The organism is Rhodococcus sp. 15-725-2-2b (assembly GCF_002259075.1).
Taxonomy (GTDB): domain Bacteria; phylum Actinomycetota; class Actinomycetes; order Mycobacteriales; family Mycobacteriaceae; genus Rhodococcoides.
The window spans coordinates 686041-741557 of sequence record NZ_NPFL01000006.1; the positions used below are offsets into that span (position 1 = coordinate 686041).

Here is a 55517-nt window from a genome sequence, read left to right on the forward strand (position 1 = left end):
TTGTGCACGTCGAGGTGCGCCGCAACGTCCTGCACACCGGATTCGCCGTGGTCGGCAAGGTATTCGAGCACCTCGATCGCGCGATCGACGGACTGAACAGGGGACTCGGACACCAACCCAGTGTTGCAGACTCAGGCGACGCCGACCCATCGAAGCCCCGCAGTGGTGGCGGCTGCGGCGAGGACGATGACCACGAACGGCGCTCGTCGCCAGGCGAGTACGGCAGCGACAGCTACTCCTGCGGGTAACGCGAATCCGGCGAAGTCCTTGCCTACGAGGAGCGTCGAGGTGGCGACCAGTGCCACGAAGATCACGGCGACTGCGGTGGTCATCACCTTGTCCATGCGAGGGGAGATGGTGACTCGGGTTCGGAGTGCCGGGCCGGCGATGCGGAGGGCGTAGGTGCCGATGATCAACGCGAGCAGGGGAATCGTGAGGTTCATGCGGATTCCTTCTGTGCGGCAGGGGTATTGGAGAACATGGCCGGTACGACGGCGATCAGTGCCAGGAGAACGGGTAGTCCGCTGGGCAGGAACATCGACGCGACGAGCGCAATGCACGCTCCGGCGAGGGCTGCGTTGCGGGTTGCCCGGTCTCGGAGCGCAGGCATGATCAGTCCCAGCAGAATCGCCGGGAATGCGGCATCGAGACCGAGTGCGGCGGTATCGCTGATCGCTCCACCGCCAAGGGTGCCGATCGCCACGCCGATGTTCCAGGTGACGAACAGTCCGATCCCGCACACCCAGAACGCTGTTCGACGGCTGCCCTCGTCGTGTTCGGCCACGCTGAAGGCCACTGCCTCGTCGGTGATGAGGTGAGTGCCGAGTAGCCGCTTCAGTGGTGCGACGTTCCGAAACACCTCGCCGATGGAGAAGCCGAGCGGAACCAGTCGGATGTTGGCGAGCAACGCGCTGGCCACAGCGGCAACAGGATTTCCCCCGGCCGCCAGAATTCCGACGAAGATGAACTGGGACGAGCCCGCGAAGACCACCAGTGACATCACGACCGGAAGCCACAGTGGCAGGCCCGCGGCTACGGAGATGGCACCGAACGATGCCCCGACCAAGGCGTCGGCCAAGCAGACCAACGCAATGTCGCGGATGTTGACCCCCTGCAGGGTTCGCCATGTCGAACGCATGGTCGTTATAGTGGACCCTGTTAGTCTGTTCGTCAAATCAAACGGACGTACCGATGGAGTGAACGAATGGCGGATACCGGTCCACCGATTGCGGCCATCGCTGCCGCTCTCCGGCAGGAGCGACGACGCGTCGGCCTGTCTCTCGCAGAAGTCGCCCGCCGTGCCGGCATCGCCAAATCGACTTTGTCGCAACTGGAATCGGGTACCGGAAATCCGAGCCTGGAGACTCTGTGGGCACTCAGCGTCACGCTGGACGTGCCGTTCTCCAGGCTGGTCGAGCCCGCGAAGCAGTCGGTCCGCCTGATCCGTGCGGGGGAGGGGCCGAGATTCGCGTCGGACAGAGCGGACTACACGGCGACCCTGCTGGCGTCGTCTCCGCCGAACGCCCGCCGAGACATCTACTTGATCAGCGCGGACGTCGGCGAACCTAGGCGTTCGGATCCGCATTCGCCGGGTGTCGTCGAGCACGTGGTGCTCAGCGCGGGACGAGCCATGGTCGGGCCGCTCGGCGAGGCCGTCGAGCTGGCTCCGGGCGATTACGTGGCCTACCCCGGCGATGTGCCGCATATCTTCGAAGCGTTGGAGCCGAACACCATGGCAGTGATGATCACCGAACACAGCTGACGGGTGGGGAATAGTCGGCGGGGGTGTCTCGTTGGAACCCCTGACGGCGTCCGCTTGGCAAGCCCCGGGCCTCACCCCATTTGTCGCTTCGAGCGACCACTCGCCGAGAGGCGTTTGCAGCGGGCGTCGTCCCTACTTCTGTCCGTGTAGCGAAGGGACGAGATTCATGGCAGCGAAGACATGGTTCATCACCGGCACCTCCAAGGGCTTCGGTCGTGAGTGGGCTATCGCAGCTCTCGAGCGCGGAGACCGAGTGGCGGCAACCGCCCGCAACACCGACACATTGAAGGACCTGGTCGAGCAGTACGGCGACGCCATCCTGCCGATCGAACTGGACGTGAACGATCGCGCGGCCGACTTCGCGGCTGTGCAGCGGGCCCACGACAAGTTCGGCTCGCTCGACATCGTCGTCAACAACGCCGGCTACGGCCAGTTCGGCATGATCGAGGAACTCTCCGAGGAAGATGCCCGCGCGCAGATCGAGACCAACGTCTTCGGCGCGCTGTGGGTGACGCAGGCGGCCCTGCCGTTCATGCGTGAGCAGGGGAGTGGCCACATCTTGCAGGTGTCGTCCATCGGTGGAATCTCCGCATTCCCGAATGTCGGTGCGTACCACGCGTCCAAGTGGGCCCTCGAAGGGTTCAGTCAGGCGTTGGCCCAGGAGGTCGAGGACTTCGGCATCCATGTGACGCTGATCGAGCCGGGTGGGTTCTCCACCGACTGGTCCGGCCCGTCTGCCAAGAAGTCCACCGACATCGCCGCGTACGACTCGATTCGAGACAAGGCTGCGAAGCTGCGCAGTGCCCGGCAGGCGACTCCCGGTGATCCGAGTGCAACACGGTCGGCACTGCTCAAGGTCGTCGACGCCGAAAAGCCGCCACTGCGAGTCTTTTTCGGCGACGCACCACTGCAGATCGCGACGAAGGACTACGAGTCGAGGCTCGCGAGCTGGCGCGAATGGCAGCCCGTGGCCGTCGAGGCGCACGGAGGCTGATTCTTCCCAGGGACCAGCAGAAGTCGACTCGAGCTGCAGCGACTTCGGCTTCGGACCGTAGCAGGTTGGCGTCGACGCCTCTTCGAGGTAGGGGTTGCGAAGCACGACCGTCTTGCGGGTAGCTGCCTGCAAACGCATCGCCTGCCAGAAGTGCTTGCGCGCGGATTCACGCCCCTCGTGGGGATTCACACCGCCTGTAGCGGGCGTGAATGACGATGAAGGGCGTGGATTGGGTAGTGGACTTATCGTGGCGTGATGAAAATCCGATTCGACGTGGGTTCGTATGCGGTCCGGGAGGTCGAGGGCAGCGATGGTCCTGAGGACCTCCTGGCGGTGTTCAACAGCAATCCCGAGTTCCTCGACGCGAGTACGTTGCACACCGGTGTCACCGCATTCACCACGGAGGATGTCGAGAAGTTCCTGTGGCACAACACGGTTATGGAGAACTCCCAGTGCCTGGTGATTCGTGTAGCAGAACGAATCGTGGGAGTGGTGACGTTGCTTGTTCCGCATCCGCGCGAGGGACAGCCATGGGTGGGGAGTCTGATCGTCGACGCGGACGAGGGCCACGATCGTGTGGCGAATCCGGTGCTGGCGGAGCTCGAGCGCAGGCTTGCGGCGCAGGGGTGGACCCATGTGTTCGTGGGTCCGATGGTCAGCATGGTCGAGAGCATCGGATGGTGGCGTTCACACGGCTATCTGCCGGTCGAACGGCGACTGGACAACGACAAACGCGAGGTCGAAGTCCATCGAAAAGTGTTGCGCTGCTAGCTTCCCGGAGCGAGTGCGGTGATGTTCGCAGACGTCTGGGTATCGGTAGCCTCGGTCTCGTCGAAGTAGCGCCGAAAGAGCATCCGCATCGATTCGATGACCTCGATGTGCTGCTGAAGAATCACGTCGAGAGACCGATCGGTGCCGGTGGCGAGACGACCGAACCGGGCTTGCAGAGCTTGCGCGGACGGTAAGTCGCCCCAACTCTTGGCTTCTGCCAACGCGAGCGCGTCGATCTGCATTTTCTCGAGGTGCGCGAGGTAAATGACACAGGCCGCGTCGCACTTGGCAGCGACTTCAGCGGGAATGGCCAAGGTGCCCTCGTCGGCTTGCGTATTCAGGTCCTTCCAGTACGTGAGCGGATCCGATTGGGGATTGGCCACTAGTTCGATCCCTTTCGTATGGGCGTGGTCTAGGTGGGAAGTTCAGAATCGAGAGCGGCGACGACCTTGTTCAACTCGGTGCACGGGTCGTACGGCGGGTCTCCGACCCCTGCGCCCGTGATGATTGTTGCCCTGATCAATTCGTTACCTGAGACGAAGGCGACACCGCAGTTCAGACCAGCATCGGCCGTAAGTTGCTGATATTGCGTGGCGTCGCGCGTACCCACCCGAACAGGTTCGAGTCGGTTGAAGTAGCTAGGATCGTTGACAAAGTCCATGGTCTCGAAACCGACGAAAATTCGCACGTAGTACTTGCTGCTCGGCGGCCGACTCTCCCACCCACAGATCTTGAATCCATTCTGATCCCGCCCGAACACCCCGGACTCCTTGGTGTCCACGTTCAATCCCGCTCGTTCGATGGCCTCGTTGGGGATGGTGCAGGGGTCCCAGGGCGTCGGCGCGGGGTTGGTCGTACTGGCCGCCCCACTTGATGTGGCGTCGGCGACGGCGTCATCATCGGTGGTGTTCGAGCAGCCCGCAGCGATGAGCAGCACCGTCAACGCCGGTATCAATTGTCGTGCCCTGCGCATTGCCTCACCCATTTCTCGCGGACGTCTACGTCCTTGGACGCAGCCCGGCTCTTGTCGGTTCCAGTACCTTCGCTGCGAACCTCGGCGTTCGGAATCGCAGTCGATCGGCGGGTAGTCGCGCGCGGTGGACGCTGGTGAACCAGCAGATTCGGCCGCAGATCTCCGACCTCATGGGCGAAGTCGAGTCTCTTCTTCCGTGACGGTCCTGCGGGCAACGCGCTGACAGATCTGCGTCCCTTTGGCATGGTGGAGGGATGCAGCGGCGCGTGGGCGAGAGTTGGTCCGCGGGACCGGTCTCAGGGGTAACCCCTGGGTACATCACGAGAATCGAGCACTGCGTCCGAAGCTGGTCTGCACGCTCCGCGTGCTTGGCAGCTCCGAGGACGAAAGATTTCGGTCGCCCCGCGCCGTTGCATGTCACGGCGTTGAATTCCACGGCACTGCATCCGATTGACGACCGCCTGTGACCGAACGCGAATTGACCCCACAGGCGGCCGCGACGCTGGCGCGCCTGGCTGCGGACGCCGAGTGGACGCGATCAGGACTCGCGGAGGCGTTCGAGCCACTCGTCCCGGCCAAAGCGACGTGGTTGGCGGATCGGGTCATCAATCTGTATCCGAGTCCGCCGTTCGACGAGGCATCGATCTTCGTTCTGCTGCGCGACCTTCCGTTCATACCGGAGCCGTCGGTGTCGTCACAGAGACCGACGCGCAACAGTGACAAGCCCTGGCGATTCGAGGTACCGCGGTACGAGACCACCGGTCAGCTCGCGCGGTCGCTGGACCTGACGATCTCCGAAATCGAATGGTTCGCCGATCTGCAGGGGAGGCTTCGCACTGCGCCGTTCCCGTTGCAGCACTATCGATCTGCACGGCTCGACAAGCGTCAAGGCATCCGACTGCTCGAGGTGCCGAAGCCACGTCTACGGGAAATTCAACGAAAAATACTGCGCCGCATCCTCGATCGGATCCCGGCTCATCCGGCGGCGCACGGCTTCGCGAAGGCGCGCAGTCCGCGTACATTCGCGATGCCGCATTCCGAACGCGACGTGGTGATCTCGGTGGATCTTCGGCGCTTCTTTCCGTCCATCGGATTCGATCGAGTGGTCGCGATCTTCGAGGCCGTGGGATATCCGCGGACAGTCGCGGCGAATCTCGCCGCGCTCTGTACCACGGTGACCCCGGCACGTGAGTTGGTCGGCGTGGACCGTCCCACGGCGGCGCGGCTTCGCGCCACCCACCTGCCGCAGGGGGCGCCTACGTCACCTGCGTTGGCGAATCTGGCTGCGCGACAACTCGATATCCGGGCCACCGGGCTTGCCCGGTCCGTCGGTGCCCGCTACAGCCGATACGCCGACGATCTGGCGTTCTCCGGTGGGCCAGACCTCGACGTGGACAGACTGCTGTGGTTGGTTTCTCAGATCGCCCACGACGAAGGCTTCACGATTCATCCGGACAAGACCAGGGTCAGGCGCGCTCATCAGCGACAACAGCTCACCGGACTCGTCGTCAACTCGTGGCCGGCGGTGCCCCGAGAGGAGTACGACACTCTCCGGGCACTGCTGCACAACTGCATCGCCAGCGGCCCAGCCGAGCAGAATCGGCATCGCCACAACGACTTCCGAGCTCACGTCTACGGACGCATCGCCCGAATCGGCGAAACGAACGAAATGCGTCGAGCAAAGCTACTGAGCATGGCATCCCGGGTGAATTGGGACTGAAGCGGCGAATCGGCTCCTGGGATTCGGATTCCATCCTCTGATCGCAGTCGGAAATCCAGAACTGAGGAGCCGATTCACAGTTCAGACGGCTTGCACCCTGAGCAATACCCCCGTCTGCGGGAACAGCACCGGTAGTGCCACACCTGCCCGAGCCAGCATCGAACCCGACAGCTCGACCACTCCGCCGTCGGCGATCCACGGCGGCAATGTGATTCCGTTGCCCAGATCGCTCAGAGCATGAACGAATTCGACGCGATACCTGACGGCCGGATCGAGGCCGGGAAGCCGAACACGATCGGTGCGGTCCTCGGGGGAGGTGTCCATTCGCACCACTGCGTACGTGGCCTCCGAGCAGTCCGCAGCCACGACGCCGTGCACCCAGACACTCGGGTCGGGATGGTCGGCGCGTACTACGTTGCCGGTGTGAAGCAGTCCGCGCAATTCCTTGTACAGCGCAGTCCACGACCGCAGGTACTCGTGATCTTCCGACGACAGCTCGGTGACGTCCATCTCCAATCCGGCGTGACCGAACAGTGATGTCAAGCAACGGAACTGAAGAGTCGACCATCGACCGGACGTGTGCGCGATCTGCGGACCGACATGCGAGCCGATCAGCTCCGGAGGCAGCAACTGCGTCGTCCACCGCTGCAACCTTTGACGTTCGAGTGGATCGTTGGTGTCCGACGCCCATACCCGGTCGGTGTGTTCGAGGACCTCGAGGTCGATGCGGGCACCGCCGGATGCACAGGACTCGAATTCGACGTGGGGATGCCGCGAACGCAACGCGTCCAACAGCCGATAGAACGCCGAGGTCTGGGCATGCACCGCAGCGCGTCCGTCGGAATCGACCGCCAGAATCAGGTCCCGGTTGTGGTCCCACTTCACATAGTCGGGCCGCTCGTTCGTCAGCACGGTATCGATGGCAGTGAGGAGATACTCGAACACCTCCGGGCGGGTCAGATCGAGCACGTGCTGGTGACGCCATTCGAGGGGTAGTCGCCCGGGTGCCGCGAGCAGCCAATCCGGATGCGCCCGAGCGATGTCGGAATCCAGGTTGACCATCTCGGGCTCGAACCACAGTCCTGGACTCATACCGAGTTCACGAACGTGATCGAACAGCGGTGCCAGTCCGTCGGGCCAGACGCCCTCGTCCACCTGCCAGTCGCCGAGGCCGGCTCGATCGTCGCGGCGGTGTCGGAACCATCCGTCGTCGAGCACAAATCGTTCGACGCCTACGTGCGCGGCGACGTCGGCGATCCCGCGGAGTCGGGTGAGATCGTGATCGAAGTAGACCCCTTCCCACACGTTCAACACCACCGGTCGCGGCGAGGTGGGATGTGCGGGTCGGGATCGCATCCATCGGTGCAGCGACTGCGCCGAACCATCCAGCCCTGCATCGGAATACACGAAGTGCACCCACGGTGTCGTGTAGGTGTCGCCGTCCTGGAGTATCACCTCGCCGGGTGCCAGCAGCTCTCCGCCACCCAACACTCCTGAGGCCTGGCCGGCCCGCTCGGGTAGACGCTCGGCCAGATGCAGGTGATCGCCGCTCCAGGCGACATGTGCACCCCATACCTCGCCAGTGCGAAAGCCGAAGCCTTCACTACCGGCGGTGAGAACCAGGGTGGCGTCGTGCCCGGTTCTACCGCGTCGTGAGGCGCGCACGGTAGAGCCGTGATCGAACCGTCGCCGCTGGGGGGTACGTTCGCGGCAGTGCCGTCCCGTCAGGTCGAGTAGTTCGGTTGCACTGTCCGGCAACGGCATCAGCGTCACCACGCCGTCGACGGTCAAGGGTCCACCGGAAACGTTGCGAACACTCTGCTGCACTCGCAGTGAGCCACCGATCTCCAACGACAACTCGATCGACCACGCGATTCCCAACTCGGAGTCGGACGCCTCGACCTCACAACGGAAGTCGTCGGCGCGAACAGCGACGTCGCCCCACCGTGGGTACTGCACCGACCCATTGCGGTGCAATCCCAGAGCCGGTGTGCCCTGCCAGGCGTCGTCGCTGCCGGGTGCGAGGGTGAGCCACCGGGGCACATCCACGCTCGAATGCGGGACAGCGGGGATCGCGGCCCTGCGCAGCTCGGTCAGGTCGTTCTCGGACAGCTCGCCCAGATCGGTACCCCAATGCAGCACGGCCGGAACGGCGGTGGACGACGGGCCGAGAATCACCATGACACCGTCACGGCGAAGGACGGAAAAACTCACTTGTTGGCACCCATCGTCAGACCGGATACGAAATGGCGTTGCAGCGCAACGAATACGAGCACTGTCGGTAGAGCCACCAGCACCGAGCCCGCGGCGAGCAGATTGGTGTCGGTGAAGAAGCTACCCTGCAGATTCTGCAGCGCCGTCGTCACCGGGAGCTTGTCGCCACTGACCATCAGGGCCAGAGCCCAGAAGAAGTCGTTGTAGATCCATGTCACCATCAGTGTCGCGAGTGCAGCCAGCGCGGGACGGCACAGCGGCATGACCACCTGCCAGTACTGGCGGAACAGACTCGCTCCGTCGACGGTGGCGGCCTCGAGCAGCTCGTGCGGAACTGTTTTCATGTAATTGCTCAGCACGAACACGCAGAATCCGGTCTGGAACGCGACGTGCACGATGATCAGACCCCAGTAGCTGTCGTACAGCGAACCCGACGAACTCATCCAGTACGGAACGGGAATTGCGTTGTACAGACGGAACAGTGGCGTGAGCAATGTCTGCTGGGGCAGCAGGTTGCCTGCGATGAACACCGCGAGCATGAAGATGTTGAACTTCCAGCTGAAGCGGGCCAGGATGAATGCCGCCATCGAGCCGAAGAACAGGATGAGCAGTACCGACGGCACGGTGATGATCAGCGAGTTGAAGAAGTAGTGCGGGATTCCGCCGATCTGCCACGAGTCGATGTAGTTGCTGAACGTATAACCGCCGACGGACAGGTATCCGTTGAGCAACACGTAGTCGTAGTCGCGGAACGAGTTGTACACCGCCCACACGAGCGGGAACATCCAGACGAGCGCCATGACGGTCAACAGCACGTAGATGGCGATCTGGGCGGTGCCGGCGCGCCGACGGTTGGCGACGGCGGCGCGGTTGCGGGTCAACGGATCGCGCTCGGGCGGTGCTGTGCGGGTGAGTGAAGTGGTCATCAGTCTTTGCTCCGAAGAACGATGGCGAGGTACAGGGCGATGAAGACGAGAGAGATGAGAAGCATGACGGTCGCCAGGGCCGAGCCGAAGCCGATGCGGCCTGCTTCACCGACGACGTTGGCGGTGACCAACGCCGATATCAGTTCCAAACCGTTTCTGCCCCTGTTGATCACCCAGACCAGGTCGAAGGCGCGCAGTGCCTCGATGACGGTGATGACGACGATGAGCAGATTGGTGTTCTTCATCAGCGGGAAGATGACGCTGAAGAACGTGCGGATCGGCCCGGCACCGTCCATCACCGCGGCTTCGCGGACGGATGGATCGATGGCCTTGAGGCCGGCCAAGTACAAGAGCATGATGTAGCCGGTGTGACGCCACCCGGCGGCGACCATCACGGCCCAGATGTTGATGTCCGGGTCGCCGAGCCAGTCGACGTCGGTGCCCAGCAGGCTGTTGAGGACGCCGCCCTCGGTGGAGTAGATGAGCTGCCAGATGAAGCCGATGAGAGCCATCGACAGCACCACGGGAATGTAGAAGATGCTCTGGTAGAGCCGAGACCCTTTGAGGTTCTTGTCCAGAAGGATCGCCAGCAGGATGCCGATGACGGTGGGGACGAGGAACAGGAACACCAGCCAGAGCACGTTGTTGTGCAGGGCCTGTTGGAACGGTGGGTAGGCCTCGACGGCATCGACGTAGTTCCGAGTGCCGATCCATTCGATGCTCGATGTGCCGCCGATGCCGTCCCAGCGGGCGAAGGACAGGATCACCGTGAAGATCGTCGGAATCCAGACGAGACCGATGACGATCAGCGCGGGGACTCCGAGCATGAGCGCGATGGTCCACTTCTCGCGAACACTGCGCCGAATCTTCGGCGACTTGACCCGTTCGGGTGCGGTCATGGCATTACCTGATCTCGATGTCGAGTGGATGATGGGGGTCGAATCACACTGCGCACGATCATGTTCCGAACACCGCCGACTTCTGGCGTTCGATACTGCGTACCAGGCCGTCGACATCGTTGGGGTTGCCGATGAACTGTTGTAGGGCCGGGATCATGACGATCGAGGCGAAATCGGGTCGGGTATCGCGGTCGAAGAACTGGGTGATCTCCTCGGCGTTCTGCACCAGATCAGCCGATTTGCGCACCAGCGCAGGGAAACTCGACAGGTCGGCGTCACGGTGAGCGGGAATGGCCTGCGGATCCTGTTTCGCGTATGCGACGGCAGGGTCGGGTCCGGTCATGTAGGTGAGGAAGTCCTCGGCTCCGGGCCGGTTGCGCGGGTCGGTGCGCATCATGAACCCGTCCATCGGTGCCTCGACCGTGGATGTTCCGACGGCTGAATCGAGTTCGGGGAAGGTGAAGAAGTCCAGATCGTCGCGCTCGGCACCGGCAGGGAAGCTCTGCGCGACGAACATGCCGGCGACGAGCGACCCGACGCTCTTGTTCAGCAGCGCCATCTGCGCATCGGCGATCTTGCGGCCCAGCGGCTGCGGCTGGTGGAAGGGCAGCAGTTCACGCCAGGTGTCGAACACGGAACGCACGCGATTGTCGGTCCAGCTCACGTCTCCGGCGAGCAGGGTTCGGTGGAACTCGACGCCGTTGAGCCGCAGATTCAGATAGTCGAACGTTCCGAACGGTGGCCACCCGTCGCGGGCCCCGAAGCCGATCGGGGTGAGGCCGTCGGCCTGCATCTGCTTGCTCAGCGCTACCCACTGGTCGTAGGTCGCCGGGGGCTCGTACCCGCGCTCGGCCCACAGGCTCGGCCGGTAGAACACCGCCCACGGGTAGTAGAAGAACGGGATCAGGTACTGCTTGCCGTCCATACCGGTCGAGTTCTCGCGGAAGCTGTCGTTGAAGCCACCGCCGTGGTTCGCCCAGATCGGCGACAGATCCTCCACCAACCCCTTCTCGGCGAAGTACTTCACCCGATACCCGCCCATCCAGGTGACGACGTCGTCGGGCGTGCCCTGGAGGTAGTTGTTGACGTTCTCCTGGAACGACGTCGAGTCGACGGTGTTGACGGCGAGCTGCCGCCCGGTCTGCTGTCGATACATCGCGACGAAGTCCTCGACACCCAGCTTGGAGTTGGGGTCGGACAAGCGTGACCCGAGCGTGGTGACGTTCGGGTCGACGCTGTTCGAGCACGACGACAGCGCGCCACCGGCGGTGATCGCACCCGCGGCGACGAGCGCGGACCGCAGGAAATCGCGTCGTGACGGCTGCCACGTGCGCGGCCACTCGTGTGGGTTCATGGAAGTCCTTCGACGAGAAGTATCGATAACGATCAGAAATGAACATCTACGCGGTAGGTTCCGCGTTGCTTCTCTGACCATTCGGGGTGATGCAGGTTACAGAAGCACGACGCGACGACGTCTGTCAAGCCTTTGGAGGGCCGCTCACCTGCATCAGTAAGAAAATGTTCATTCATGTTGACATCTGAGAACCGCTCGTTCATATTGTGAGCATGGACACAGCGCGACGCAGCACCTGGCCGACCCAGGGAATCTCTTTCGGCGGCGACTACAACCCCGAGCAGTGGCCCGAGGACGTCTGGCGACGCGACGTCGAGTTGATGCACGAGGCCGGCGTCGACTTCGTGACCGTCGGTGTCTTCTCCTGGGCGCGCCTGCAGCCGACCGCGTCGACGTGGGACTTCGAGTGGCTCGACCGAGTCATGGATCTGATGCACGAGGGCGACATCCGCGTCGACCTCGCAACGGCGACGGCCTCGCCCCCGCCGTGGTTGGCCACCGCCTACCCGCAGATGCGCCCGGTGGACGAGCGCGGCTACCGCTACGCCATCGGAAGCCGTCAGACGTGGAGCCCCAGTTCTGCTGTGTACCGCGAACATTCGCTCGTGCTGGTCGAGAAGATGGCGCATCGCTACGGTGAGCACCCAGCACTGGCGATGTGGCACGTCTCCAACGAACTCGGCTGCCACAACGCACTGTGCTACTCCGACGACAGTGCGCATGCATTCCGAGAATGGCTCAGCGCCAGGTACATCGACCTCGAGACCCTCAATACCGCCTGGGGAACCGACTTCTGGAGCCAGCGCTACAGCGATTGGGACGAGATCGTTCCCCCGTCGGTGAGCACCACGTTCGGCAACCCGACGCACCAGCTCGACTGGCGCCGCTTCTGCTCCGACGCTCTCCTCGAGCAGTACCGCGCCGAGAAGGCCGTGCTGAACCGCATCACCCCGGACGTCCCGGTCACCACGAACTTCATGGTCGGCATGGGCCAGGGCCCCGCGCTCGCAGGCAACATGGACTACGCGTCCTGGGCCCCCGAGCAGGACATCGTCTCCACCGACCACTACCTCGTCGGCCCCGAGACCGGCGACGCGGCAGCGCATCACAAGCTGTCGTTCTCGGCCGACCTCACCCGGGGCGTCGCCGGCCGTCGACCCTGGTTGTTGATGGAGCATTCCACCAGCGCGGTCAACTGGCAGCACATCAACCGGGCCAAGGTGCCCGGTGAGATGATGCGAAACTCCCTGGCGCACATGGCCCGAGGCGCAGACGGCATCGCGTACTTCCAGTTCCGTGCCTCCAAGGCCGGGGCCGAGAAGTTCCATTCCGCACTGGTGCCGCATGCCGGTGAGGACTCCGCCCGCTGGCGTGAGGTCGTCGAGCTCGGCGCAGCGCTGCGTCGTATGGCCCCGGTGGCAGGAAGCACCGTCGATGCCCGGGTCGCCGTGCTCTTCGACTGGGCATCGCAGTGGGCATGCGAGCAGGAGGGCCATCCGTCGATGGCGATGCAGCCCATGGAGATTGCCCGACGGGCACATCGCGGCTTCACCTCCGCAGGCGTGACCTGCGACGTCGTTCCTTCGTCCACGGATCTCGGCGGCTACGGTATCGTCGTCGTGCCGGCTCTGTATCTGTGCAGCGACGAGACCGCGGCGCGGATAGCCGACGCGGCCGATGCGGGTGCGCAGGTACTGGTCACCGCATTCTCGGGAATCGCCGACGAGGACGACCACGTGCGACTCGGCGGCTACCCGGGCGCATTCCGCGAGCTGCTCGGTGTCCGAGTCGAGGAGTTCTTCCCGCTCGCCGACGGCGAGACGCTGAATCTCGACGACGAGACCGTTGGTGAGATCTGGAGCGAATACCTCACCACGACCGAGGACGTCGATGTGCTGGCGCGCCATACCCGGGGGCATCTGCGCGGCGTTCCCGCGCTGTCCAAACGCACTGTCGGCACCGGTGCCGCCTGGTACGCCGCCACCGTGCCCGACGCGGCAGGTTGGGCGACGCTCGCCGACAAGCTCTGCGCCGCAGCCGGAATCGACGCCCGACGCGATCTCGGATCGGATGTGGAGATCGTCCGACGGTCGGCAGGGGAGCAGTCCTGGCTCTTCGTGCTCAACCACGGAACCGACAAGGTCAGCGTGCCCGCCTCGGGTACCGATCTGGTCGGCGGCGCACAGATCGACGGCGAACTCATCCTGGCCGCAGGCGGCAGTGCCGTGATCGCCGAGAACCGCTGATGCTCGCCCACCAGCGTCAGCAGAAGATCCTGGACCAGGTGACGGCCGAGGGCGCGGTCAAGGTCGCGGATCTTGGTGCTGCACTGTCGGTGTCGGACATGACCATCCGACGCGACGTCAACGAGCTCGTCGCCCGCGGTCTGGTCGAGCGGGTGCACGGCGGCGTGACGCTGCCGCGATCGGCGAGCGTCTTCGAGCCGGGGTTCTCGGCCAAGTCCGAACTCGATCGCGATGCCAAGGCGGCCATCGCCCGTGCCGCTGCACGATTCGTGCGGCCCGGGACCTCCATCGGCATCTCCGGTGGCACCACGACGCACGCACTCGCGCAGGAACTGCTCGACGTTCCGGATATCACCGTCGTCACCAACTCCCTGCCCGTCGCCGATGTCTTTCACACCGGTGGCCGGTCGGATCAGACGGTGTTGCTCACCGGCGGACAGCGCACGCCGTCCTACGCGCTCGTCGGACCGCTCACGGTCAGTGCCCTGCAGAGTATCCACCTGGACATGCTGTTTCTCGGAACACACGGAGTGGACATCGAATCCGGGCTCACCTGCCCCAATCTCATGGAAGCACAGACCAACCAAGCGCTGGTCGCGTCGTCTCGTCGCGTCATCGTGCTCGCCGACCACACCAAGTGGGGTGTTCGCGCGCTGGCCAACACCATCCCGCTCGCACGCGTGGACGTGTTCGTCACCGATGCCGGACTCGACCCCGGCGTTCACGAGGCGTTGTCCGAGACGGTCGACGACGTGGTGATCGCCGGAGAGCACACCCCCGACACGAACGAGGAACGAGCACTCGATGACCGCGCATGACGCCACGACGCACTCGATGCGCAAGACGTCGACCACCTTGGCCGACGGCCGTGAGCTGATCTACTACGACGACACCGAGCCCTATCTCTCCGGTGGAGCCACCCGCGATCTGGTCGATACCCGGGCCCTCTCACCGTCGATGTCCCAGTCGCAGATGCGATTCGACGTCCTCACCGGGGAATGGATCGTCATCGCGGCGCAGCGAATGGACCGCACGTTCCTGCCGCCGGCCGACGCGTCGCCGTTGGCACCGAGCCGACCGGACCGTCCGGCCACGGAGATTCCGGCGGCCGACTACGACGTGGTGGTGTTCGAGAACCGCTTCCCGTCCCTGTCCGAAACGGCAGCGCAGCAATCACTTCCGAGCGAGGTGGACGGCGAAGCGCTGTGGCCGATGGCCCCCGGCACCGGGCGGTGCGAGGTGATCTGCTTCGCGAGTGACCCCGATACATCCTTCGTCGCGCTGGAGCTCTCTCGCGTCCGCACCATCATCGACGTCTGGGCCGATCGCACCACCGCATTGTCCGCGATCCCCGGTGTCCAGCAGGTGTTCTGCTTCGAGAACCGGGGTAAGGAGATCGGCGTCACCCTGACCCACCCGCACGGTCAGATCTACGCGTACCCGTACCTGCCGCCGCGCACCGATGCGCTGATTCGTCAGTCTCGCAAGCACTTCGAGAGCACGGGCCGGGTTCTGCTGGCCGATGTGCTGGCCGCCGAGCTGCGTTCGGGGCGACGCATCGTCGTCGATGCCGAGCATTGGGTTGCGTACGTGCCTGCAGCATCGCGGTGGCCGGTCGAGGTACATCTCGCTCCGCGTCGCGACGTTGCAGATCTCGCCGAGTTGAGCGGTGCCGAGCGGGACGAGCTGGCCGTGGTCTATCGGGATCTGTTGCGTGGAGTCGACGCGTTCTTCGAGGGCGTCGACGAGGTGCCGTACATCGCGGCGTGGCACCAGGCCCCTGTCGGAGCCGATCGCGAACTGGGACGCCTGCATCTGCAACTGTTCTCGATGATGCGCTCACCTGGTCGGATGAAGTTCCTCGCCGGATCGGAATCTGCGATGGGGGCCTGGATCAACGACACCACTCCCGAGCGGATCGCAGACCGGATGCGCGAGGTGCTCGCGTGAACTGGCTCGACGTGATTGCCGACGAGGATCTCGCCGACGGTGCCGCCGCGCTGTTCCGCAGTGCACTGGGCGGTGAACCCGACGGCGTCTGGATCGCTCCGGGTCGCGTCAACCTCATCGGTGAACACATCGATTACGCGGGGGGACTGGTGTTGCCCTTCGCGCTGCCGTATGCCACCGCGGTGGCCGTGCGTCGCCGCGAGGACACGACCGTGCGGGCCGTGTCGACGCACACCGAGCAGTCGTGGACCGGAGAGCTCGACGAGATCGGTCCGGGCACCCCGTCGGGTTGGGCGGCTTATGTGGCGGGAGTGTCCTGGGCACTCGGTGAGCATGGAGTCGGCGGAGTCGACGTGGCCGTGCATTCCTCGGTGCCGGTGGGTTCGGGGCTGTCGAGCTCGGCGGCGCTGGAATGCTCGTTCGCCCTCGCGCTCGACGATCTGTTCGGTCTTCGGCTCGACCGAAAGGTGCTGATCGACGCCAGTATTCGCGCCGAGAACGAGATCGCCGGCGCGTCGACGGGCGGCATGGATCAGAACATCGCGATGTCGGCCGAGGTGGGACACGCGCTGCTGCTCGACTGCCTGGACGGTTCGACGCGTCAGATCCCCCTCGATCTGGCCACGTCGGGAACGCGCTTGCTGGTGATCGACACCAACGCCCCGCACCGTCTGGTCGACGGTCAGTACGGAGCCCGGCGCGCCGCCCTGGATACGGCGTACGCCGAGTTGGGGGTGACGACGTTACGAGGTCTGGATCTCGAGCGGGCGGTCTCGGGACTCGGCGACGAGACGTTGATCGCCCGAGTCAGCCACGTCATCAGTGAAATCGGGCGCGTGGAGCAGGCTGCCGAACTCCTCGACCGCGGTGCAGCAGGTGCCGAGCTCGGTGAGTTGATGACGGCATCGCACAGGTCGTTGCGTGACGACTACGAGGTCAGTTCTCCCGAACTCGACAGCGCTGTCGACGCGGCCCTGAGGGCAGGCGCGTACGGCGCTCGGATGACGGGCGGCGGATTCGGCGGATCGGCCATTGCGCTGGTGCCCTCGGAACTCGTCGAGACCGTGGCGAACGAGATCGCCTCCAGTGCAGCACGATCCGGACTGCCGGAACCCACCTTTCTCACTGCCGAGCCCGCCGGCTCCGCGCATCGATTCTTCTAACCCACACAAAGGAGCTCTCCCATGGCACAGGTCACGTACGAAGGAGCCACCAAGCTATACCCGGGATCGGACGTCGCGGCAGTCGAATCGCTGGACCTCGCCATCGAGGACGGCGAATTCCTGGTGCTCGTCGGGCCTTCCGGTTGCGGTAAGTCCACCTCACTGCGGATGCTCGCCGGTCTGGAGGACGTCGACTACGGTGCCATCAAGATCGGAGACCGGGATGTCACGTCACTCGCGCCCAAGGAGCGCGACATCGCGATGGTGTTCCAGAATTACGCGCTGTACCCGCACATGACCGTCGCCAAGAACATGGGTTTCGCGCTGCAGATCGCCGGAATGGACAAGTCCGAGGTGGGCCGACGCGTCGAGGAGGCTGCGAAGATCCTCGATCTCACCGACTATCTGGGCCGTAAACCCAAGGCGCTCTCCGGTGGTCAGCGGCAGCGAGTCGCGATGGGCCGCGCGATCGTGCGCAATCCGCAGGTGTTCCTCATGGACGAGCCGCTGTCCAACCTCGATGCCAAACTCCGCGTGCAGACCCGCACTCAGATCTCGCTGCTGCAGCGCAGGCTCGGCACCACCACCGTGTACGTCACCCACGATCAGGTCGAAGCCATGACCATGGGTGATCGCGTCGCCATCATGAAAGCCGGTGTGCTGCAACAGTGCGCCAGCCCCAAGGAGCTCTACGAGCACCCGGTCAACGCATTCGTCGCAGGATTCATCGGATCGCCCGCGATGAATCTGTTCGAGGTGGACGTCGTCGCCGGTGCCGCGAAGCTCGGATCGCTGTCGGTGCCCATCGAGCGCACGATCTCCGATCGAATCGACGGCAGCCGCGTCACGATGGGCGTCCGACCGGAAGCGTGGACGCTTTCCGACTCCGGTACCGACATCGTCGTCGACGTCGTCGAGGAACTCGGCGCGGACGCCTACATCTACGGCCGGACCGTCGAGGACGCGTCGAACCTCGGTACCGTCGGGGCGCAGATCATCGCGCGAATCCCCGACATCGCCACCCCGTCGCAGGGCGATGTCCTCCGCATCGCCCCTCGCGCCGAGGCGGCCCACTACTTCTCGACCACGACGGGATTGAACCTGCGCCGCTGAGATCGGGTCAGCTACGAACTCGAGCCGCTGCGAATTGGGCACCGGCGGTGGTGGATCCGTCGATTGCGTACCGAAGGTGCGCGAGAACATCGAAGCTGCCGATCTGGCACACCGGGTCGCCGACCGTGCAGAAACTCTGCGTGCGCGGGCCGTACGTGGCGCTGGCGGTCTCGATCTTGCTGCCGCGGAGCCCGAGCGGGTTGCCGAACACCACCACCGCGTCGATGCGGTCGGCGATCTCCGCCGGGATGACGGCTCCGGTGTTGCTGCTGCTGGTCCGCAGACCCACAGCGTTGGTCACCACGGTGGCCCCTTGTGAGTATCCCCCGATCACGAACGTCGTCGACGGGCACGACGCTGCGACGGACGTGAGGTGTTCGACGAGGTCCCGTGATCCCGGTCCGGCGCTGGCCTGTGTGACGTCGGCCGCGTAGTTCACCGCGTACGTACTGATCGAGCGGTCCGACAACTCCGACTTCAGCCGATCGACGAACGGCCCGCCGGTGATACCGAGGCCGGGGAACTCCGCGGTTCCACGGGCGAAGGCCACGTCGACATCCGAGCACGGGGCAGCGTTCGCCACACCGGTGGGTTGGGCCACGAAGAATGTGGAAGCAGCAAGTACTGCAACCGAATACGATGCCAGACGCTTGTTCATGAAGTCTCTCCTCGGTCGGTGAGTGCGCAGGTCGAACCCTAGCCGTGTCGTACCGCCGGGTTGGAAGTTTCCGGCGAAGTCTCAGCTACCGCTGTGGTCCTCCAACTCTCGCTTCTCAACGTCTGTTGCGCTACTGTCCTCGGCGGGGTGAGTCCGATCTGCACCGATTGCGGATCCAGATGTTCCGGGGGAACACGTGTCGAAGAAGTGGTTGCGCGGCGTCGTGGTGTCTGCAGTGGCGGTCGCATTGTGTCCGATCGCCACGGTCTCGGCGGATCCTGCGCCGAGCCAGGCACCAGCGACCATCATGGGGTCCATCGACGACGGGCCGGGTAGCTTCAGCGTCTTCCGTACCGTCGACAGTGGTCAGCGCCCCACCGCCGAGGACAACGCTGCGTGCAACGACTACTTCGGCTCCCCGCGTTCGCTGACCGTGGTGGAACGGCTCGACGCACGGATGTACACCTTCACCAACGATCCGTCGACGGGCTTTCTGCAGAACCCGACGGCCCAGAACGTCGGACCGATCTACGTGTGCGACGGGCCCCTGCTCGACGGTCAGGCCTTCCTGGATCAGTGGGGTGCTCTGACGGCTCCCGGCCTCGGCACGCTCTCCATGTACGGCCCGTGCGGACTCGAGTTCCTGATCGGTTCGCCCGGACGCGCGGCCGTCGATTGTGTGATGCGAGTGAACCCCAACGATTCCGGGGTCGTCGACGGCGTCGCGACCAGCAACTCCATCGTCAACCCGCTTCGCCTGCCGGACGGTCGCACCGGCTCGCTGTGGACCCTCTACACACTCGGTGACGGCACTGCCCCCGTGCCGGAACCCGTTGCAGGAGCACCGCAACCGACCGGGTCGGTGAAGTACAGCGTCGGACGCGAGGTGAACTCGGTTTCGAACGGAAGCACTCCCGCATGTCCGGGTGGCGTGCGCACCACCGAGATCCACGCCGTGTCCGTGGACGCTGCCACTGGCGCGGCATCGACCGAGCCGTCCGCGGACGTGGCCGCCACCGCATCGATCTGCTATCAGAACCCGTCGACTCCGGATTTCGGCGCATCGCTGAGCATCACCAGCTACGGCGTCACGCCTGCGCTCACGGCCACGTCCACCGGGCAGTGCCGTCGTACCGATCTGCCCATCGAACCGGGCACCGTACAGCAGTCCTGTGGCTTCACCCTGCCGCCGCAGCCGGCTCTCGGCCTGACCGGTGGCCAGGTGACGCTCAACGGTCTGGTTCCGACGAACGATGCTGCAGGCTCGGCCAATTCGGCGATCTGGACTACCTCCTTCCTCGGTTCCATCAGCCCAGGATGAACGGCCGCCGGATCGGCGGTGGTAGTTCTGTCGCTGGTGGCAACGACGCCACCACCGACCATGCGTCGGGTCTGACGCCGGTGTTACCGTCTGCCCGTGGACCTCGTCGTTCCCTCCGGTGAACTCGCTGCTGCGTGGAGGGATTCGCACGCCGAATGGGGGCCGGGGTTTCACGAGGACGGATTCGGGTTGACGGCTGACGATGATGTCGCGTCCGCACAGGGCTTTTCGGATTGGATCGAGCGGCTTCGAGACGATACGGAGTGCACGTACCGCTGGATCGTGGCGGGCGAACGAGTCCTGGGCGGCATCGCGCTCAGACACGACAGCAATGAGTTCGCCGCCCGTCTCGGGCACATCGGCTACGGGGTTCGCCCGTCCGAACGAGGTCGGGGAGTTGCATCGTGGGCGGTACGCGAGGTGCTGACGCTCGCCGCGGGCATGGGCATGACCCGGGTAACGGCAGTCTGCGAGGTGAGCAACGCGGCCTCGATAGCGACTCTGGAGCGTGCCGGAGGCGAGCAAGTCGACTGCATCGGGTCGGTGGTTCGCTTCCGGCTTCCTGCGCTTGACCCTCACACTGTGTGAGACGAGAACCTCGGAGGGTCATGTTCAGCATTGGAGAGTTCGCATCGATCGGCCGGGTGTCGGTTCGTATGCTTCGGCATTACGACGAGATCGGGTTGTTGACGCCGGCGCGGGTTGATCCGTTCACGGGGTATCGCTCGTACGACGGTTCGCAGTTCGAGGTTCTGGGACGCATTCTGATGTTCAAGGACCTCGGGTTCAGGCTCGACGAGGTGACACAGATCGTGCACGGCCAGGTCGATGACGATCGGCTACGCGAGATGCTCACGGCCAAGCGCGATGATGTCGCTCGTCGGCTCGATCTCGACGCCGCTCGCCTGCGCCGCATCGAAGCGCGACTCTCCCACACCGAAGGGATTTCGATGATCACCGTGGACACCAAGTCGTTGCCGGCCACCCGTATTGCCGTTCTCACCGAGACCGCCGCTGGCTTCGGCCCCCAGAACATCGGACCGATCATCGGTCCGATGTACGCCCGGCTCGCCCGGACACTCGCCGGGCACGGCGTAACGTTCGGACCGTCGTCCATCGCCATGTACGAGGCCGTCGACGACGGAGACGGCAGCGGCGTCACCGTGCATGCCGCATTCGAGGTGGAACCCCAGGTCGTGGGCGGTGAGGGCTACGAGGTGCGCGAGCTACCGCCCGTCGAGTTCGCGGTGACCACCGTCCACCACGGTTCGATGGCCACGATCAGCGAAACCTGGGAGCAGTTCATCGCATGGATAGAGGCGAACGGCTACGAACTCTCTGGCATCTGCCGCGAGTTCTACCTGGTGTCCGAGCCGCAGCCGCAGGAGAATTGGGTGACCGAACTGCAGCAGCCGGTGGTTCGACGTCAGGACGCCTGAGCGAACTCCACGAGGGCGGTGCACTGGCAACCGCCGGTGACTTCCTCGCATTCGAGCACCAGGAAGTGACGTACGTACTCGAGATCCACGCAGTCCGGCTCCGTGCACTCCGCACCGCCGACCGCGTGGATCACGAGTGTGCCGTTGCAGGTATCGAAGCGTGCGGACATGCGAATCCCTTTCTGTCGTATCTCTCTACCTCCTTGATATCACCGGGCTCCGACAAGTTCGGGAGAAGACGAGCGTGTTCGACGCCTGAGCTGGGTAGCAGCCATGATGGTCAGAGCCGGAATCCAGGCGTATCCGAGCGCGGTCCTGATGACCGTCCGGTCACCCAGCCACGCTCCGACCGACACCAGTACACCCGCCCACACGACTGCGGCCAGCAGGCTGAGCGCCGTGTACTCGCGGTGCCGCAGTGAGGACGTCGCGACCAGCCGGGGCGTGATGGTGCGGATACCCCCGATGAGGTGTCCGACGAAGGCGACAGCGCGCGGCCTCGATCGCGCCTGTGTGGTCAGCCCGAGCACGACCCTCATCACCGCGGCAGGCAGCGCCGACTCCGCTCGTCCGAGACCCAACACGGTGCCGGTGCGGCGACTGTGCCAGAACGCCCACTGCGCACCCATGCTCGACGCCACCGCCGCGGTGACGACGGCAGGCAGCCACGGCACCACACCGATCGACGTCAGCACCCCGAGCGTGATCGGCACGCTGTTTCCCGGTGTGAAAAGACCGAGCAACGACGCAGACTCGAATGCCAGCAGTGCGAAGACGACGGCAAAGACGACCCACACGGGCACGGACGACAACCGGTCCACATCGAGGATGTTCAGGTTCATACCTGTCGAATCTTGTCGTCCGGACCGCGGAAAACACCACGATCGACCCACGGACCGACGGTAGGGCTGGCCCTACCTCGGGCCGTGGGTTCACAGTGCGGACAAGCCGACGACACCCGACTTAGGCTGATCCGCATGAACGAGGCACTACCGATTCCCCTGAATCCGCTCAGGGCATGGATCTCGCCGAACTGGTGGCTGGCGGTGGCGTCGCTGCTGGCATCGACGGTCGCCGGGCTCGGCGGCTGGATGATCCTGGGACTGCTGGTACTGGCGGTGTGCGCATTGCCGTTTGCGCTCAGTGGTGTGCTCGTCTTCGCGCTGACGATAGTGGCGCTCCGGTGGATGGACCGTGCAGCGCGTGCCGGAATCGGTTTTACCGGTGGAATTTCCATCGAGGGCCCAGAACCGACCGTGTACCCGACCAGTTGGCGCAGGTTCATCTGGTGCCTCCGCGATATCGGATTGTGGAAATCGTTCTGCTACTGGCTCCTTCGGATTCCGGTCTCGGCCGTTCTGCTGTTCTTGCTGCCGGCGCTGTTCGTGGTCCTGCCGGTTCTGGCGGCGGCACCGGTCGCCTGGATCGTGACGAACCCGGTCGGTAATCAGCTCGAAATCGGAGATCGGGTGGGCTATCCGTTCGTCGCGCTGGTCGGCTTCGCCTCGCTGGTGACCTTCGTCGCGGGGGTTCCACTGCTGCTCACAGCTCTGGCGCGGCTCGACTGGTGGAGTGCCGCAGCCCTTCTCGGCCGATCCGAATCCAGTAGGCGGGTCGACGAATTGACGGTGAGTCGTGCTCGCGTCGTCGACGCTGCCGATGCCGAACGCCGCCGCATCGAACGCGATCTGCACGACGGGGCCCAGCAGCGTTTGGTATCGGTGGCAATGTCACTGGGGCAGGCGAAGTCGCGCGCCTCGGCGACGGACGATGCGGTACTGAAAGAACTGCTCGACGATGCCCACCGGGAGGCCAAGAACGCGATCGGCGAGATCCGTACCCTCACGCGCGGTCTGCATCCGCCGATTCTGACCGACCGCGGTCTCGACGCCGCTCTGTCGTCCGTCGCGGCGTTGTGTGCGGTACCGGTCACTGTTCGTATCGACCCCGCCCTTTCCGGTGATCGACGCCCGGACGCGACGGTCGAGTCGACGGTCTACTTCGTCGTCTCCGAGGCCCTGACCAACGTGAGCAAGCACGCGAAGGCCGCCCACGTCCGAGTCGATGTCTCGAAAGTCGAGTCCGCCGTACGAGTGACGGTGGTCGACGACGGTTGTGGGGGAGCGCATCCGGCACCGGGGGGCGGTCTGGCCGGGCTCGAGGACAGGCTCAGCGGAATCGACGGAACCATGTCCATCACGTCGCCGTCCGGCGGCCCGACGCGGCTCGAGGTGAGCATCCCGTGCGAGTGATCATCGCCGACGATTCGGTTCTGTTGCGAGAGGGTGTGGCTCGCCTGCTGATCGATACCGGAGCAGACGTGATCGGGAAGGTGTCCGATGCGTCGGAACTGCTCGCGGCCATGTCCGCTGCCGATCCGCTTCCCGACGTGTGCGTGATCGACGTACGCATGCCGCCGACCTTCCTGGACGAAGGTCTGCGCGCAGCGCTGGTCATTCGCCAACGGTGGCCCGCTGTAGGAGTTCTCGTGCTCTCTCAGTACGTGGAGGAACGGTACGCAGCCGAACTCATCCGGCAGAGCACGGACGGCGTCGGATACCTTCTGAAAGACCGGGTGGCCGACGTGGACGAGTTCGCCGATGCGGTGCGCGCCGTTGCGACCGGTGGAACCGTCATCGATCCCGAGGTGGTGCAGCAGATCCTGGCGCGGGCCCCACGGTCGGATCCACTCGATTCGCTGACCCCGCGGGAGCGGGACGTGTTGACCGCCATGGCCGAAGGCAAGTCGAACGCCGGAATCGCCGCTGCATTGGTGGTCGGTCAAGCTGCCGTGGAGAAGCACATCGGAAACATCTTCGCCAAGCTCGGGCTACTCGGAGACAGTGCCGATCACCGCCGCGTCATGGCCGTCCTACGATATCTGGGAGCGATTCAGTGAAGAAGTCATTGTGGCGCAACGTCGTTGCGGTGTCGGTCGCCATAGCTGTCGTGGGCGTGGCGGGTGCGGCGACGACGGCCACGATTGCCTACGGATTCACCATGCCCAAGATGCAGTCGTTCGACTACGCCACCGACGCAGCGATCACCGGAAAGAATCTCTCGCTCACGACCGGTTTCGCCCACGTGTCGGTGTCCATGAGTCCCGACTCGGAGGTGCACGTGCGGGCCGACGGTTCCTATCGAGGCGACACTCCGACCGTCGACATCAGTGACGACGGGTCGAACATCGCTGTGGAATGCTCCTACCGGAAGCGCAGCAGTTGCGACATAGGTCTCGAACTACGGATACCGTCGGGCCTGACACTCGATATCGATGGCACCACAGCCGATGTCGAGCTCGTCGACGTCGACGCGCAGACATCGGTGTCCACCTCGGCGGGTTCGGTGATCTCTCGGGGATCTGCCGGAACCCTGAACATAACAACACGATTCGGTGACGTGGACATCACCGATGCGGCCGTGTCGGCACTGGAGGTGGACACGACGTTCGGTCGGGTCGCCGTTGATTCCAGGCTGCCGCCGGATTCGTTACGTGTGCAGAACATACAGGGCGACAGCATGATCGAACTCCCGCCGGCCGAGTTGTACGACGTCGAGGCGACGTCGGAGAAGGGAGATGTCGAGATCGACGTCGTCGACGATCCGAGTTCTCCGAGGTCGGTATCGGTCAGCAGTGAAGAAGGCCGGATTTCGGTGCTGCGGAGATAGCTCCGGTCGAGGACCGCCGTTCAATGACTGCGTCGCCACGCGCTGAACGACCGTACCGAGGATGTGGTGGGTCGGAACAGCCACGGCCACGGATGCAACTCGACCGGGGCTATGGCGTCGGCGATGCGGGAGAAGCCGGGAACGGGTGCCCAGGTGGTAGCCAAGGAGCGTCCGGAGAGCTCGTCGGACACTCTGCCGCGACGTACCTCCAACGGGCGGGTCGACGCGATCTCGCCGAGCGTCTCGGCGAGAAAGACCAGCCTCTTGCCGGAGAGCCTGAGTTTCCGCAGGAGCGGCTCGTCGAAGACGAACACCGCGGGTCGATCGGTGTCGGCGGCCAGTGCCGGGTCTGCGGTGCCGAGTGACTCTGCCGTTATCCACACCTGTTCTGCGCCAGTGCCTTCCGCATGGGCGGGGCCGGCGGGAATCGGTGCCTTGTTCAGGTCGGGACCGTCGACCGCCGGGCCGAGCTCGTCGTCGGGCCAATTCTCGATGGGGCACGCATCTTTCAATGCGCAGTTGCGGCACAGGGACGGTGCTCGCTTGTTCACCTGCCACCGGCTGAATCCGTAGACCTTGCCGCTTCCGGTACCGACGGTCCACTGCCAGCCGAGGCGGTTGGCTGCGCGGGAGCCGTCGAGTAGATGGGCGAACATCTCGTCTTCGCCGTCGCGCCACGTCGCCCCGGCACGGACTGCCCACTGGGAGGCGAGCCACATGCGGGTTTGGTTGACCAGCCAGCCGTCCTGGTGCAATTCACCCACCACCGAGGACATGCAGTTCATCTCCTCGGGCCACGGCTGCGCGGTCCAGCCCTGGGGTCGCGGCTGCTCACGGCGTAGCGAACGACCGAGATCGGATCCGGTGCGCGCGTAGAGATGACGCGCGTATTCCTGCCACATCAGTTCGTCGCGATAGCGGGAACGGTCGCGTGGGGGAGCGTCGGCGACCGCGTCCCATACCTCCCGCAGCGTCAGCAGCCCGTGTCGGATGTACGGCGACATGCGGCTTGCGCCTCGGCGATTCACCGGTAGAACGGTGCTGCGATCGCGCGCATATCCGGTGATGTCGAGTCCGGCCAGCGCGGTATCAGCAGCGGACTGCCCGCCGCGAATGCCGCCGGCCGTGATGGCATCCGGACCCTCGCGAGTCAGATCCCCCAGATGCTCGGCGACCCAGTCGACGACGTCCTCGGTGGTGGAGCCGTCGGCAATCGACGGGGGAGCTGGAATCGTGGGCATGGCGTCGGACTTCCCTGTCGTAGCGAAAGGGAAACGCGGAGTCGTCAGGGGCGCGGCAGGCGGCGATGCAGTGGATTGGACGTGGTCCTTGTTGCGGATCTGCCGGCCGGAGGTAGAGACGAGACCACGGCAGGTGTGTCCGCTGTGGCGCGCGAGGCGTCGTGTGCCTTCATCGCAGCGCTGTTCCCACGTCCGAGAGCAGGCGAGGAGATCTGTCGTGGGGCCGCGTCACCGCACTCCGGGCACGTCACCTCGGACGGCGCGTCCGCCATGGAGAATCTCTGCTCGACGGGGGCGCATCGTCGCGCGCAGCGGAAGCTGTAGGTGGGCACGCATTCGAGAGTAGCGCGATGTGGCGCATCAGCAACGTTCCGGCACAACGTCATACAAGGTTTACATGCCATATCCGACCGGATGGACCGTGACGGTGCAATGATCGAGGCAGGAGAATCCGCGCAACCGGAGGTGCCTCGTGCCCGAACTGCTGTTTCCGCTCGACTCGACGAAGAGTTTCACCGAACAGGAGGTCGTCGGCCACAACCGATGGCATCCCGATATCCCGGCGGCGGTCACAGTCAAACCCGGTACGTCCTTTCGGGCCCACTGTCGCGAATGGTTCGACGGGGCCATCCACAACGACGATTCCGCCGAGGACATCCTGAATGCGCCGCTCAACAACGTGCACACACTGTCAGGGCCCTTCCACATCGAGGGTGCAGAGCCCGGTGACCTGCTGATCGTCGACATCCTGGACGTGGGTCCGATACCGCAGGAGGATTCGGGTCCGCTGGCCGGTCAGGGTTGGGGCTACACGGGGATCTTCGCCAAGCAGAACGGAGGCGGATTTCTCACCGATCGATTCCCCGATGCGTACAAGGCGATCTGGGACTTTTCCGGTCAGACCACCACATCTCGCCACGTGCCGCACGTGAAGTACACCGGCATCACCCATCCCGGGCTGATGGGGACCGCGCCGTCGGCTGCCCTGCTGGCGAAGTGGAACGCCCGTGAAGGTGCGTTGATCGCGACAGATCCCAATCGGGTTCCGCCACTGGCCCTTGCACCCGAGCTCGACGGTGCAATCCTCGGTTCCTTGAGCGGCGACGAATTCACCCGTGTCGCAGGTGAAGCCGCACGCACAGCGCCGCCCCGGGAGAACGGTGGAAATCAGGACATCAAGAACCTCACCAAAGGAACCCGCGTCTTCTATCCGGTGTTCGTGCCGGGCGCGAAGTTGTCCTTCGGTGATCTGCACTTCTCGCAGGGTGACGGGGAGATCACGTTCTGCGGTGCCATCGAGATGGGTGGCTTCATGGACCTGCACGTCGACCTGATCAAGGGCGGTATGGAAACCTATGGGGTGAGCGAGAACGCGATCTTCATGCCCGGAAACACTGCGCCGCAGTACTCGGAATGGATTGCCTTCTCGGGCATTTCGGTGACCGTCGACGGTGAGCAGAAGTATCTGGATTCCGACCTGTCGTACCAGAACGCATGCATGCACGCGATCGACTACCTCACCAAGTTCGGCTACAGCCCCGAGCAGGCGTACCTGCTACTGGGATCGGCTCCGATCGAAGGACGCCTGTCCGGGGTGGTGGACATTCCGAACTCCTGTGCCACCGTGTACATCCCCACGGCGATCTTCGATTTCCCGATAGCGCCCTCTGCGAGCGGACCGTTCCAAATCGACCCGGGTATGGGTGCGCCGAGGGCGCAATTCTGACGCGGCGTCGGTGGTCGAGATTTTCCGGTCGGGTGGCTAGTCGTTCTCGTCGTGGCATGCAGTGGTGATTTGTTCGACGCCGACCGGCGAGGATTCGATCCCGGTGAGCGCGAGAATGTCCGCGATGGTCTCCGCGCTACTGCCGAGATATGCGCACGGGAAGTCGAAGTGCTGAGCCACGCACCATGCGTGGTCGGCGGGCCACCACAGATTCGGTGAGAGTCCTCTGAGCGTGTCGGTTGCGCGCGAGACCGGTCCTCTCAACAGGAAGTAGTTGTAACCGGCGATGTTCGCGGTCGGTGCCATCTCGCGAATGTCGTTGAGCGCGGTGTTGCCTTCCCAGACGGCGAACCAGCATTCGTTCGGTGCATTTGTGCTTCGAGCGAGTACTTCGATGATGGCTGTCTGCTGAACGTGCCAGCGTGCAACGTGTCCGGAGTCGCGTAGCGGGTACTGGACGCGGGCATAGGCGTCGAACATTGTGGGGACCAGCGAGCCCACCGTAGTTTGGGGGACGACCTTCAGACCATCGTTCACCCACCTTGCGTCCGAGACATCCTGCTGCAGATCGTCGTTCAACCATTCTGTGCCGTCGGTATTCAATGGCTGTACCAAGGTTGTGGTCTGGCAGGATCGTCGATGACAGTGTCGACTCGAGGGTCCGCGAGAACGTCCTCGATCGCCGCTGAGCTGGCACCGATGGTGGCGAAGTGAGGGTCGACGTCGTTTGCAATGCACCAGGAGCGGTCGCCGGGCCAGACGAACGAGGGAATCGGCAATCCTTCGGGACCCGGGGGATCGAGTGCCTGCTCCCACTGCTGTAAGTCCAGGGCAGGTCCCCTGAACAGAAACGCTTCCCGTTCCGGGAGGGCAATTCGCGCGGCACCATGAACCTCGAGTCCGCCCCAGCCTTCCCATACGCAGAAGTAGCAGTCCTCCGGTTTGGTCGTGTGCTTCGACAGCGTAGCGACGACTGTCGCCAATTGTTCGGTCTCCGAACGCTCGTCGTACGGAGCGTCTGCTTCGCCCTCACGCTGACCGGGGTACGTCGGATCGGGAATGAACCGTAGCCGCGCATAGCTCGGGTACCCCAGCGGACCTCGGACCGCGAGGTCCCACCAATCGCGCTCTGCTTGAACGAGCCAGTCGGCGGCCGAAGGATCGCTGGACGCCCGCACGGTCATTGTGTGTCCTTACTCGTTCCGGTCGATACAGAGCCTCAGCCCGCGAACCGCTCCAATGCATATGTCACCACGCTACCGATCTGCGGTACGGCCATACGGAGAACGTCTGTTCGAAAGTTTGTCGGTGGGTCGCGATAGATTCTGTGCATGCTTTCGGGGGACGGCGGATCAGGGGTGGACGGCATCGAGACGGTGCCGCCCGCCCCTGAGGTGTCCGATCCCGACTTGTCTGTGTTGGTCGACCGAGTTGAATCCGCGATCGCGGAGTTGGCCGGGCAGGCGTCGGTGTCGTGGACGAACGCGGACCGGCGCGCGGTGGTTCAGCGGATGGAAACGGCGACCAGGTCGCTGACGGCGCACTCGTACACCTGGCTCAACGAACTCATCTCTCAGCACGGCCTCGATGTATACCCGGGATCGTTGCCGTCGTCGGTGGCGTGGATGCTGCGGATCACCCCACGAGCAGCAGGAGCACGGGTCCGTCTGGCTGCCGAGTTGGGTGACCGCACCGCCTTCTCCGGGGAAGTGCTGCCTTCGCTGCTGCCGCACACTGCTGCTGCGTTGCGGGCGGGGTTGCTCGATGCCAAGCATGTGCAGATGATCCGCGAGTTCTTCCGCCATCTGCCCCGGGATGTCGATCCGCAGACGCGCGAGCTCGCCGACGAGCAACTGGCGGGCTACGCCTCGACCAGGCGACCCGACGATTTCGCACCGTTGGTGGCGCACCTGGATTCGATCCTCAATCCCGACGGCGACCACGACGAGGACGAGGACGAGGACGGGAAGCCACCGAGACCACCGAAACGCAGGGATGCGTTCTTCTACCTCGGTGAGCAGGGTGCCGACGGAATGTCCGAAGGAAAATTCTGCGTCGACCCCGAACTACGGGCCTACCTCGAAGCCTTGTTCTCCAAAGCCGCGAAACCGGGAGTGAACAACCCCGCCGACCCGACGTCCGTCGTCCATGAAGAGACCGACGAGACCGACAGCACTTCCGGCGGCAAGGACAGCACGACCCCTGGTGCCGAGAGTGACGGTGCGCGACCCGACCCTGCAGCCACCGAACCGGATTCGCCTCCATCGGGTGGTGTCCGCGATACCGACACCCCACCGCACCCACAGCCGGACGATGGTCCGACGAGCGATGCGGGACTGTGGGGCGACGGTCCATGCGACGGTGACGGCCGGTGCGGCGACGGCATCGACTGCGGTTGCGGTTGCGGCACAGGACACGACGACACAGCCGAACCCGACGACATTGCCGACTCCGAATCCGAAACCGATACCGACGGCGACGGCGACGGCGACGATGCAGGCCCGAACACGGCAGCGCAGGACAAGACTGCAACGCGCGACGCTGCCGCCGCGCGGGATATCCGCACCCAACGCGAACGCCAACACGACGCCCTCAAACTCGCGCTCCGGCACACCCTGGCCTGCGGGACACTCGGCACCCACCGAGGACTACCCGTCACCGCCATCGTCACCATGACCCTCAAAGACCTCGAATCCGGCTGCGGCTACGCCATGACCGCCACCGGATCACGCGTGTCGATCCGCGATGCGATCCGCATGGCCTCGCACGCCCACCACTACCTGACCATCTTCGACGACCACGGCCGAGCCCTGTACCTCGGCCGATCCAAACGCATCGCCTCCGCCGACCAACGCATCGTGCTCATCGCCCGAGACCGCGGCTGCAGCTTCCCCTCCTGCACCCGCCCCGCAACCTGGTGCCAAGCCCACCACGTCACCGACTGGAACACCGGCGGCAACACCGACATCGACGGATTGACCTTCGGCTGCGACATGCACCACGCACTCGTCGGCACCGGACCCGGCACATGGGCCACCACCAAAACCGGAGCAGGACACCGGTACCCGGGCCGCACCCTGTGGCACCCACCCACCGGAATGGACCCAAAACGCCGAGGCCTGATCAATCACGCCCACCACCCAGAAGAAGTCCTCTACCCACCCGACCAGCACAACCACAACCACAACGACACCGGCGACGAAGAACCACGACAACCCGCCTGACGGTCCGAACCAGTCTCGGGGCACAGCCCTGCCTGGAGCCAGCGCAACGCGCGGCCATGTCGAGCGTGCGCGTACGTCCGGACGGGCGGCGTGCTGTAAGCCGGGAGATCGACCCAGCTCCAGGCAGGAATCGTCGAAAGCAGTTGCGTACGGTGGGTTCATGATGGTTCTCGCGAGCAGGACGGCAGTACTGTCGCCGCCGGTCCGCTTCGTGTGGAAGGCGCTCATGCGCCCAGATGTGCATCCGAAGAACCAGGGGTTCGCCTGGCCGGTGATGTTCGAGGGTACCGCTCTGCCTCGAATCGTCGAGAGCAGCGAGTTCGACCGCGTTGTGTGGAGTTCGCCGTGGCCGAGCCTCCCCGGCGTCCTCGTTCAGTTCGACCTGACTCCAGAAACCCGGTTGCGCTGGACGCTGTTGGGCCACCCGCCCGTGCCCGATCCGCAGACCGTGGAGTGGCTACGCGACCAGGTGAGTCATCTGGTGAACATCGACCTGCGCAACGCGACTGGATATTGAACTGTCATCTGTTGCCGCCGCTCGGTCCGTAGGGATAGCGCTTGCCGACTACGAACCACAGGATCGGCCCGATGATCGGCAGGACCACCACTACGAATGTCCATGCCAGCTTCGGCCGATAGCCCATGGTGCGGTCACGGGCGATCGACAGTAACGCCACCAAGGACAGCAGGACAGTGACGGCACCACCGGCAGAAGCCATACCCGAGACGGTAGCTCAGCCACCACTCGGAACAGTCTCGATCCGTCTCGTCGCGAAGGTGAGCTACGCCGGGTGGCTCCGGTCGACGCCCACCCTCGAATCCGTCGCCATCCGAGCAACATTCAGGCCCGGATGCGCCGGATGCTCGGTGTCGTACGTTGCTTCGGCGGTCCCGCTATGCGGGGAAATCCGCACTACGAGAGAGTGTCTCGTTCGATCGTATGTCGCTCAGGTTCTGTTCCAACGCGTCGATGACGGCGTCGTACCCGCTGTTGCCCAGGATCAGTCGGCGTGGTGGCGGGTCCTGGGTCATCGCTGCGATCACCGCATGGGCACCGCGATGCGGATCTCCCGGTTGCACCCCGTTCATGTCGACGAAGGCGGCCCGCACCTGTTGCACCATGTCGTGGTACTCCGGAATCACCTCCGCGACCGGCTCTTCGGCGAATCCGGCGTACGCGTTCGTGCGGAACGCCCCTGGTTCGACCGCCAACACGGAGATGCCGTGCTCGGCGACCTCCTGGCGCAGTGCATCGGTGACGGCCTCGATCGCGTATTTCGTGGCGCTGTAGTAGCCGAATCCGACTGCCGCCACGAGTCCGGCCACCGAGGACACGTTGACGATCCACCCGCTTCCGCGGGCGCGCATACCTGGTAGCACTGCGCGGGTCACGGACAGTACGGCGAAGAAATTCAGCTCGAACATCGCCCGTATCGAGGTCTCGCTCATTCCCTCGATCGATCCGTACCAGCCGCGGCCGGCGTTGTTGACCAGCACGTCGATACCGCCGAAGTGCTCTTCGGCTGTTCGTACTGCTCGTGCAACCTGTTCCGCGGCGGTGACATCCATGGGCACGACGAGAACGCGGTCACCGTACTGGTCGGCCCACGACGTCAGTTCCGCCGGACGCCGGGCGGTGAGTACCACGCGGTCTCCCGCCTCCAGCGCCACCTCGGCGTAGGCCATGCCGAAGCCGCCCGGTGTGCCACCGGTGATGAACCATCGCTTGCTCATGGCTCGATCACCAAGCGGTCGATCAGCGCGCCGTCCAGCGTGAAGCGGTAGTGCAGGTCGACGACTCCCCCGGGGAAGTTGCCTTCCAGGTGCTGCACGACGTCGACTGTCGAGCCGGTCGCGGTCGCCCCGGTGAACGCTGTTGTGTAGGTGTATTCGCTCTCGCTGACCGAGGCGGTCAGCCATGCCTCGATCTCGTCACGGCCGGAGTGGTCGTGGCCCTCATCGGTCACCACGGCGTCCGCGGTGAACACGGTGAGCGCTCGCGCGCCCTGTCGGGCGTCGAGTGCGGTCATGAACGTCTTCACGTTGTCCGGGAGTCCATCCCATTCTGTTGTCATGACCCCACGGTGATGCTTCCCCCAAGGGGAATGTCAACACTGGGTCTGCACCGGTATCCGTGCCCGACACTCGGTCCCGGCTTCCTGTTGACCTTGCCCTAGGGGGAAACTTCACGATGGGCCCAGCCGACAACGCGAACGGTGCTACGGACAGGAGGACGCCATGGGCGCACAGGTCTCGATCGGCGACTTCGCAGTGATGACCAGCCTCAGCAGAAAAGCGCTACGCCACTACCACGAGATCGGGATCCTCGAACCGACTCTCGTCGACGCACACACCGGTTACCGCTTCTACGACACCAGCCAAGTCGATCACGCACACATCATTCGCCGATTCCGATCGCTCGGCATGTCCATCCCGGACATCAAGGCGCTGCTGAGTGCAGACGACGCCGCGGCCCGCACCGCGATCCTCACGAGTCATCTCGAACGGATGGAGATGCAGCTACAGCACACTCGCGATACCGTCGGCGCGCTGCGCGAACTACTCTCGCCCGTGCACGCACCCGCCGAGATCGAACTGCGCCTCGAGCCGGCCCTCGCCGTGTGGTCCATCGGCACCACCATCGAGGTCGCCGAGATCGACAGTTGGTTCGCGGTGACGGTCGGGAAATTACGAGATGCAGTCGCAGCGGCGACAGGCGACGACTCCGAGGTCGTGCCGGGCGGCCTGTACGACCGGGCACTCTTCCTCGAATCCCGGGGCGAAGCAACGCTGTTCGTCGCAGCTCCAGGATCGGCGGACCCTCCGGACGGTATCCGGGCCCAGGTCCTACCTGAGGCCCAGTTCGCGGTCCTCACACACTCCGGCGGTCACGAGGGCATCGACCGCAGCTACGCGGCCCTGGGGACGTACGTGAACGAACGACTGGTGAGCGGCCGAGGACCGATCCGCGAACACTACCTCGGCGCAACGCCATCGGAGCCGTATGCGTTCACCGCAACCGAAATCTGCTGGCCCATCTTCGGTACCGCTCCAACATCGGAATGATCCTCGCCGAGTCGGGTGGAGACAGGCCAGCTGGACCCAAAGCCGTTGACTCTGATCAGCGGACGAGTTCGTAGCAGGCGAGCCACAGCCCGGGCAGTACCTGAGTGTCCTCGGTGTGCACGAAGCCGAAGGCCTCGTACAACGTGCGTGCCGGTGGATTGTCTCGCCCGGTGGCCACACACACGCGTTGTGCGACAATCGATTCCAGCATTGTGCCGACCAATGCCCTACCGATGCCTCGCCGATGGGCGTGTGGAGCAACGACCAGGCGGTCGATCTCAGCCTCGGACCACGCTGCAGCGCCGAGGATTCCGTGCTGGTCCTGCGCGACGAGCCAGTGGACCTGCGCAGCGCACAGATCGTCCACCGACTCGTGCAGCAGCGGGATTCGCTCGTCGTTGATCAGTCTCGCTTCGACTGCATACGAACTCTTCTGCACCGCGAGAATCCGTTCGGCGAGCCCCCGATCGGCGGCAGGGTCGATGCGGACGATCTCAATAGCGACCACCGGCGGGTGCAGGCAGAGCGTCCAGTGCCGCAAGGTGATCCGGGCTCAAGGTCAGCGTCGCCGCTCCTGCGTTCTCGTCGAGACGCGTCGTGCGTCGAGTACCGGGAATCGGCACCACGTGCTCGCCCTGCGCCAACACCCAAGCCAAGGCCACCTGTGCAGGCGTCGCACCGAGGTCGTCGGCGACACCCGCGATGGCGTCGACGATCACGAGGTTCGCATCGAGGTTGTCCTGGCTGAAGCGTGGCAATCGCGATCGGAAATCGTCTGCGGCAGGGATGGTTCCGCGGAAGTTGCCGGTGAGGAATCCGCGGCCCAACGGTGAGAACGGGACGAACGCCGCACCGTTGTCCTGCGTCCACTTCAGCGACGTGGCAAGGTGATCGCGTGTCCACAGCGACAACTCCGACTGCACCGCCGAAATCGGATGCACCTGCTGGGCCCGATCCAGCTGCTCGACGCTGAACTCCGAGACCCCCAGTGCACGCACCTTTCCAGCCTGCACGGCCTCGGCCATCGCGCCGATGCTGTCCTCCACGTCCACTTCTGGGTCCGGACGGTGGAGGTAGTACAGATCGATATGGTCGACGCCCAAGCGGCGCAGCGAATCGTCGATGGCCTGCCGAAGGTGATCGGGCTTGCCGTTGGGGCCCGAAATGACGGGTTCACCGGCGTCGCCGACGTGGGAGACGAGACCGCCCTTGGTCGCGAGGATCACCTCGTCACGCCGGTTCCCGATGGCTTTTCCGACAACTTCCTCGTTGGTGAACGGCCCGTACACATCGGCCGTGTCGATGAAGTTCACACCCAGATCGAGGGCATGACCGATCACTCGATCAGGGCTCTGCGTCTGATCGTCGGCCTTGTATGCCCAGGTCATCCCCATGCATCCGAGGCCTATGGCACCGACTTCGGGGCCGTCGTTCCACAGGGTTCGGGTCGGTACGGTGCGTGCGCTCATGCACTCGACGATAGAGAAGAAAAACCGTTGTCGCCCGCATTCGATGGGCGGCTAGCATCGCCACATGGCTCTTCCACACTCGAAGGTGTATTTCGGCGACCGTCTGGTCGACGCGCAGGACGCGACTCTCGGAGTCGCCACCTCGGCCGTTCTGTACGGGCTCAGTGTCTACACCGTCTTCCCGGTGCAGGTGGACGGTGATCGGCGTACCGCGTTTCGGTTGCTCGACCATTACCAGCGGCTGGTCGAGTCCTGCAAGATCATCGGCATCGACACCTTCGCGTCGCAGTGGACCTTCGAGAGGTTCGTCCAGGCGACGCGCGACGTGGTCGCCGCCAACGCTCCGACGACCGAGGTCTACGTTCGGGCCACCGTCCACGTGGACGAGTCGATCCCGGGAACTCGGGTCCGTGGCCTGCACACCACCGTGTCCATCTTCCTGTACGACGCCACCCCCATCGTTCCGCAGAACGGAATGCGTCTGAAAACGAGTGTGTGGCGACGCATCCCGGACAATGCCATTCCCTCGCGCGCCAAGGTGAACGGAGCTTACGTCAATTCTGTTCTGGCCAAACAGGATGCGATCGACAGTGGGTTCGACGACTGCATCTTCCTCGACATCAACGGTCACGTCTGCGAGCTCAGTGCCGCGAACATCTTCCTCGTCCGTAATGGAACGCTCATCACCCCTGACGTCACCAGTGACATCCTCGACGGCATCAACCGTCGGACGCTCTTGACGCTCGCCCGCGAAGAGGGGCTGACGGTTCAGGAGCGCACCGTCGATCTCACCGAGCTGTACATCGCCGACGAGGTCTTCGTCTGCGGCACCTCGGCGGGAGTTGCCCCGGTGTACGAAATCGACGGTCGCGCAATAGGAACGAAGGAGTCGGGCCCGGTGACGCTCACCCTGCGAAAGCGTCACCAGGCCGCGCTCACCAGCGACGAAGTGCACGGCTGGGTGAGTGTGCTGTGAGTGCTACGCCGGACAGGTGGAGGTGAGTCCGGCGATCAATGCTTCGGAGGCAGGCTGTTCGAGTGGATCGGCGGCCGGGTTGGGACCGGCCGTGGTCCAGGCCATCGATACCTGTCGCTGACCGTCCGGGCTCGAGAACGCGTAGGTGCGGTATCCGAAGCCGTTGCCGCGGTTGCCGAACACCAGCTCACCCGAACCCGGGTTGCACGTGTCTCCGCCCAGCAGCAGACCGAGTCCGTACGTCGACGGCGTCACGACCTGCATCTCGTCGATCAAGTTCTGCGGGATCAGTGTGCCGTCGAAGAGTGCTCTGAAGAAGGTGTTCATGTCGCCGACGGTCGAGACCACGGCGGCACCGGATGACCAGATGCCGGCGTCGTAATCGGTGACGTCGGTGTAGGTTCCGTTCTCGAGGACATAGCCGTGCAACGCGTTCTCGTCCAGAGCGGAATCGGTGGGGTACGTCGTGTCGGCCATCTCCAGAGGATCGAAGATCCTGTCCTGCAACGCTTGTCCGATGGACTTGCCGTCCAGTTCGGCGACGATCCGTCCGAGAAGAACATAGTTGGTGTTCGCGTAGCTGAACTCCTGGCCTGGCTCGCTCGTCCAGGGCATGGCCAGAGCCTGCGCGATCAACTCGTCGTCGGCGACGGCGTCGTTCGCACGGGCGGCAATCTGCTCCGCAGAGTCGAATCCGGTGAAGTAGTCCGGAACCCCACTGGTGTGATCGAGCAGTTGGCGGACGGTCACCGGCTTGGGTAGCACCCCGGGAAGCAACTCGTCCACCTGCTGATCGAGCTCGAGTTTCCCCTCGTCGACCAGTTGCAGCACGACGGCCGCAACCATCGCCTTGGTGACGCTGGCGATCCGGACCGGGTCGTCGGCCGACGCCGCCTCGGTGCCGTCGCGCTCGACGAGCCCTGCGGCTCCCGACCACGAACTCTCGCCGTCGCGTACCTGCGCGACCGCGGCGACGGAACCGGCGTCGACCAGTGCGTCCAATGCTGCCTGAACGTCGTCGGTCTCGATGGTTCCGCTCGAGGGTGCGGTGGTGCTCGGCTCGACGGTCGACGGCTGATCGGTCGACGAGCACCCGGCGACCAGCGGGGACGTCGACACTGTGAGGGCGGCGAGGATTCGTAGCTTGCTCATGTCGTCGACGCTAACGACGCCCCGCAGATGATTTCAGTGTCAAATGTCAGTGATTTTCGATGAGTCAGCGACTCACCTGGCAGAAGCGGAGGGTGTTCGAGAACGGGTCTATGACCGTCATGGTAGGACCGCCCGGCGCGTCGTGATCGATTCCCGGTCGGCTGCGTGCGTTGTTCTTCTGGAGCAGTTCGGCATTGAAGGACGCGACATCGGTGATCGGTATCCAGACGGAGGTTCCCGGAGTGCCGTCGCCGTAGTGTTGGGACAGATCCAGGGTGCAGTCCCCGCGCGAAAGACGGATGTACAGCGGCAGATCCGGCTCGAATCGATGTTCCCATTGGACCGAAAAGCCCAGATAGTCCAGATAGAACGCACGCGCTTCGACGTCGTCGAAGATGCGCAGAATCGGAACAGCGGGGCCGAATGCCGTCATGGCATCGAGTGTGGCACGTTCGGCGCCGCCTACACCAGGGCTGCGCTACTGCTTACCCGAATCCAGCAGCACCTCGGCCGCAGCCTTTGCTGCAGTGGCAGATTCGGTGAGTTCGGTGATGGCTGCGGTGGTTTGCGCACCTTCGGCGAGCAACGCGATCTGCAGTCCCACCGACGGAGCGCATCCGGCTTCGACGGCCAATCGAGTGACGTAGTCGATGAAGTTCTTCTTGTGCTGCTGTGCCGCGTCGGCGACCTCGGGCATGGTTGTACCCAGTTCACCGAACGAGTTGATGAAGGCGCACCCGCGGAAGTCGTCCTCCCGGAACCAGTGGTCCAGAAAGTCGAAGATCGACAGCAGTTTCCGACGAGGTGACTCGTAGGCCGCGGCCTCGGCGTTGATGCCGTCGTTCCACTGCCGAGTACGACCACGAAGAACCTCGGCGACGATGGCAGTTTTCGAGGGAAAGAGCGTGTACAGGCGCTTGAGGGAGATACCGGCCTTGGCACGCAACTCGTCCATCCCCACCGCCTGGATACCGCGCGCGTAGAACAGTGCGTCCGCGGCGTTCACCACCTGTGCGCGTCCGATTTCCGTACTGGTCATCGCATACCCCTTGCCGAGAGAACCAACGTTCTCTACTGTAGTTCACATGCGCAGAGAACGACCGTTCTCCCGCTCGATGATCAAGACACAGGAAGGCAGGATCATGGCGTACATCAACGTCGGAACCGAGAACTCCACCCCCGTCGAGGTCTACTACGAGGATCACGGCTCCGGTCAGCCGGTCGTCCTCATCCACGGCTACCCACTCGACGGCAACTCCTGGGAACGTCAGTCACGGGCGCTGCTCGACGCCGGCTACCGCGTCATCACCTACGACCGCCGCGGCTTCGGCCAATCCAGCAAGCCGACCGTCGGATACGACTACGACACCTTCGCCTCGGACCTGGACAAGGTTCTGACCGAACTGGATCTGCGCGACGTCATCCTGGTCGGATTCTCCATGGGCACAGGCGAACTCGCTCGGTACGCGGCGAAGTACGGCACGGATCGCGTCGCGAAGTTCGCATTTCTCGCCTCACTCGAGCCGTTCCTGCTGCAGACCGACGACAACCCAACCGGAGTTCCGCAGTCGGTGTTCGACGGCATCGACAGTGCCGCGCGGGAGGATCGCTTCGCCTGGTTCGACAATTTCTACAAGGATTTCTACAACCTCGACGAGAACCTCGGGAGCCGTATCAGCGAGGCGACGGTACGTGCGAGCTGGAACACCGCGGCCAACAGCGCGCCCGTGGCCGCCTACGCCGTCGTGCCCACGTGGCTCGAGGACTTCCGCGGCGATGTGGAGAAGGTACGCGAATCGGGCAAGCCCACGCTGATTCTGCACGGCACGGCCGACAACATCCTGCCGATCGATTCCACCGGCCGTCAGTTCCGCAAGGTGTTCCCGGAGGCCACGTACGTCGAGGTCGACGGCGCACCGCACGGACTGCTGTGGACGCACTTCCAGGAAGTCAACGACGCGCTGCTCGCGTTCGTGAAGTAGAGGCAAACGCAGAAAGGGACGGCGAAATCGCCGTCCCTTTCTGCGTCGGACTAGACCGCGACGACGCCGTCGTGGTCGCTGTAGACGATCTCGCCCGGGGTGAAGGTGACGCCGCCGAAGCTGACCGGCACGTTCTTCTCGCCCGAGCCGGTCTGTGTGCTCTTACGCGGATTCGTGCCCAGTGCCTTGACGCCGATGTCGAGCGTGCGCAGGATCGCCGAGTCGCGGACCGCGCCGTTGACGATGACTCCGGCCCAACCGTTGGTGACGCCCCGGCCCGCGATGATGTCGCCGACGAGTGCGGTGTGCACGCTGGCGTCGCCGTCGACCACCAGAACGCCACCGTTACCGGGTTCGCTCAGAGTCTGCTTCACCAGCAGGTTGTCCTGGAAGCAGCGGATGGTGGTGATGGGGCCCGCGAATTCGGTGTGCTTGCCGTACTGGATGAACTGGGTGTCGCAGCTGCGGATGTCGGGACCGATCTCATCGGCCAGATCAGCTGTTGCCTTGAATTCCACAGGTGAAGTCATGCGGCACAGACTATCGCCCATACATCAACCGCGGCCGTGACGGCGTTCGTAGTCGTTTCGAGTGCGGTCGGCGCGGCTCTGCGCCTTCGCGTTGATCAACTGCGGATCGAGGCCGTGGATCAACAAGCGATGCCGCCGGTAGACGTTCATCAATGCGATCGCGAAGTAGACGAGCGGAATGAACAGCAAGGCCATCATCGCCAGCGACATCCACAGCGGTCCCGGGATGAACAAGAACAACAACAGCAGCGGGATGACGGGCACCGTGAACCGCGCGATGTAGTGGACCTGCGCTCCGTTGCCCACCAAGTCCTTGCGTACCCACTCCTGCATGGACTCGGGCAGCGTGCGACCGAACGAATACCCCAGAAATTGCAGCGGGCTCGGCTTCGTACGTTCGGTGGTCATCGCGCAATGCTAGTCCGATCTTCGTTGGTACATCTCACCGTTGACTGCGGATTATCTCACATGTGACGATAACGTCAGTTGAGTCGGTGGCATCGAAACGAGGACCTCCACTGTGATCGATCGCAGAACGCTGCTGGGCACTCTCAGTGCCGCGACGATCTCCGGGGTTGCCCTCTCGACCTTGACCTCCGCCATGGCATCGGCGTCCCCCGGCCTCACGTCGGCCGGGCTCGTCGACGTCCACTCGCACATGGTTCCCGACTTCTATCTCCGCGAAGCTCTCGCGTCGGGCATCGTCCTTCCCGACGGCATGCCGAAGTGGCCGTCCTGGTCGGTCGATGAGCACCTGCAGATGATGGACGGCTGCGGCATCGACAGCGCGATCCTGTCCGTCTCCTCGCCCGGTGTGCACTTCGGTGACGACGGAAAAGCGGCCGAACTGGCTCGACGGGTCAACGATTTCGGAGCCGGGGTGGTCGCGAATCGGCCTCGACTCGGGTTCTTCGCGTCCTTGCCTTTGCCGAACGTCGTCTATTCGACGGTCGAGGCCATCCGTGCGCTGGACCAGCTGGGGGCCGACGGAGTGACGGTGATGTCGAACGCAGGCGGAATGTATTTGGGCAACGCCGCTTTGACGCCACTGCTGGTGGCGCTCGATGCGCGATCGGCGGTCGTGTTCGTACATCCGACGTCACCGCCGAATTCGGGGGCAGTATCGCTCGGGCGTCCGGCACCGATGATCGAATTCCTCTTCGACACAGCACGAACCGTCGTCGACCTGATTCTGCTGGGCGTGGTCGATCGATTCCCCAACATTCGCTGGGTGTTCACTCACGGCGGCGGAGTTCTACCACTGCTGGCGGACCGAGTCGATTTCTTCCGAACCCAGGTGGGTCTGGGGACCCCGACCACACCGGATGTGCTGCAGCGCTTGTGGTTCGACCTCGCCGGAACTCCTGTACCGAGGCAGCTGCCCGCCTTGCTGTCCACCGTCGGCCCCGATCGTCTGGTCTACGGCAGCGACTACTGCTTCACGCCGATCGCCGCGGTACAGGACCAACTGCAATCACTCGACGCCGGTGCCGCGAACGGCGGACTGGACAACTGGCGAGGGACCACATCCGGCAACGCTCGCCGACTGCTCGATCGCTGATCCGAAAGAGGTGGACACTGCCGATGAAAGCGCAAGCACTGCAACCGATCGCCGAGCACTGGGACTGGCAGATCGATGCCGCCTGCCGCTCGATGCCGGTCTCGATGTTCTACCCGCCGTTGGGATTGCGAGGATACTCGCTGAAAAGCCTCGAGCGACAGGCGAAGCTCGTGTGCGAACGATGCCCCGTGATCGCACGCTGCCTGCAACACGCGCTCGACTCCGACGAAAAGCACGGAGTCTGGGGAGGATCGACCGCACACGAGCGTTCTGCGATGGTCCGCGTCACCCCTGACGAGCGGCGTTCGCGACAATGACATCACGAAGGTACTGCGCCAAACCGTCGGCGATATCGTTGTAGTGCTTGGCGAATCGCTCGTCCGCGATGTACATCTCCGCCAGGTTCACCTGCATCTCGTAGCCGCAGTCGTAGTACCGCTCGATCGATGCCCGGTGACGCTCGGCCAGTTCCCCGGCCTCGGTGGACTCCGGCGACACACCTCGCTGCATCGCGGCAGCGAGATCCGTTTCCAGTAGATCCGTCTCCTCTTTGACGGCCTTCCAATCGTCCTTGGTGAACGACGCCGTCCGCTGCTGCGACTGCTTCCACTCGTCGGTCTCGCCCCAGCGTTGCTCGGCTTCCTCGGCGTACTCCTCGCCAACCCAGTTGTCGCCGAAGATCTCTCGCTGCTCCTCGGGAGTCAGTTGCATACCCATCTTTTTCGCCTCCATCATCTTGTCCACGGCCGCAGCCATTGCGTGCAAGTGATCGATCCGCTCGTTCAGTAGGTCGCGCTGTCGGCGTAGATGCGCCATGGCATCGACCGTAGGGTCGTCGAGCAACGCCGCGATGGCGTCGAGCGGGAACCCGAGTTCGCGGTAGGTCAGAACCTGGTGCAGCCGTTCGACATCGGCGGACGAGTACGTCCGATAGCCCTTCGGCGTTCTGCCCGACGGCACCACCAACGCGATCTCGTCGTAATGATGCAGCGTTCGGACACTGACACCCACCAACTTCGAGACTGCCCCGACCTGCAAGCCGGCCGAACCGTTCGCGGAAGAATCACTCACGAAAGACACTGTGCCGCCTCCCGTGACGTGAGGGTCAAGCTACGAGCCTCGTGGGTCGTTCCGCAGGGTCAACTCCTAGCGGATGACGCGCTCGCACCCGGAGGTCGATTCTCCGGCGAGCCGCTGCCCGAGCCAGTCGTACGCTCCGGGACGGCCGTTGGTCTGCGCCAGAGAATGATCCCCTGGAATCTCTTCGAGCCGGACCGACGCCCCGGCTGCGCACCACTGGTCCTGCACCGCCTCGGCACCCTCCTTGGGAATGAGGAAGTCCTGCAGTCCCTGGTAGATGTAAATCGGCGCGTCGGGCTTGCGCTGGCCCATGCGGTTCTCTTCGACGATCGCCTTGGTGATCGGGTGCTCGAACACGTCGGGGACGTTGGAGAGGTTTCGCTGGTCCAGCAGCAGCAGTCCCGTGTAGGACAACACGTCCACGCATTGATCCTTCTGCGCCAGAGCCAGTCGCTTGCCGTTGTCGTTGGCGAGCTGCCGCATCTCCGGGTACTCGCGGGACAGGCCGATCGTCGCCGCAGTGAACAGACCCGATCCGATCTGGCCGTTCAGTGACGTCTGCAGAATCTTGTAGTCGGTCGGCGGGCCACCGAACGCGACGCCGGCAATGTTCAACTCCGGCGCGTATTCCGGAGCCAACTGCGCGGCCCAACCCGAGGCGATGGCACCGCCGGAGTAACCGGTTATGCCGATCGGAGCGTCCGCAGCCACCCCCGCGCTCTGCGATGCGCGCACGCCGTCGAGCACGGTGTGCCCTGAAACGAGACCGGCCGAATAGGCCTGTCGAGGACCCTGATAGTCGGTGACGACCACCGTGTAGCCGCGACCGAGCAGAATCCGAACCTGATCGATCTCCTTGTTGTTGCCCCGCGGCAGTGTGTACGACGGCGCGCACTGATTACCGAGCGAGTCCGTTGCCTCGTTGTATGCGACGACGGGACGATCTCCGGCTCCTGACCACGGCGCGGTGGGCGTCAGGACTGTCGTCGCCGCCGCGATGGGGCGGTTCTTGGAGTCGGTCGAACGGAAGAGCAACTGAACGGACGACGCCTCGGGCGTCACCGCGACGTCTCGACGGTTCAGCACCGTGCCCGGCTGCAGGTTCTCGTACCCGGCCGGGGGATCGAACCACGCATCGCCCAGGGGGGTGGGCAGGTACGCAGCGGGGTCCGAAGGGGGAGCGACGAAGTCCTGAACAGGATCGGCTTGAGCCGGGCCTGCCAACGACAGCATCAATGCTGCGGCTCCGGCCAGAACGAGTGCCTTGCGCATGTGATTCCCACCCTGTAGCTCCGTACGCCCCGACGTCCGGTAGACCAGTGACCATCGTGCCATACGGTGGCGCAATTTCGGGTCTGTGAACTGAGCCAGCAAGCAGGTAGGTTGTCTGTTACTCCGAACACTACTCACCAGTAGGGACCCGTCCATGCCAGCACCGTCAGCTGCGACCTTCACCCGGCTCGCCGATCTCATCGCCATCCCCGACGCCGAATCGCGGCCGACGAAGACCATCACCGAGGTGTTCACCGGCAAGGAACTGGCGGCCATCCCGGTCGGTACCGCCGCCGATGCGACCGCCGCGATCGCGCGCGTCCGCGCAGCTCAGGCTGCCTGGGTCAAGCGGCCCGTGTCCGAGCGCGCCGAAATCTTCCACCGCTACCGCGACCTGGTGCTCGCCCACCGCGACGAGCTGATGGACATGGCGCAGGCCGAGACCGGCAAGTCCCGCGCCGCCGCTCTCGAAGAGGTTCTCGACATCTCGATGACCGCGCGGCATTACGCGCGCACCGCCGCGAAGCTGCTGGCTCCGAAGAAGGTCACCGGCATGCTGCCCGTGCTGACCAAGACCCGGGTCCGCTACCAGCCGAAGGGCGTCGTCGGAATCATCGCCCCGTGGAACTACCCGATGACCCTCGCAGTGTCCGACGCCATCCCGGCACTGCTGGCAGGCAACGGCGTCGTGCTCAAGCCCGACAGTCAGACGCCGTACTGCGCGCTCGCCTGCGTCGAACTGCTCTACAAGGCCGGTCTTCCCCGTGACCTGTTCGCCGTCGTTCCCGGCCCGGGTTCGGTGGTGGGAACCGCCATCGTCGAGAACACCGAGTACGTCATGTTCACCGGCTCCACCGCTACCGGCCAGCTCCTGGCCGAGCAGGCCGGGCGTCGACTCATCGGATTCTCCGCCGAGCTCGGCGGCAAGAACGCGATGATCGTGGCCAAGGGTGCCAACCTCCGGGAAGTGTCCGACGCGGCCGTGCGGGCCTGCTTCTCCAACTCCGGCCAGCTCTGCATCTCCATCGAACGTATCTACGTCGAGAAGTCGATCGCCGCGGAGTTCACCGAGAAGTTCGGTCAGCGGGTCCGCAACATGAGCCTCGGAGCCGACTACGAATTCGGCATCGAGATGGGCAGCCTCATCTCCGAGGATCAGATCAAGACCGTCTCGGCCCACGTCGACGACGCCAAGGTCAAGGGCGCGACCGTCGTAGCCGGAGGCAATGCGCGCCCCGACATCGGCCCGCTGTTCTACGAGCCGACGCTGTTGACGAACGTCACCGAGGACATGGAATGCGCGGCAACCGAGACCTTCGGGCCGCTGGTGTCGATCTATCCCGTCGCCGACGTCGACGAGGCCATCGAGAAGGCCAACGACACCGAGTACGGACTCAACGCCAGCGTGTGGGCCAAGACCAAGGCCCAGGGCGAAGCCATTGCGGCACGGCTGCATTCGGGCACCGTGAACGTCGACGAGGGCTACGCACCGACGTGGGGCACCACCGGTGCTCCGATGGGCGGCATGGGCGTATCCGGTGTCGGACGCAGGCACGGTACCGAGGGCCTGCTCAAGTACACCGAGTCGCAGACCATCGCGACGACGCGTCTGCTCAATCTCGGTGGACCGCGCGGACTTCCGCCAAAGCTGTGGGCGAAGATCATGCCGCCCTTCGTCAAGGCGCTCAAGTACATCCCGGGTCGGTAGAACCGGGCCCGGCGACGTCGGGCGACGAGGGACGGTCTAGGTCGTACGCAGGACCGAGATGCTCAGGGCCCTGGTGAAGATCGAGTCGGTGCCGACTCGATCGAACATCGGCCACGACTGCCGATCGATTCCCTCGTCGTCGAACGTCGCCACGGGGATGTCCCACACTGTGGATCCGGTTCCGACGTCGGTCCCGCGCAGCACATCCGGTCCGAACAGAGTGGCGACGTCACCGTCGAGCGCACCGACCTCCGCGAAACCTCCTGATTCGCGACTCCACAGCGTGTTCCCGGTGTCGAGGTCGATTGCGGATTCGGTGGCTGTGTCGTTGTTGCGCAGCAGCGCCACCGAACCCGTGACGGCGTATGCCAGTCCGTTGGTGGACAGGAACGCAGCGGCGGGTCCGGTGATCTCCGGCGCAACAGCCCAGACCAGATTCTCGTCGGTCCACACGGGATCCGGATTAGGTGGCCGATAGCCGCCCGTCCCGAGCAGCAACGGGCTCTGCTCGGCGGGTGCGTCGAACGTCGGCCGCTGCAGGGTCACGGAATTCGTTGCAGCGAGCACGGATCCGTCGGCGTCGACGATCTCCGAACCTGTGACCACGGTGGGATCCGAGCAGTCCGTCCGCACCACCCGCACGTTGCCGTCGCTCGACGCGGTGCCCGAGCGAGCGCAGTTCGGAGCTGTTCTGGACCACCGGTTCTCCCCGGTGGCGAGGTCGAAGGCGAACACTCCTCGGCCGTCGTCGAACAGCCCGATTCCGTTCTCGGTGTGCAGCGTCGAGGCGAACTGTGTGTTGGGTGAGGACGTGGAATCGAACTGCACCGACCAGTCCGCGTCCACGTCGTCCGCAGTGCCGCGAGACACCGTCGGCCGGACGCCCTCGCGGACCGCCCGAGAGGTGTACACGTGGCCGTCCGCCGTGGTCAGACCGGTGATCGGAAACGCTGCGTCCCGAGTACTCGATTCCCCGGATTCAGCGTCGACGGTGAGGATTTCGGATGTCGTGCCTGCGGAGCCGCGGTAGCAGACGACCTGCCCGTCGACCAATTCCTCACCGCAGCCGACGACGTTCTCCGCGGGGGTACGCCACCGCACCGCACCGTCGGCGATGTGCAATCCCACCAGGGTGGCGTCGACGAACTCTCTGCCGTCGAGGCGGCCGACGAGCGTGACGACTGTCGAGCCGTCGGAGATGGAACCGGATTCCGTCGAATCGGTGTCGCTGCCCTGGACGGGATCACGAAACTGACCGCCCTCGACACCCACATCCGAGGGAGTGAGAGTCCAGCCCAGAGTCGGAGCAGGTCCTGTTGCACCGTCGATGGGAGTGCCGGCCGTCGACGCTCGTTCCTCGGTTCCGCACGACGCGCAGGCAAGCGCTGCTACCAGGACCGCGGCGGCGGAGACCCGGAGACGACGTGTCATGAAAGATCCTCCCGCCTGTGCAGAACCGAAAGATGGTGGACGGTTCGGTCTTGGAGCATAGAGAACGAAAAATCCCCGCACTCCCGGTGGGGGTGCGGGGAACTTTCGTCGACGCGCGAGCCTAGTTGACGCTGTGTCCGTTCAGTCCGGCGTGTGCGTAGTGATTGCGACTGTCGGGAATGTGGTTGTCTCCCAACACCCGAGCAATCTGCTGCTCACTGAGTCCGAGGCGACGAAGCCGCTCGCAGACCGCATCGAAATCGAGCATTCTCGCGTCGAGTTCCTGCTGCAGTGCAATCACTTCGGCGCGGATGGTCTCGGCCTCGTCCAGTGCCGCCAGCGTGTCCTTCGGCTCGGGTAGCAGCAGGGCGAGCAGCCGGTCACGTGCGTCGGTGCTCAGACCCTCGAAGGGGCGCTGCCCCGGCTGCGCCTCGTGACGCCCCTCGGCGCGGCCGCCCTCGAAGCGACGGTCGGTCTCGTACTCGGCGGAGACGTAATCCTGCGTGGCACCGAAGGAGGGAATCTCGGCGAGCTGGTCCTGCGGCTCATCCTTGGGTCCCTGGGCAGGGGTCGACGCGATGTCGATCGTCTGGCGCAGTGGGCGATTCGGAATGAAGACGACCGCGATCAGCGTGACGATCGCGACGAACCCGGCGATCATGAAGATGCGACCGGTCGCATCACCGTACGCGGTGCGGATGACTTCGAGGACCGGAGCAGGCAGTGAGGTGAGATCGAGCGATCCACCGCCGCCCGACGAGCTGTCGACGCCGAGCTGGGCCAGGCCGGCTGCGGACTTGTCGGCCACCCGGGTCGCCAGCAGGGAACCGAGAACCGAGACGCCGATCGCGCCGCCGAAGGTGCGGAAGAACGCAACCGTCGACGATGCCGCACCGACGTTCTGCACACTGACCGTGTTCTGCACTGCGAGAACGAGATTCTGCATCAGCATGCCGGTACCGAGGCCGACGATCGTGATGAAGATGCCGACCGTGACCAGGCTGGTGGCGTGATCGATGGTGCCCAGGAGCAGGAATCCGATCACCAGCAGGATGGATCCGGTGACGATGAACGGCTTCCACTTTCCGAACTTGGTGATGAGCTGACCCGAACCGACGGAGGCCACGAGCATGCCGAACACCAGTGGGATGGAGAGCAATCCGGCTTCGGTCGGGGTGTAGCCGCGAGCGGTCTGGAAGTACTGGCCGAGGAAGGTGGTGGCTCCGAAGAGGCCGACACCGACGGCGATGGAGGCGATGATGGCCAGGCCGGTGGTGCGCTCGGTGACGATCTTGAGCGGGATGATCGGCGACTTGTGCCGAGCCTCGACGACGACCGTCAGGATCAGCAGCAGAACTCCGCCGCCCACCAGGTAGGCAGTCTCACGGGAGATCCAGGCGTAGTAGTCCGCCTTGCCTGCGAACGAGACCCAGACTAGGAGAACGGAAACGCCTGCGGTGAGCAGGAGTGCGCCGAGCCAGTCGATGGAGACGTTGTCCTTGCGGACGGTCTTGATGTGCAGGGTCTTCTGCAGCAGTCCGAGGGCGATGACGGCAAGCGGCACGCAGACGAAGAAGCACCAACGCCAGCCGAGGGGGCTGTCGACGATGACGCCGCCCAGGATCGGGCCACCGGACATCGACACGGCCATGACCGCTCCGGTGTAGCCGGAGTAGCGGCCGCGATCACGCGGCGAGACGATGGTGCCGATGATGGCGATGACGAGTGCCGTCAGACCACCCATGCCGATGCCCTGGACGACGCGGGCAGCCAGCAGTACCGGCACGTTGTGTGCGAAGCCGGCGATGAGCGAGCCCGCGACGAAGATGACGATCGCGCTCTGGACCAGCACCTTCTTGTTGAACAGGTCGGCGAGCTTGCCCCAGATGGGAGTGGAGGCGGCGTTGGCCAGCAGGGCTGTGGTGATGACCCAGGCGTACGCGGTCTGCGAACCCTTCAGATCACCGATGATGGTGGGCAGCGCCGTCGAGACGATCGTGGTGCTCAGCAGCGCGGTGAACAGCGCGGCCAGCAGGCCGGTGAGTGCCTCGAGGATCTGGCGGTGCGACATCGCGTCGGGATCGACGACTGCCTGATTGGGCGGAGTTTCCGCAGATGTAGTCATGTTCTATCTCGCAATCGATTCAATGCGGACCACGTCCTGGTGATGGGCGTGGGCGTCTTCGTTGAAGGTGTCGTTCAGTTTGCGGATCGAGTCGAGTGCATCGAGTGCCTCGGACTCGCTCCAGCCGCTCAGCATCTCTGCCAGGCGACGTGCGCGTCTGTCCCAAATTTGTTTCAGTCGAACCTGGCCGACGTCCGACACACAGACCCGGGACGCCCTTCGGTCGTCCGGATCGGGATGCCGATCGATGTAGCCGAGGTCGACGAGGTCCGCGATCTGCCGGCTGAGGGCGGACTGGCTGACGCAGAGCCTGCTGGCCAGGTCGGTCTGTCTGCATTCGCCCTCGGTCGCCAGGATGGCCAACACTCCGGTCAGGGCCTGCGGCAGGGGTGAATCCTCGACTCCGGTGGTCACGGCCCGCTTCAGCGTGCGCCCGAAGAGGAAGACCTCTTCGACCAGCGACTCCGCTGTAGTGGATCGAACTGCCATGAGTGCTCCAACGATGAGTTCCATTTACTTGCTGTCTGCAACCATATATATACATACATGCGCTAAGCAAACATTATTCCTGTCTGGTGGGTCACAGGGTTGGAGCCGGATCGCGATCGAGGGTGGCTAGCTCGGGTAGAAGAACGACCGCCGAACGCTCAACGCGACGGTCTCGCCCACCTGCGGGCGCGGTCCACGCACCGAGCATCGGAAGTCCACGTCGCCGGAGCGAACCAGAACGTCGCTGGCATCACGTCCGAACAATGAGGAGGTCACGGTGCCGCTGATCTTTTCGTCACTGACCCCGCCGTCGGGCACGATCTCGATGTCGGTCGGCAGGATTGCGAGCGTCCCGGGTCCGGAACCCTCCGCCGCGAGGGTGAGGGAGCCCGAGGAGAAGGTGCCCTGCGCGACGGTGCCGTCCACGAGGGTGGCGTCGGACAGGAAGCGGGCGACGAACGCCGATGCCGGAGCGCGCACCACGTCCTCGGGCGTACCGATCTGTGCGACGGCACCCTGATCGAGGACGACCACCCGGTCGGCGAGGGCAAGGGCCTCGGTGCGGTCGTGGGTCACGTGCAGGACGGTCAGGTTCGCGGCCCGCGTCAGAGCGCGCAGTTCGAGACGAAGGCGATCACGCAGGGGCTCGTCCAGCGCAGACAGTGCCTCGTCGAGCAGCAGCGCTCGCGGCGAAGAGACGAGGGCGCGAGCGAGTGCGACGCGTTGTCGCTGGCCACCGGACAACGTCGACGGATCCCGCTTCTCGAGCCCGGGCAGCCCGACGAGTTCGAGCACGTCGGCGACCTTCTTCTCGCGTTCGGTCTTGGTGACCTTGGCCAGTTCGAGTGGGTAGGAGACATTCCGTCCGACGCTGCGGTGCGGCCACAGCGCGTGCTGCTGAAACACCATGCCGAGCTTGCGCGACTCGGGAGGCGTCGAAAGTTGCTTGTTCGCAACCACATCGGGGCCGACGGCAATCGAACCGGCGGTCGGCGTCAGGAAGCCGGCGACGGTACGCAGTAGCGTGGTCTTGCCGGAGCCCGACGGCCCGACGAGCGCAACGAACTCGCCGTCTGCGATCTCCAGGTCGATGCCCTCCAAACCGATTGTGCCGTCGGGGTATCGGAGGCCGAGCTGCTCGATCGTGATGGCGGACATCGATTCCTTCTTCTCGGCGTCGGAGCTACGGGCGTCCGGCTCGAGTGGATGCGACGAGGCCGAGGCCTGCGAATCCCACGAGCGCGACGAGTAGGGACAGGGCGGAGGCGGCGTTGTAGTCGCCTGCTTGCTGCAGGTTGAAGATGGACACGCCGAGGGTCTGTGTGCCGGGCGCGACGAGGAGCACCGACATGGTCAGCTCGCGGACCGCAGTGAGGGCGACGAGTACCGAGCCGGTGATCGCAGCCGGTATCGCCATCTTCCACGGCACGTCCCACAGTGATCGAAGATGCGACGCGCCAGAGGATCTGGCGACTTCTTCGAGGGCTGTCGGAGTGGAACTCAACGGTGCGCGGACTGCTTGGACGACGATCGCGAGAAACGCCATCACGTAGGCGCACAGGATGACCCACGTGGTGTCGAACAGGCCGGTGTATCGGCCGATGATCAACCAGCCGACCGCGATGACGAGGCCGGGAATCGCCTGCGGCAGCATCGCTGCCAGATCCAGGCCGACGTTGTCGCGGGAGCGAGTGCGGGTGGTGAGCACGCCGATGGCCAGGCCGAGGAATCCGCACACCACAGCGGCCCCGAGGGCCAGGGTCACCGAGTTCTGGATGCCGACCAGCGTTCCCGGTGCGGTGACCGCGCTCTCGATGCTCTGTAGCGTGAGATTGGCCCAGGTGAGTGGTACGCCGGGAGCCGGCAGCAACGCCTGCGTGGCCAACGCCAGGATCGGCAACACCGTCAGAGCCAGCCCGATGAGCCAGAAAACGATTCCTGCGGGAATTCGACTGCGACCCAGCGGAAGTAGCTGCGGGGCAGTGACCGCGCCGTCCAGTTGAATCGATCGACGGCCGAGAATGCGATCGATCGCTACTGCGACCACGGCGAGTGCGAGGAGCCCGATGCCGATGGTCGAGACCACTTCGAGGGGGCGATCGACGGTGCCCGACTGGATGTATCGGTACACCATGGTCGAGAGCGTGACGTAGCGCTCGGGCAATCCGATCAGAGCTGGTATGCCGAAGTCTGCGAGATTGGATACGGCCGTCAACGTCAGTGACGCCAGCAGGGCCGGACGCAGCAGTGGCAGCGTCACGTCGCGCATGGCCCGGAACGGAGATGCTCCGGCAATGCGGGCCGCTTGTTCCAGATCGCCCGGTACGCGCCTTAGCGCCGCCGAGATGATCAGGTACGCAAGCGGGTACGAGTGGACCGTGAGCAAGAAGATCACCCCGTCGCCGCCGTAGATGTTCCACAGCGGACCGCCGCCGAACGTCTCGTTCCAGAACGAGTTGATCATTCCGCTCGGGCCCAATAGACCCGTCCAGGCGATCGCGCCGACGAACGGCGGGATCAGCAAGGGACTGAGCAGAATAAGGCGCAGCACCGACCGGCCCGGCAGATCGGTGCGATCGAGAACGAGGGCCATGACGGTCGCGATGGCCACCGCCGCGGCCGCGGACAGACCTGCCGACACGATGCTGTTGGCCGCAGCCGACGCGATTCCGCCGTCGAGCAGCTCCTGGATGTGGTTGCCGCCCAATCCGATCGAGACCACAGCGGCCAGCGGAGCGCCGATCAGGGCGAGGACGGCCAACCACAGGCAGGCGCGTACCCAGGTGATGCGGTCAGCCAAGAAGATCGTTGAACGTGGCGACGGCATCGGGCTGCGAGGCGGTGATCGTGTCGAGGTCCGGGTTGAGCAGTTCGATGTCGTCGAGCGCGGGCGCACCCTCGGGCGTTCCGACATCGGACCGGACCGGCAGGTACTGCTGCTCGACGGCGATCTCCTGACCGCGCTTGCTGACCAGGAAGTCCACGTACCTCTGGGCGGCCTCCTGGTTGGCCGAGTCCTTGAAGATTCCGGCGGGCTCGGAGATGTACGGGACACCGTCGGTGGGGTACGACGCAGCGATGGGCGAGCCCTTCTCGGCCAGCTCGCGCACCAGGTAGTCGACGACGATGCCGACGGGCTGGGTGCCGGCGGCGACGGCCTGAGCGACCGGGCCGTTGCTCTCGGCGACCACGGGCTCGTTGGCGACGAGGTCGGTGAGCCACGGAAGGCCGAGGTCGTCCTGACCGAGCCACACCGCGGTGTTGAACGCGGCCGCGCCGGACACATCGGGATTGGGCAGCGTGATCCGGCCCCTGTACTGGGGATCCGCCAGTTCTTTCCACGACGTCGGGGGCTGCGAGACGGCGCCGGTGTTGTACGCGATGACCGTCGGGATGATGCGGGTGCCGACGTAGTAACCGTCGGGATCGACGACGTTGGGATCGAGCGCGTCGACGTCGGCAGGGGTGTACTGCAGAAGGAGATCGTCGGCCTTGTACTTCTCGAACGTGGGGGCGTCAGCAGCGAGCAGAACGTCGGCACCGATGGAACCGGTCTGCCGCTCCGACGCGATGCGCGCGTTGAGATCGCCGGTGCCGGCGCGGAACACCTGTACGTCGATGCCGGGGTTCTCCGCCGTGAACTCGGCGTTGAGCGCGTCGATCTTGGCTTGCGGCTCAGAGGTGTACACCGTGAGGGTGCCGCTGGCCCCGTCGCCATTTCCACCGGCCTCGGGAGCCGCAGGCTCGGAGCAGGACGCAAGGGTGAGGGCGGCGAGACCGAGGATTCCACCGGTGGCAACGCGACGAACAGTGTTCACTTGGTACATCTCCTGGAGGCATCGAGCACGGAAGTTGCTCATGCTTCCGACCCGAACCGACGCGCAGGCGTGTGTTGCGGGAACTGCACGTGTCGCCGGGGTGAACGACGCGATGGCGTCAGGGGCTGTGGATCTCGACAGCTCTTCGGTGCCTCGCTGCCACGGGTCCAGCATCGACTCGCCGGCCTCCGCGCGCTGGACATAGTCGGACGTGTGCTGCCGAAGCTCAGTCAATCCGATGGACTCCATGGAGAGAGTGGGACTTGCGCCCACCTGAGCAGTGGGGAGGACGTCCCCGCGGGGACGTTTTCGGCGATACAGTCCGGGCATGGACGTTGTGCGCGCGATGCCATTGCTCACGGTCACCGATCTCGATGCGGCGCTGGACAGGCACGTCCAGGTCACCGGCATGGAGGTGGTGATGAATCACGGGTGGATCGCCACGCTCGCGCCATCGGGTGACAGCGCGGCGCAGCTGAGCCTGATCACCATCGATCCCACCGGACCGGTCAACCCGTCGGCGTCGATCGAAGTGGACGACGTGGACGCGGCGTACCGGGCAGCGATGGACGCCGAACTCGAGATCGTCTACGAGATCACCAACGAGGAGTGGGGCGTGCGCCGATTCTTCTTTCGCGACTCCGACGGCAACGTGGTGAACGTGCTCTCGCACATGTGAGATCAGGCGGGGTACAACAACTCTCCGCGCCGGATACCGCGCAGAGTGCGGGTGGCCACGGTGAACCAGGCGGCGAGCAGCAAGAGGTACAGGGCAACGGCCAGAGCCTGCACCGCACCGAAATTCAGTGCATGTCCCAGGGCACTCGCCCCGGTGACGCAGGTGCCGACGGGGAAGGTGAACGACCACCACGTCAGCGAGAACCCCAGGTTCCTGCGCGCCGCGTGGACGGTGAGAGCCGTCGCGAGCGCGAACATCAGCACGCCGAAGCCGCCCATGATCAGTCCGTAGCCGATGCCGAAGACGTGCAATCCGACGGCGATCGACGACTGTCCACCGGTGAACACCATCGAGGCGTCGGTGCCGAGCAGGTTCGCCGCCGTGATCGACTGACCGATCAACCCCAGCGTGATCCACACGGTGGGAGCCGCGTCGACGGGCGGTAGACCGCCGTGCAGCAGACGTCCGTAGATCAGAGTCAGCGTGATCATCCCGACGATCAGCGACAGTCCGAACATTGCGTAGCAGGCGCACAGCAGCGCCAGCCGCCACTGGCCGTCGGGTAGGTGCGGAAGCATCAACGCCCCGGTCGAGGCCGAGACCATCGGCGGCACCACCGGCATCAGCCACGCGGGCAGGGCGGCAACGTCGCGATGATCCGACGCGGTGATCATGCGATAGGGAACGACGACGCTGGTGAGCAGACCGGTGATCGTCCCGGCGATCCACAGACCGGCGAACAGCGTGGTGGCCGCGGTGGATCCGAGCAGGTCCACTCCGAGGAGGCCTGCTCCCGCGCCGACGGTGAGCAGTGCC

60 protein-coding genes (2 of these 60 only partly in view) are annotated in these 55517 nt (G+C 64.6%); 25 read left to right on the forward strand and 35 right to left on the reverse strand.

Annotation, left to right across the window (positions count from 1 at the left end; genetic code table 11):
* The 3 genes in view from CH306_RS09080 to CH306_RS09090 are tightly spaced (at most 18 nt apart) and all read right to left on the reverse strand, a layout consistent with a single transcriptional unit that may run on beyond the window.
* Positions 1–113, reverse strand: partial view of an IclR family transcriptional regulator gene (locus tag CH306_RS09080; protein ID WP_094646454.1) — the 5' portion only. Its footprint begins 649 nt before the window's first position; the window shows 113 of its 762 coding nt (coding positions 1–113); it begins with the start codon at positions 111–113; the stop codon falls past the left edge of the window.
* Between the two features lie 18 nt (positions 114–131).
* Entirely contained in the window at positions 132–443 is a 312-nt protein-coding gene (locus CH306_RS09085) for an AzlD domain-containing protein (protein WP_045197890.1), read from the reverse strand.
* The gene (locus CH306_RS09090) at positions 440–1138 is read right to left on the reverse strand and encodes an AzlC family ABC transporter permease (RefSeq protein ID WP_032397071.1); all 699 of its coding nucleotides are present in this window, start codon (positions 1136–1138) and stop codon (positions 440–442) included. The genes CH306_RS09085 and CH306_RS09090 overlap by 4 nt, the downstream gene beginning before the upstream one ends.
* Before the next feature lie 66 nt (positions 1139–1204).
* Here CH306_RS09090 and CH306_RS09095 point away from each other — a divergent pair, with 66 nt between their 5' ends.
* The 3 genes from CH306_RS09095 to CH306_RS09105 all read left to right on the forward strand — a co-directional run bounded on the left by CH306_RS09095 (position 1205) and on the right by CH306_RS09105 (position 3527).
* On the forward strand, positions 1205–1762 hold the full coding sequence (locus tag CH306_RS09095) for a helix-turn-helix domain-containing protein (RefSeq protein WP_094646311.1): 558 nt from the start codon (positions 1205–1207) through the stop codon (positions 1760–1762).
* Positions 1763–1928: 166 nt separating this feature from the next.
* Positions 1929–2756 (forward strand): SDR family oxidoreductase, encoded by an 828-nt coding sequence (locus CH306_RS09100; protein ID WP_094646312.1) that lies wholly within the window; start codon positions 1929–1931, stop codon positions 2754–2756.
* Between the two features lie 255 nt (positions 2757–3011).
* Positions 3012–3527 (forward strand): hypothetical protein, encoded by a 516-nt coding sequence (locus CH306_RS09105; protein ID WP_094646313.1) that lies wholly within the window; start codon positions 3012–3014, stop codon positions 3525–3527.
* Here the strand turns inward: CH306_RS09105 and CH306_RS09110 are convergent.
* Both CH306_RS09110 and CH306_RS09115 read right to left on the reverse strand, forming a co-directional pair.
* Positions 3524–3910 (reverse strand): hypothetical protein, encoded by a 387-nt coding sequence (locus tag CH306_RS09110; RefSeq protein ID WP_094646314.1) that lies wholly within the window; start codon positions 3908–3910, stop codon positions 3524–3526. The two genes, CH306_RS09105 and CH306_RS09110, sit on opposite strands and share 4 nt — an antisense overlap.
* A gap of 29 nt (positions 3911–3939) precedes the next feature.
* On the reverse strand, positions 3940–4500 hold the full coding sequence (locus CH306_RS09115; protein WP_256981104.1) for a DUF3558 domain-containing protein: 561 nt from the start codon (positions 4498–4500) through the stop codon (positions 3940–3942).
* Positions 4501–4963: 463 nt separating this feature from the next.
* Between CH306_RS09115 and CH306_RS09120 the strand changes: the two genes are divergently transcribed.
* The gene (locus CH306_RS09120) at positions 4964–6220 is read left to right on the forward strand and encodes a reverse transcriptase family protein (RefSeq protein ID WP_094646315.1); all 1257 of its coding nucleotides are present in this window, start codon (positions 4964–4966) and stop codon (positions 6218–6220) included.
* An 81-nt stretch (positions 6221–6301) separates the two neighbouring features.
* Here the strand turns inward: CH306_RS09120 and CH306_RS09125 are convergent, their stop codons facing one another.
* From CH306_RS09125 to CH306_RS09140, 4 genes are read right to left on the reverse strand one after another with little or no spacing between them, the layout of a single operon-like run.
* Complete coding sequence (locus CH306_RS09125) at positions 6302–8434, reverse strand: alpha-galactosidase (RefSeq protein WP_256981105.1); 2133 nt, start codon at positions 8432–8434, stop codon at positions 6302–6304.
* Positions 8431–9360 (reverse strand): carbohydrate ABC transporter permease, encoded by a 930-nt coding sequence (locus CH306_RS09130; protein ID WP_082073862.1) that lies wholly within the window; start codon positions 9358–9360, stop codon positions 8431–8433. Before CH306_RS09130 ends, CH306_RS09125 begins: the two co-directional genes overlap by 4 nt.
* Complete coding sequence (locus CH306_RS09135) at positions 9360–10259, reverse strand: carbohydrate ABC transporter permease (protein ID WP_045197906.1); 900 nt, start codon at positions 10257–10259, stop codon at positions 9360–9362. The genes CH306_RS09130 and CH306_RS09135 overlap by 1 nt, the downstream gene beginning before the upstream one ends.
* A 58-nt stretch (positions 10260–10317) precedes the next feature.
* The gene (locus CH306_RS09140; protein ID WP_045197909.1) at positions 10318–11613 is read right to left on the reverse strand and encodes an ABC transporter substrate-binding protein; all 1296 of its coding nucleotides are present in this window, start codon (positions 11611–11613) and stop codon (positions 10318–10320) included.
* Between the two features lie 212 nt (positions 11614–11825).
* Between CH306_RS09140 and CH306_RS09145 the strand changes: the two genes are divergently transcribed.
* The 5 genes from CH306_RS09145 to CH306_RS09165 are packed head-to-tail and all read left to right on the forward strand — an operon-like array spanning position 11826 to position 18085.
* Complete coding sequence (locus CH306_RS09145) at positions 11826–13859, forward strand: beta-galactosidase (protein ID WP_094646316.1); 2034 nt, start codon at positions 11826–11828, stop codon at positions 13857–13859.
* Complete coding sequence (locus tag CH306_RS09150) at positions 13859–14677, forward strand: DeoR/GlpR family DNA-binding transcription regulator (protein ID WP_094646317.1); 819 nt, start codon at positions 13859–13861, stop codon at positions 14675–14677. Before CH306_RS09145 ends, CH306_RS09150 begins: the two co-directional genes overlap by 1 nt.
* Positions 14678–14693: 16 nt before the next feature.
* Positions 14694–15809 (forward strand): galactose-1-phosphate uridylyltransferase, encoded by a 1116-nt coding sequence (gene galT / locus CH306_RS09155; protein ID WP_094646457.1) that lies wholly within the window; start codon positions 14694–14696, stop codon positions 15807–15809.
* Complete coding sequence (gene galK, locus CH306_RS09160) at positions 15806–16972, forward strand: galactokinase (RefSeq protein WP_094646318.1); 1167 nt, start codon at positions 15806–15808, stop codon at positions 16970–16972. Before galT ends, galK begins: the two co-directional genes overlap by 4 nt.
* A gap of 21 nt (positions 16973–16993) precedes the next feature.
* A complete protein-coding gene (locus CH306_RS09165; protein ID WP_094646319.1) occupies positions 16994–18085 on the forward strand; it encodes an ABC transporter ATP-binding protein in 1092 nt (363 codons plus the stop codon).
* Between the two features lie 7 nt (positions 18086–18092).
* On the opposite strand, the gene CH306_RS09170 is transcribed toward CH306_RS09165, so the two are convergent.
* Positions 18093–18743: a cutinase family protein gene (locus CH306_RS09170; protein WP_094646320.1), complete on the reverse strand. Its 651-nt coding sequence runs from the start codon at positions 18741–18743 to the stop codon at positions 18093–18095.
* A 196-nt stretch (positions 18744–18939) separates the two neighbouring features.
* On the opposite strand from CH306_RS09170, the gene CH306_RS09175 reads away from it, so the two are divergent.
* From CH306_RS09175 to CH306_RS09185, 3 genes are all read left to right on the forward strand, one after another.
* A complete protein-coding gene (locus CH306_RS09175) occupies positions 18940–20064 on the forward strand; it encodes a hypothetical protein (protein WP_094646321.1) in 1125 nt (374 codons plus the stop codon).
* 96 nt (positions 20065–20160) lie between these two features.
* The gene (locus CH306_RS09180) at positions 20161–20652 is read left to right on the forward strand and encodes a GNAT family N-acetyltransferase (protein ID WP_179272801.1); all 492 of its coding nucleotides are present in this window, start codon (positions 20161–20163) and stop codon (positions 20650–20652) included.
* A gap of 20 nt (positions 20653–20672) precedes the next feature.
* Entirely contained in the window at positions 20673–21503 is an 831-nt protein-coding gene (locus CH306_RS09185) for a MerR family transcriptional regulator (RefSeq protein ID WP_094646323.1), read from the forward strand.
* Here CH306_RS09185 and CH306_RS09190 read toward each other — a convergent pair.
* Together CH306_RS09190 and CH306_RS09195 are read right to left on the reverse strand one after the other, a co-directional pair.
* Positions 21491–21673, reverse strand: coding sequence for a hypothetical protein (locus CH306_RS09190; protein WP_032397091.1), 183 nt, complete (start codon positions 21671–21673; stop codon positions 21491–21493). The two genes, CH306_RS09185 and CH306_RS09190, sit on opposite strands and share 13 nt — an antisense overlap.
* Positions 21674–21712: 39 nt before the next feature.
* Positions 21713–22345, reverse strand: a complete 633-nt coding sequence (locus CH306_RS09195) for a DedA family protein (RefSeq protein ID WP_094646324.1) — start codon at positions 22343–22345, stop codon at positions 21713–21715.
* Positions 22346–22480: 135 nt separating this feature from the next.
* Here CH306_RS09195 and CH306_RS09200 point away from each other — a divergent pair, with 135 nt between their 5' ends.
* The 3 genes from CH306_RS09200 to CH306_RS09210 are packed head-to-tail and all read left to right on the forward strand — an operon-like array spanning position 22481 to position 25172.
* Positions 22481–23755, forward strand: coding sequence for a sensor histidine kinase (locus CH306_RS09200; RefSeq protein ID WP_094646325.1), 1275 nt, complete (start codon positions 22481–22483; stop codon positions 23753–23755).
* Positions 23746–24402 carry a response regulator transcription factor gene (locus CH306_RS09205; protein WP_094646326.1) on the forward strand — a complete coding sequence of 219 codons (657 nt, stop codon included), beginning with the start codon at positions 23746–23748 and terminating at the stop codon, positions 24400–24402. The genes CH306_RS09200 and CH306_RS09205 overlap by 10 nt, the downstream gene beginning before the upstream one ends.
* Positions 24399–25172 (forward strand): DUF4097 family beta strand repeat-containing protein, encoded by a 774-nt coding sequence (locus CH306_RS09210; protein ID WP_094646327.1) that lies wholly within the window; start codon positions 24399–24401, stop codon positions 25170–25172. The genes CH306_RS09205 and CH306_RS09210 overlap by 4 nt, the downstream gene beginning before the upstream one ends.
* 20 nt (positions 25173–25192) lie before the next feature.
* Here the strand turns inward: CH306_RS09210 and CH306_RS09215 are convergent, their stop codons facing one another.
* Together CH306_RS09215 and CH306_RS29835 are read right to left on the reverse strand one after the other, a co-directional pair.
* Entirely contained in the window at positions 25193–26413 is a 1221-nt protein-coding gene (locus CH306_RS09215) for an FAD-binding domain-containing protein (RefSeq protein WP_094646328.1), read from the reverse strand.
* 44 nt (positions 26414–26457) lie between these two features.
* Complete coding sequence (locus CH306_RS29835) at positions 26458–26817, reverse strand: FmdB family zinc ribbon protein (RefSeq protein ID WP_373453505.1); 360 nt, start codon at positions 26815–26817, stop codon at positions 26458–26460.
* 68 nt (positions 26818–26885) lie between these two features.
* Between CH306_RS29835 and fmdA the strand changes: the two genes are divergently transcribed.
* A complete protein-coding gene (gene fmdA / locus CH306_RS09225) occupies positions 26886–28139 on the forward strand; it encodes a formamidase (RefSeq protein WP_094646329.1) in 1254 nt (417 codons plus the stop codon).
* 36 nt (positions 28140–28175) lie between these two features.
* On the opposite strand, the gene CH306_RS09230 is transcribed toward fmdA, so the two are convergent.
* Positions 28176–28676 carry a hypothetical protein gene (locus tag CH306_RS09230; RefSeq protein WP_143545373.1) on the reverse strand — a complete coding sequence of 167 codons (501 nt, stop codon included), beginning with the start codon at positions 28674–28676 and terminating at the stop codon, positions 28176–28178.
* 62 nt (positions 28677–28738) lie between these two features.
* Positions 28739–29323, reverse strand: coding sequence for a hypothetical protein (locus CH306_RS09235; protein WP_094646331.1), 585 nt, complete (start codon positions 29321–29323; stop codon positions 28739–28741).
* A 147-nt stretch (positions 29324–29470) separates the two neighbouring features.
* On the opposite strand from CH306_RS09235, the gene CH306_RS09240 reads away from it, so the two are divergent.
* Positions 29471–31363, forward strand: coding sequence for an HNH endonuclease signature motif containing protein (locus CH306_RS09240; RefSeq protein ID WP_094646332.1), 1893 nt, complete (start codon positions 29471–29473; stop codon positions 31361–31363).
* Positions 31364–31523: 160 nt separating this feature from the next.
* Positions 31524–31880, forward strand: a complete 357-nt coding sequence (locus CH306_RS09245) for a hypothetical protein (protein ID WP_094646333.1) — start codon at positions 31524–31526, stop codon at positions 31878–31880.
* 4 nt (positions 31881–31884) lie between these two features.
* Here CH306_RS09245 and CH306_RS09250 read toward each other — a convergent pair whose 3' ends face one another.
* The 3 genes from CH306_RS09250 to CH306_RS09260 all read right to left on the reverse strand — a co-directional run bounded on the left by CH306_RS09250 (position 31885) and on the right by CH306_RS09260 (position 33438).
* Positions 31885–32082: a PLD nuclease N-terminal domain-containing protein gene (locus CH306_RS09250; RefSeq protein WP_094646334.1), complete on the reverse strand. Its 198-nt coding sequence runs from the start codon at positions 32080–32082 to the stop codon at positions 31885–31887.
* 175 nt (positions 32083–32257) lie between these two features.
* Positions 32258–33097, reverse strand: a complete 840-nt coding sequence (locus CH306_RS09255; protein ID WP_094646335.1) for an SDR family NAD(P)-dependent oxidoreductase — start codon at positions 33095–33097, stop codon at positions 32258–32260.
* Positions 33094–33438 (reverse strand): nuclear transport factor 2 family protein, encoded by a 345-nt coding sequence (locus tag CH306_RS09260; RefSeq protein ID WP_179272800.1) that lies wholly within the window; start codon positions 33436–33438, stop codon positions 33094–33096. Before CH306_RS09260 ends, CH306_RS09255 begins: the two co-directional genes overlap by 4 nt.
* A gap of 163 nt (positions 33439–33601) precedes the next feature.
* Between CH306_RS09260 and CH306_RS09265 the strand changes: the two genes are divergently transcribed.
* Complete coding sequence (locus CH306_RS09265; RefSeq protein WP_094646336.1) at positions 33602–34429, forward strand: MerR family transcriptional regulator; 828 nt, start codon at positions 33602–33604, stop codon at positions 34427–34429.
* A 55-nt stretch (positions 34430–34484) separates the two neighbouring features.
* Here the strand turns inward: CH306_RS09265 and CH306_RS09270 are convergent, their stop codons facing one another.
* Together CH306_RS09270 and CH306_RS09275 are read right to left on the reverse strand one after the other, a co-directional pair.
* The gene (locus CH306_RS09270) at positions 34485–34937 is read right to left on the reverse strand and encodes a GNAT family N-acetyltransferase (protein ID WP_179272799.1); all 453 of its coding nucleotides are present in this window, start codon (positions 34935–34937) and stop codon (positions 34485–34487) included.
* Positions 34924–35898: an aldo/keto reductase gene (locus CH306_RS09275; protein ID WP_094646338.1), complete on the reverse strand. Its 975-nt coding sequence runs from the start codon at positions 35896–35898 to the stop codon at positions 34924–34926. The genes CH306_RS09270 and CH306_RS09275 overlap by 14 nt, the downstream gene beginning before the upstream one ends.
* A gap of 64 nt (positions 35899–35962) precedes the next feature.
* Between CH306_RS09275 and CH306_RS09280 the strand changes: the two genes are divergently transcribed.
* Complete coding sequence (locus CH306_RS09280; protein WP_032397101.1) at positions 35963–36874, forward strand: aminotransferase class IV; 912 nt, start codon at positions 35963–35965, stop codon at positions 36872–36874.
* Between the two features lie 3 nt (positions 36875–36877).
* Here CH306_RS09280 and CH306_RS09285 read toward each other — a convergent pair whose 3' ends face one another.
* The 3 genes from CH306_RS09285 to CH306_RS09295 form a co-directional block, all read right to left on the reverse strand.
* Positions 36878–38026 carry a serine hydrolase domain-containing protein gene (locus CH306_RS09285; protein WP_094646339.1) on the reverse strand — a complete coding sequence of 383 codons (1149 nt, stop codon included), beginning with the start codon at positions 38024–38026 and terminating at the stop codon, positions 36878–36880.
* 64 nt (positions 38027–38090) lie between these two features.
* Positions 38091–38459 (reverse strand): glyoxalase superfamily protein, encoded by a 369-nt coding sequence (locus tag CH306_RS09290; RefSeq protein ID WP_094646340.1) that lies wholly within the window; start codon positions 38457–38459, stop codon positions 38091–38093.
* A 45-nt stretch (positions 38460–38504) separates the two neighbouring features.
* Positions 38505–39065: a TetR/AcrR family transcriptional regulator gene (locus CH306_RS09295; RefSeq protein WP_032397375.1), complete on the reverse strand. Its 561-nt coding sequence runs from the start codon at positions 39063–39065 to the stop codon at positions 38505–38507.
* A 103-nt stretch (positions 39066–39168) separates the two neighbouring features.
* Between CH306_RS09295 and CH306_RS09300 the strand changes: the two genes are divergently transcribed.
* Complete coding sequence (locus tag CH306_RS09300; protein ID WP_094646459.1) at positions 39169–40008, forward strand: alpha/beta fold hydrolase; 840 nt, start codon at positions 39169–39171, stop codon at positions 40006–40008.
* Between the two features lie 50 nt (positions 40009–40058).
* On the opposite strand, the gene rraA is transcribed toward CH306_RS09300, so the two are convergent.
* Both rraA and CH306_RS09310 read right to left on the reverse strand, forming a co-directional pair.
* Positions 40059–40538 (reverse strand): ribonuclease E activity regulator RraA, encoded by a 480-nt coding sequence (gene rraA / locus CH306_RS09305; protein ID WP_032397105.1) that lies wholly within the window; start codon positions 40536–40538, stop codon positions 40059–40061.
* A 24-nt stretch (positions 40539–40562) separates the two neighbouring features.
* Complete coding sequence (locus CH306_RS09310) at positions 40563–40946, reverse strand: DUF5313 family protein (protein ID WP_094646341.1); 384 nt, start codon at positions 40944–40946, stop codon at positions 40563–40565.
* A gap of 112 nt (positions 40947–41058) precedes the next feature.
* Between CH306_RS09310 and CH306_RS09315 the strand changes: the two genes are divergently transcribed.
* Together CH306_RS09315 and CH306_RS09320 are read left to right on the forward strand one after the other, a co-directional pair.
* Positions 41059–42099 carry an amidohydrolase family protein gene (locus tag CH306_RS09315; protein ID WP_256981106.1) on the forward strand — a complete coding sequence of 347 codons (1041 nt, stop codon included), beginning with the start codon at positions 41059–41061 and terminating at the stop codon, positions 42097–42099.
* A gap of 23 nt (positions 42100–42122) precedes the next feature.
* Positions 42123–42416, forward strand: coding sequence for a WhiB family transcriptional regulator (locus CH306_RS09320; protein ID WP_032397107.1), 294 nt, complete (start codon positions 42123–42125; stop codon positions 42414–42416).
* On the opposite strand, the gene CH306_RS09325 is transcribed toward CH306_RS09320, so the two are convergent.
* Together CH306_RS09325 and CH306_RS09330 are read right to left on the reverse strand one after the other, a co-directional pair.
* On the reverse strand, positions 42385–43179 hold the full coding sequence (locus CH306_RS09325; protein WP_256981107.1) for a MerR family transcriptional regulator: 795 nt from the start codon (positions 43177–43179) through the stop codon (positions 42385–42387). The two genes, CH306_RS09320 and CH306_RS09325, sit on opposite strands and share 32 nt — an antisense overlap.
* Before the next feature lie 66 nt (positions 43180–43245).
* Positions 43246–44451 carry a lipase family protein gene (locus CH306_RS09330; protein ID WP_256981108.1) on the reverse strand — a complete coding sequence of 402 codons (1206 nt, stop codon included), beginning with the start codon at positions 44449–44451 and terminating at the stop codon, positions 43246–43248.
* A 154-nt stretch (positions 44452–44605) separates the two neighbouring features.
* Between CH306_RS09330 and CH306_RS09335 the strand changes: the two genes are divergently transcribed.
* A complete protein-coding gene (locus tag CH306_RS09335) occupies positions 44606–46159 on the forward strand; it encodes a succinic semialdehyde dehydrogenase (protein ID WP_094646343.1) in 1554 nt (517 codons plus the stop codon).
* Between the two features lie 36 nt (positions 46160–46195).
* Here CH306_RS09335 and CH306_RS09340 read toward each other — a convergent pair whose 3' ends face one another.
* From CH306_RS09340 to CH306_RS09365, 6 genes are all read right to left on the reverse strand, one after another.
* Complete coding sequence (locus tag CH306_RS09340) at positions 46196–47590, reverse strand: outer membrane protein assembly factor BamB family protein (RefSeq protein ID WP_094646344.1); 1395 nt, start codon at positions 47588–47590, stop codon at positions 46196–46198.
* 121 nt (positions 47591–47711) lie between these two features.
* Positions 47712–49715, reverse strand: coding sequence for an MDR family MFS transporter (locus CH306_RS09345; RefSeq protein WP_254923915.1), 2004 nt, complete (start codon positions 49713–49715; stop codon positions 47712–47714).
* Positions 49716–49718: 3 nt separating this feature from the next.
* A complete protein-coding gene (locus CH306_RS09350; protein WP_094646345.1) occupies positions 49719–50204 on the reverse strand; it encodes a MarR family winged helix-turn-helix transcriptional regulator in 486 nt (161 codons plus the stop codon).
* Positions 50205–50330: 126 nt separating this feature from the next.
* Positions 50331–51362: an ABC transporter ATP-binding protein gene (locus CH306_RS09355; RefSeq protein ID WP_094646346.1), complete on the reverse strand. Its 1032-nt coding sequence runs from the start codon at positions 51360–51362 to the stop codon at positions 50331–50333.
* Positions 51363–51387: 25 nt separating this feature from the next.
* Positions 51388–53004: an ABC transporter permease gene (locus tag CH306_RS09360; RefSeq protein ID WP_373453507.1), complete on the reverse strand. Its 1617-nt coding sequence runs from the start codon at positions 53002–53004 to the stop codon at positions 51388–51390.
* Positions 52997–54031 (reverse strand): ABC transporter substrate-binding protein, encoded by a 1035-nt coding sequence (locus CH306_RS09365; protein ID WP_094646462.1) that lies wholly within the window; start codon positions 54029–54031, stop codon positions 52997–52999. The genes CH306_RS09360 and CH306_RS09365 overlap by 8 nt, the downstream gene beginning before the upstream one ends.
* 319 nt (positions 54032–54350) lie before the next feature.
* On the opposite strand from CH306_RS09365, the gene CH306_RS09370 reads away from it, so the two are divergent.
* Positions 54351–54701 (forward strand): VOC family protein, encoded by a 351-nt coding sequence (locus CH306_RS09370; protein WP_179272798.1) that lies wholly within the window; start codon positions 54351–54353, stop codon positions 54699–54701.
* Between the two features lie 2 nt (positions 54702–54703).
* Here the strand turns inward: CH306_RS09370 and CH306_RS09375 are convergent, their stop codons facing one another.
* Positions 54704–55517, reverse strand: partial view of a TDT family transporter gene (locus CH306_RS09375; protein ID WP_094646348.1) — the 3' portion only. The gene runs 290 nt beyond the window's last position; 814 of the gene's 1104 nt are visible here — the last part of the coding sequence; its start codon lies off the right edge, out of view; the stop codon is at positions 54704–54706.

Coding starts and splice junctions, on each gene's coding strand:
- CH306_RS09085 (WP_045197890.1), bottom strand. CDS start 443: ATGAACCTCACGATTCCCCTGCTCGCGTTGATCATCGGCACCTACGCC.
- CH306_RS09090 (WP_032397071.1), bottom strand. CDS start 1,138: ATGCGTTCGACATGGCGAACCCTGCAGGGGGTCAACATCCGCGACATT.
- CH306_RS09095 (WP_094646311.1), top strand. CDS start 1,205: ATGGCGGATACCGGTCCACCGATTGCGGCCATCGCTGCCGCTCTCCGG.
- CH306_RS09100 (WP_094646312.1), top strand. CDS start 1,929: ATGGCAGCGAAGACATGGTTCATCACCGGCACCTCCAAGGGCTTCGGT.
- CH306_RS09105 (WP_094646313.1), top strand. CDS start 3,012: ATGAAAATCCGATTCGACGTGGGTTCGTATGCGGTCCGGGAGGTCGAG.
- CH306_RS09115 (WP_256981104.1), bottom strand. CDS start 4,500: ATGCGCAGGGCACGACAATTGATACCGGCGTTGACGGTGCTGCTCATC.
- CH306_RS09130 (WP_082073862.1), bottom strand. CDS start 9,360: ATGACCACTTCACTCACCCGCACAGCACCGCCCGAGCGCGATCCGTTG.
- CH306_RS09135 (WP_045197906.1), bottom strand. CDS start 10,259: ATGACCGCACCCGAACGGGTCAAGTCGCCGAAGATTCGGCGCAGTGTT.
- CH306_RS09140 (WP_045197909.1), bottom strand. CDS start 11,613: ATGAACCCACACGAGTGGCCGCGCACGTGGCAGCCGTCACGACGCGAT.
- CH306_RS09145 (WP_094646316.1), top strand. CDS start 11,826: ATGGACACAGCGCGACGCAGCACCTGGCCGACCCAGGGAATCTCTTTC.
- CH306_RS09150 (WP_094646317.1), top strand. CDS start 13,859: ATGCTCGCCCACCAGCGTCAGCAGAAGATCCTGGACCAGGTGACGGCC.
- galT (WP_094646457.1), top strand. CDS start 14,694: ATGCGCAAGACGTCGACCACCTTGGCCGACGGCCGTGAGCTGATCTAC.
- CH306_RS09165 (WP_094646319.1), top strand. CDS start 16,994: ATGGCACAGGTCACGTACGAAGGAGCCACCAAGCTATACCCGGGATCG.
- CH306_RS09170 (WP_094646320.1), bottom strand. CDS start 18,743: ATGAACAAGCGTCTGGCATCGTATTCGGTTGCAGTACTTGCTGCTTCC.
- CH306_RS09185 (WP_094646323.1), top strand. CDS start 20,673: ATGTTCAGCATTGGAGAGTTCGCATCGATCGGCCGGGTGTCGGTTCGT.
- CH306_RS09190 (WP_032397091.1), bottom strand. CDS start 21,673: ATGTCCGCACGCTTCGATACCTGCAACGGCACACTCGTGATCCACGCG.
- CH306_RS09195 (WP_094646324.1), bottom strand. CDS start 22,345: ATGAACCTGAACATCCTCGATGTGGACCGGTTGTCGTCCGTGCCCGTG.
- CH306_RS09200 (WP_094646325.1), top strand. CDS start 22,481: ATGAACGAGGCACTACCGATTCCCCTGAATCCGCTCAGGGCATGGATC.
- CH306_RS09215 (WP_094646328.1), bottom strand. CDS start 26,413: ATGCCCACGATTCCAGCTCCCCCGTCGATTGCCGACGGCTCCACCACC.
- CH306_RS29835 (WP_373453505.1), bottom strand. CDS start 26,817: ATGGCATGTAAACCTTGTATGACGTTGTGCCGGAACGTTGCTGATGCG.
- CH306_RS09235 (WP_094646331.1), bottom strand. CDS start 29,323: ATGACCGTGCGGGCGTCCAGCGATCCTTCGGCCGCCGACTGGCTCGTT.
- CH306_RS09240 (WP_094646332.1), top strand. CDS start 29,471: ATGCTTTCGGGGGACGGCGGATCAGGGGTGGACGGCATCGAGACGGTG.
- CH306_RS09245 (WP_094646333.1), top strand. CDS start 31,524: ATGATGGTTCTCGCGAGCAGGACGGCAGTACTGTCGCCGCCGGTCCGC.
- CH306_RS09250 (WP_094646334.1), bottom strand. CDS start 32,082: ATGGCTTCTGCCGGTGGTGCCGTCACTGTCCTGCTGTCCTTGGTGGCG.
- CH306_RS09255 (WP_094646335.1), bottom strand. CDS start 33,097: ATGAGCAAGCGATGGTTCATCACCGGTGGCACACCGGGCGGCTTCGGC.
- CH306_RS09260 (WP_179272800.1), bottom strand. CDS start 33,438: ATGACAACAGAATGGGATGGACTCCCGGACAACGTGAAGACGTTCATG.
- CH306_RS09265 (WP_094646336.1), top strand. CDS start 33,602: ATGGGCGCACAGGTCTCGATCGGCGACTTCGCAGTGATGACCAGCCTC.
- CH306_RS09275 (WP_094646338.1), bottom strand. CDS start 35,898: ATGAGCGCACGCACCGTACCGACCCGAACCCTGTGGAACGACGGCCCC.
- CH306_RS09280 (WP_032397101.1), top strand. CDS start 35,963: ATGGCTCTTCCACACTCGAAGGTGTATTTCGGCGACCGTCTGGTCGAC.
- CH306_RS09285 (WP_094646339.1), bottom strand. CDS start 38,026: ATGAGCAAGCTACGAATCCTCGCCGCCCTCACAGTGTCGACGTCCCCG.
- CH306_RS09290 (WP_094646340.1), bottom strand. CDS start 38,459: ATGACGGCATTCGGCCCCGCTGTTCCGATTCTGCGCATCTTCGACGAC.
- CH306_RS09295 (WP_032397375.1), bottom strand. CDS start 39,065: ATGACCAGTACGGAAATCGGACGCGCACAGGTGGTGAACGCCGCGGAC.
- CH306_RS09300 (WP_094646459.1), top strand. CDS start 39,169: ATGGCGTACATCAACGTCGGAACCGAGAACTCCACCCCCGTCGAGGTC.
- rraA (WP_032397105.1), bottom strand. CDS start 40,538: ATGACTTCACCTGTGGAATTCAAGGCAACAGCTGATCTGGCCGATGAG.
- CH306_RS09310 (WP_094646341.1), bottom strand. CDS start 40,946: ATGACCACCGAACGTACGAAGCCGAGCCCGCTGCAATTTCTGGGGTAT.
- CH306_RS09320 (WP_032397107.1), top strand. CDS start 42,123: ATGAAAGCGCAAGCACTGCAACCGATCGCCGAGCACTGGGACTGGCAG.
- CH306_RS09330 (WP_256981108.1), bottom strand. CDS start 44,451: ATGCGCAAGGCACTCGTTCTGGCCGGAGCCGCAGCATTGATGCTGTCG.
- CH306_RS09335 (WP_094646343.1), top strand. CDS start 44,606: ATGCCAGCACCGTCAGCTGCGACCTTCACCCGGCTCGCCGATCTCATC.
- CH306_RS09340 (WP_094646344.1), bottom strand. CDS start 47,590: ATGACACGTCGTCTCCGGGTCTCCGCCGCCGCGGTCCTGGTAGCAGCG.
- CH306_RS09345 (WP_254923915.1), bottom strand. CDS start 49,715: ATGACTACATCTGCGGAAACTCCGCCCAATCAGGCAGTCGTCGATCCC.
- CH306_RS09350 (WP_094646345.1), bottom strand. CDS start 50,204: ATGGCAGTTCGATCCACTACAGCGGAGTCGCTGGTCGAAGAGGTCTTC.
- CH306_RS09355 (WP_094646346.1), bottom strand. CDS start 51,362: ATGTCCGCCATCACGATCGAGCAGCTCGGCCTCCGATACCCCGACGGC.
- CH306_RS09365 (WP_094646462.1), bottom strand. CDS start 54,031: ATGTACCAAGTGAACACTGTTCGTCGCGTTGCCACCGGTGGAATCCTC.
- CH306_RS09370 (WP_179272798.1), top strand. CDS start 54,351: ATGGACGTTGTGCGCGCGATGCCATTGCTCACGGTCACCGATCTCGAT.